The following is a 47,455-nucleotide window of genomic DNA, read 5'->3' as shown; positions in this document are numbered from 1 at the left end:
CGGAAGATCCGGAAGCGAGTACTCGGCCACGAGTTCCTCCTGCTCTGTGCCTTTGCTGGCGATCGAATCCTTCCCCAGTGGACTATGCCCCGCGACCCGCGGGGTCGCGTCGCCGGGGGGTGCTGCCGGGGTGCGGACCATCGTGCCGGTTACCCGGGCACGCCGCCCGGTGAAACCGTCCACCGCCGGTGGCCCCGCTCCCGGCCGTAGGCGAGGATTGCTGCCGAAACGGACGTGTGCAGGGACGGAACGCGATGACGAACGGGTCGGCACGATCAGCGGGCGACACCGGCGAGAGCACCGGCGGCGCCGGTCGGCGCTTCGGCGACGGGCTCGCCACCGGGCCCGATCTGGAGGGGGCCGCAGAGGTCGCCGTCGCCCAGGCACTGGACGGGTTGGGCGGCCAGGCCCCGGATCTGCTCGCGGTGTTCGTCGCGCCCGGGCCGGGCCAGGACCCCGATCAGGCTGCGGCGGCGGGGGAGCGCGCCATGCAGCTCGCCGGGGCGCGCGCCGCGTTCGGCGGCACGCCGACCGGGGTGATCGGCGGCGGGCACGGGCGGGAGCAGGGGCCCGCGGTGGCCGTGTGGGCCGCTGTGCTGCCGGGCGTGGAGATCGAGACGTTCCGGATGTCCGCGCGCCACGCCGCCGGCGACATCGAGCTGACCGGCCTGCCCACTGAACTTCCCGAGGGCCGCGGCGTGGTGGCCGCCGTCGTCGATCCGTACACCTTCCCCGCGGCGGGCTTCCTGCGCTGCCTGCCGGCCGGCGCGTCGGTCGTCGGCGGGCTCGTCGGCTCTCCCGGGCCGGGCGCGGCCCGGCTGTTCCTCGACGGTGAGGCGTTCGCCCGCGGCGGCGTGGCGGTGCGGCTCTCGGCCACCGACGGCGTGCGGACCGTCGTCAGCCAGGGCTGCCGGCCGATCGGGCCGCCGATGACGGTCACCCGCGCCGAGCGCAACATCGTGCTGGAGCTGGCCGGTCAGCCCGCCTACCACCGGCTCGTCGAGATCGTGACGGCGCTGAAGCCCGAGGACCAGGAGCTGGTGGCCCGTGGGCTGCACGTCGGCATCGCGGTCGACGAGTACGCCGATGAGCACGGCCGCGGCGACTTCCTCATCCGCGGGGTCCTCGGGGTGGACGAGCACGGCGGCGCGATCGCGGTCGGCGACGTCGTCGAGGTGGGGCAGACGCTGCGGTTCCAGGTCCGCGACGCCGGGGGCGCCGGGGAGGACCTCACCGAGCTGCTGGGCTCGCGCCCGGCCCGGGGGGCGCTGCTGTTCTCCTGCAACGGGCGGGGCACCGCGATGTTCCCCGACGCCGACCACGACGTGCGCATCGTGCAGAAGGCGCTCGGCCCCGAGGGGCTGGCCGGGTTCTTCGCGGCGGGCGAGATCGGCCCGGTGGCGGGGCAGAACCACCTGCACGCGTTCACCGCGTCGCTGCTCGTCTTCGACTGACCCTCACCGCAGGCTGCGGAAGAACGTGCGCAGCTCGTCGACGTACAGCTCCGGCTCCTCCAGCGACGCGAAGTGCCCGCCGCTGGTCGGCTCCGACCAGTACCGCAGGTCGGTGTAGCGGCGCTCCAGCCAGGACCGCGGCAGCCGCACCATCTCGTGCGGGAACCGGGTGACGCCGGTCGGCACCGGCACCTCGTCGGTGCGGCGGCGCCCCCCGTAGCTCTCCCAGTACAGCCGCGCCGACGACGCACCGGTGCTGGGCAGCCAGTAGTGCATGACGTTGTCGAGCAACCGGTCGCGGGAGATCGTGTTCTCCGGGTGGCCGGCGCAGTCGCTCCAGTCCCAGAACTTCTCGACGATCCACATGCACTGGCCGACGGGGGAGTCGGCGAGGGCGTAGCCGAGCGTCTGCGGCCGGGTGGACTGCTCGGCGGCGTACCCGCTGCCGAACCGCTGGAACTTCCGGGCGGCGGCGAGCGCCTCCTGCTCGGCCGGGGTGAGCGGCGGGTCGTCGTCGGGGCGCGGAGCGAGCGGCATCGTGAGGTGGATGCCGTAGAGCATCTCGGGCGCCCCGGTGCCCAGCGCCGAGGTGATGATCGAGCCCCAGTCGCCGCCCGCCGCGGCGAACCGGTCGTAGCCGAGCCGGTCCATCAGCTGCGCCCACGCGGTCGCGATCCGCTCCACGCCCCACCCGTTCACGCGCGGCTTGCCGCTCCACCCGTACCCGGGCAGGGACGGCACCACGACGTGGAAGGCATCGCGCGGGTCCGGCGGATCGACCAGCGCGTCGATGATGTCGAGGAACTCCACGACCGAGCCGGGCCAGCCGTGGGTGAGCAGCAGCGGCATCGCGTCCGGGTGCGGCGAGCGGCGGTGGATGAGGTGCACCGTGACGCTGTCGTCGCCGCCCCCGTCGAGCCCCGTGACGAACTGCGGCAGCGCGTTCAGCTCGGCCTCGCAGCGGCGCCAGTCGTAGCGGTGCGCCCAGTAGTCCACCAGCTCGCGCGCGTAGTCCAGCGGCACGCCCTGGGTCCAGCCGCCGACCGTCGCCTCCTCCGGCCAGCGGGTGCGGGCCAGCCGGGCACGCAGGTCGGCCAGCTCGGACTCGGGGATCTCGACGGTGAACGGGCGCATCGCAGGTGATCGTCGTGCTGGCGGGCGGGAACGGCAAGCTCAGGCGGGGGAGGTGTTCGCCACCCGCCGGGAGATGCCGCGCGCGGCGGCCACCACGACGGGTACGTACGGCTGCGCGCCCGCCTCCACCGGCGCGACCACCGAGATCGCGGCCACCACCCGGCCGTCGCCCCCGCGCACCGGTGCCCCCACCGACAGCGACACCAGCTCGATCTGGCGCATCGTGATCGCCACGCCGGTGCGGCGGACGTCGGCCAGCGCCCGCCGCAGCTCGTCCGGGTCCGTGACGGTCTCCGGCGTGAACCGCCGCACCGGCCGGGCCAGCGCCGCCTCCAGCACGTCCGGCGGGGCGTGCGCGAGCAGCACCCGGCCGACCGCGGTGGTGAGCGCCGGCAAGCGGCCGCCGACGCGCGTCAGGATGCTCACCGCGTTGCGCGGTGCGAGTCGTTCCAGGTAGACGACCTCTGGGCTGCGGCCGTCGTCGGCGAGCACTGCGAGCTGGACGTTCTGCCCGGTCGCGGCGCAGAGGTCCTCCAGGAACGGCATCGCCAGCTCGCGCAGGCCGAGCCCGCGCGGGGCGAGCGAGCCGATCTCCCACAGCCGCAGCCCGATGCGGTAGCGCCCGTCGAGCCGCTCCAGGGCGCCGCCCGCGACCAGCTCGCCCGCCAGCCGGTGGGTCGTGGTGAGCGGGAGCCCGCTGCGCCTGCTGAGCTCGGTGAGCGTCAGCTCAGGCTGCTCGGCGCTGAACGCCGACAGCAGGGTGAGCACGCGTTCGGTCACCGATGACCCCACGCCCGTCATCCTTCCGCTCAGCGGAAGAGCTGTCGTGTTCGGGGGGTGCGCTCAGCCACCCTCCACGTCATGCGCACCCAGGTCGCGATCATCGGAGCCGGACCTGCCGGGCTGCTGCTCTCCCACCTGCTCGCCGGGGAGGGCGTCGACTCGGTGGTGCTGGAGGCGCGCAGCCGCAGCTACATCGAGCAGCGGGTGCGGGCCGGGGTGCTCGAGCACCCGACGGTGCAGCTGCTGCGCGAGGCCGGGCTGGCAGACCGGCTCGACCGCGAGGGCATGCCGCACGCCGGCATCACCCTGCGCTTCGGCGAACCCGGGGAGCGCCGCGACCACCACATCGACTTCCACGACCTCGTCGGCCGCGGCATCACCGTGTACGGCCAGCAGGAGGTCGTGAAGGACCTCGTCGCCGCCCGCATCGCCGACGGCGCCGAGATCGGGGCGCAGCTGTGGTTCGAGGTCTCCGAGATCGCGATCAGCGGCATCGAGTCGGACGCCCCCGTCGTCGCGTTCACCGATGCCGAGGGCCGCCGGCACGAGCTGACCTGCGCCGCCGTGGCCGGCTGCGACGGCTACCACGGCATCTGCCGGCCGCTCGTCGCACCGCGCACGATCGAGCGCACCTACCCGTTCGCTTGGCTCGGCATCCTCGCCAAGGCCGCGCCGACCCACCACGAGCTCGTCTACTCCCACCACCCGAACGGGTTCGCGCTCTACTCCATGCGCAGCCCGGAGATCACGCGGCTCTACCTGCAGGTGCCGCCCGACACCGACCCGGCGTCGTGGTCGGACGCCCGAATCTGGGACGAGCTGGGCACCCGCCTGGCCGCCGAGGGCTTCCACCTCAACGAGGGCCCGGTGCTGGAGAAGGGCGTCACCGCCATGCGCAGCATGGTCGCCGAGCCGATGCGGCGCGGGCGGCTGTTCCTCGCCGGCGACGCCGCGCACATCGTGCCGCCCACCGGGGCCAAGGGCATGAACCTCGCGGTCGCCGACGTGGCCGTGCTCGCCGGTGCTCTGCGCGACCTGCTGCGCGGCGATCACCGGGCCGCGGACGCCTACACCCGCACGTGCCTGTCGCGGGTGTGGCGCGCCGAGCACTTCTCCTGGTGGATGACGTCGATGCTGCACATCTTCGACGACGCCACGGAGTTCGACCGGCGGCTGCAGCAGGCGCAGCTCGCCTACACCGTGTCCAGCCGCGCGGCGGCCACCAGCCTCGCGGAGAACTACACCGGATTCCCCCACGGAGCGGTCCTGTGACGACTTCACCCCCCACGCACGTGCGCGGCTACGCGCCCGCGCCTGCCGGAACCCACCCGAACCTGGACTGGCCCGCCTACCGCAGCACCGAGCTGCGGGCCCCGAAGCACCGCCCGATCCTGCTGCCGCACCGGCTCACCGAGGTCACCGGGCCGCTGCTCACCGGGCCCGCCGGGCCGGCCGACAACGACCTGACCCGTCAGCACGCGGGCGAACCGCAGGGGCAGCGGATCATCGTGTTCGGCCGGGTGCTCGACTCCGACGGCCGCCCGGTGCCGGACACCCTCGTCGAGGTGTGGCAGGCCAACGCGGCCGGACGCTACGCGCACCAGAACGACAACTGGCCCGCGCCGCTGGACCCGAACTTCACCGGGTCCGGCCGGGTCGTCACCGACTCGCTGGGCAACTACTCGTTCACGACGATCAAGCCGGGTGCCTACCCGTGGCGCAACCACCACAACGCCTGGCGTCCGGCGCACATCCACTTCTCGCTGTTCGGGCGCGCGTTCACCCAGCGGCTGGTGACGCAGATGTACTTCCCCGACGATCCGCTCTTCCCGTACGACCCGATCTTCAACTCGGTGCCGGACGAGGCGGCGCGCAAGCGCATGATCGCGACGTTCGACCTCGACGCCACGAAGCCCGAGTGGGCGCTGGCGTACCGCTTCGACATCGTCTTGCGCGGCCGCGAGCAGACCCCCTTCGAGGAGCCCCATGCCTGAGCTCACCCCATCGCAGACGGTCGGCCCCTACCTCGCGCTGGGCCTGACCTGGCCCGACGGGCACCTCGTCGTGCCCGAGGACGCGCCGGGCGCGATCGTGGTCCACGGCGTGGTGACCGACGGCGCCGGCGAGCCCGTCCCGGACGCCGTCGTGGAGACCTGGCAGGCCGACGCCGACGGCCGCTTCGACCACCCCGAGGACCCCCGCGGCGGCAGCGGGTTCCGCGGGTTCGGCCGCTGCCTGACCGCGCCGGACGGCAGCTGGCGCGTCGTCAGCGTCAAGCCGGGCGCGATCGGCGATGGCCAGGCCCCGCACATCGACGTGTCGGTGCTGGCCAGGGGCCTGCTCGACCGGGTGGTCACGCGCATCTACTTCCCCGACGAACAGGCGGCCAACGCCGCTGACCCGCTGCTCGCCACCGTGCCGCAGGAGCGCCGATCGACCCTGCTCGCGGTCCCGGACGGGCCGGGCCGGTTCCGGTTCGACATCCGCTTGCAGGGGGAGGGCGAGACCGTCTTCCTCGCGGTCTGATGCCCGGGCGCGCCGGGCGCTGTGACGTCCGTCCCGATACGCTGGGCCGGCCGGTCGGCACGGAATCACCCGGTGCGCGCGGCGTTGTCCTGAGGGGAAGGCAGCGCGCGCACATGCCGGAGCGGGTCGCTGGATCCCGCGGCGGCGACGGGGAGAGGACGTGGTCGAGGCGATGGTGTCACCATCCGCGGCCCCGTTCTCGGCGAGGCACGCGTTCGTCGTCCAGCTGGCGCGCTACGCGGTCGTCGGCGGGCTCGGCACCGCGGTCAACGCGCTGATCTACCTCATCCTGCGGGTGTGGATCGACCCGGTGCCGGCGAACCTGGTGGCCGTCGTGCTCTCCACGATCGCCTCCACCGAGGCCAACCGGCAGTTCACCTTCGGCGGCGCGGCGGGGCACCGCTGGCGCAACTACGTGCAGAACGCCGGCACGATGGTGTTCTACGCGTTCTACAGCTCCACCGTGCTGCTGATCCTCGCGGCGCTGGTGGACGATCCCGGGCCGACGCTGGAGGCCACCTGCGTAGCGGCGGCGAGTGCGCTCGGCGGGCTCTGCCGGTTCCTCGTCATGCGGTACTGGGTGTTCGGTGCCCGCGGTGAGCCGGTGGAGGCGGCGCCGGACGAGGCGGGCGGGGCGATGGCGGACGCGCGCAGCCGCTGACCCGGGCCCGGTCTACACGCAGCGAACGGCCCTTTCGTCCACCCCGAGTGGACGAAAGGGCCGTTCGTCGCCGTCCGGCCTTCGCTTCACAGCTCCCAGAGCGCTCGCAGCGCCCGGGTGCGCTCCTGTCTGTCGAGCCCGCGCAGGTCGGCCACGCCCCGCTCGGTGACCACCACGTCGACGTCGTGCGCTCCCGTCGTCACCGGCCGCGACAGCCGTTCGACGAGCGTCGGCCGCCCACCGTGCTGCGACTCCAGCGCGATCACCGACAACCCGCGCGGGCAGCGGGAGCCGGCCATCGCGTAGTCCGGGTGGCCGCCGATGCCGCCCATGACCGACGTCGCCGTGCCCTCCACGTTGACCTGCCCGTGCAGGTCGACCTCGATCGCGGTGTTGACCGCGATCAGCGGCGGCTCGGCGGCCGCCAGCCGGGCCGGCTCGTGCACCACCTCGACGGGCCCGAGCACCCCGCGCCCGTCGGCCCACTCGTACAGCTGCCGTGTGCCCACCAGGTACGCCGCGTTGGCGCCCAGCAGCAGCCCGCGCTCGTCGAGATCGAGGACGGACTCGGGCAGGAGCCCTGAGTCGACCCGCACCGGCACCGACAGCGCCGCCAGCACCGCCGTGCCGAGCCGGCCGGGGCCCACCTGCACCCGGGCGCCCTCCGGCACCAGGCGCGCGACGTGCTCAGCGATCGCGGTCTCCACGGGGCCCGGTGGGGGGCTCGTGAGCTCCACCGCGTCCTGGTCGGTCTCGGCGACTACGGTGATGTTCTCCTCCGGCAGCGGTGGCCCGCCGTCCGCGCACGTCATCGTGGTGGACACCACCGCGGCCACGGGCACCCCGGCCTCGACGAGCCCGCGCATCCACGACACCTCGGAGCCGAACCGCAGCCCGTCCGGTCGCCGCACGAGCGAGGCCACGAGCAGGTCGGGCCGCATCGGTCCGGCGAGCAGCGCCGGCACCGCTGACATCCGCGCCGGGACCACCCGCACCGTGCCCGCGTCGACGTGGCGGCGCAGCCCCCAGCCGGGCATCACGGAGCGGGCGTCGGCGAACACCCCAGGGTCCAGGCCGGGGTCCTGGGCCGGCAGCCATCCGGTGATCAGCCGCAGGTCGCCGTGGCGGCGGGCCAGCTCGCACAGCTGCGGCGTCAGGGCCCGCGGCGATCCGGTGCCGTCGGCGAGGGCGATCCGCATACCCGGGCGGACGAGGTCCTCGAGTGCGCTCACCCGACGATCCTCGCAGGCCGCGGGTAGCGTCGGGATCATGGCCGGAGAAGGAGCCTACGAACGCGAACCCGTCGCACTGGACGAGCGCATCACTTCCGACGGATCGTCCCCCTGGCCGGTGGAGCCAGGCCGGTACCGGCTCATCGTCGCCCGCGCGTGCCCGTGGGCGAACCGGGCGGTGATCGTGCGCCGGTTGCTCGGGCTGGAGGACGCGATCTCCCTGGGGATCGCCGGCCCGCTGCACGACGAGCGCAGCTGGCGGTTCCACCTCGACCCGGACAACCGCGACCCGGTGCTGGGCATCGAGTGGCTCGGCGAGGCCTACCGCAAGGCCGATCCGAACTTCTCCGGCGGCATCACCGTTCCCGCGATGGTCGAGATCTCGAGCGGCAAGGTCGTGACCAACGGATTCCAGCAGCTCACCCTGGACTTCTCCACCCAGTGGAAGGCCTACCACCGACCCGGCGCGCCCGACCTGTATCCCGAGCACCTGCGTGCCGAGATCGACGAGGTCATGGCAGGGATCTACACCGAGGTCAACAACGGGGTCTACCGCTGCGGGTTCGCCACCACGCAGGAGGCGTACGAGGAGGCCTACGACCGGCTGTTCACGCACCTCGACCTGCTGTCCGAGCGGCTGGCGCACCAGCGCTACCTCGTCGGCGACACGATCACCGAGGCGGATATCCGGCTGTGGGTCACGCTCGTCCGCTTCGACGCGGTCTACCACGGCCACTTCAAGTGCAACCGGCAGAAGCTCACGGAGATGCCGGTGCTGTGGGAGTACGCGCGCGACCTGTTCCAGACGCCCGGCTTCGGCGACACGATCGACTTCGAGCAGATCAAGCAGCACTACTACGGCGTCCACCGGCAGATCAACCCGACCGGCGTGGTCCCGAAGGGCCCGGATCCGCGGGTCTGGCTGGAACCGCACTCGCGCGCCCGGCTCGGCGGGCGCCCGTTCGGCGACGGCACCCCGCCCGGGCCCGTCCGCCCTGGTGAACAGGTCCCCCCGATCGTGCGGTAGGGGCGGGCCGGCGAGCCGGGCGGCGGGGGAGGAGGATGTCGGGCGATGGGTCACCGTGTCGCGCACCGCTGCCTCTCCGCCCTCGCGTCGGGCGCGGTGCTCTCGGTCCTGGCTGTGCTCGTGCTGCTGCCGGCTCCCGCCGCGGGGCCGGTGCAGCCGCTCGCCGCCCCAGCCGCCGAACCGCCGGCCGCTGCGGGAGCGCCGCCGTCCTGCGCGCGGGTGCTCGCGGGCATGACGCCCCGGGCGAAGCTCGCGCAGCGGCTCGTCGTCGGGGTCGACGCCGGGGACGTCGCCGGGACGGTGGAGACCGTGCGTGAGACCCAGGTCGGTGGCATCTTCCTCGGCGGCAACGACACCGCGCTGCTGACCGACCAGGCGCTGCGGAAGGTGCAGGCGGTGGCCCGGATCCCGGTGTCGGTCGCCGTCGACGACGAGGGCGGGCGCGTGCAGCGCATCGAGATGCTCGACGGGCAGCTGCCCAGCGCCCGGTCGATGGCGAAGCGGCCGGTGGCCGAGGTCCGCGCGCTCGCCGAGGAGCGGGGCCGCAAGCTGGCCGCCCGCGGGGTGACCGTCGACTACGCGCCCGTCGCCGACGTGAGCGACCAGCCGGCGAACGCGGTCATCGGCGACCGCTCGTTCTCGAACGACCCGGACGTCGTCACGACCTACGCGGGCGCCTTCGCCGAGGGCCTGCGCGCCGCCGGGATCACCCCGGTGTTCAAGCACTTCCCGGGGCACGGCCACAGCAGCGGCGACTCGCACCGCGGCCGGGTGTCCACCCCGCCGCTGGACCAGCTGCGCGCCGGCGACCTGCGCCCGTACGAGACGCTGCCGCAGCCCGGCGACCAGGTCATGGTCGGCCACCTCGACGTGCCCGGCCTGACCGGCGACCTGCCCACGTCGCTCACGCCCGAGGCGTACCGGCTGCTGCGCGAGGACTACCGGTTCGACGGCGTCGTCGTCACCGACGACCTGGGCGCGATGAAGGCGATCACGTCCCGGTTCACCGTGGCCCAGGCCGTCACCCGCGCACTGGCTGCCGGCGCGGACCAGGCGCTGTGGTCGGCGGGCGGCGACGTCGCCCCAGTGCTCACCGCACTGGAACGGGCCCTGGCCGACGGCACCCTGGAGCCGGCCGCCAACGACACGGCGGTGGCCCGGGTGCTGGAGATGAAGGGTCTTTGCACCCGCTGAGGTGGGCGCGTCGAGGACGGCGTCGCCGCGATCGAGACGCCCTGCTGATCGCGGCAGCGTGTCCTCGACGAGCGCTGCTCGTGCGGGCTCCTACTGCGCCGCCGCCACCTTCGCCATCCCGCGGCGCACCGCGTCGATCAGGTACGGCCGCAGCCGCTCCGGCGCCACGATCTCGTGCACCGACCCGACCCGCTTGGCTCGCTCGATCGAGTGCGTGGCGTCGAACTCGTCGGCCACCTCGCCGAGCTTCTCCGCGCGCACCCCGGGCCGCACGGCCGCCAGCTCCGCGGTGAGCGCCGACGCCTCGGTGTCGTTGCCGGCGCGGCGGGCTTCGGCGATCCGCCGCTCCAGCTCGGCGACGCGCGGATCGGCCGCGGTCCGCTTGTTCACCTCACCGGCGAACACGACGGCCGCGGCAGGTGCTCCGCCCAGCACCGACGCGTACGAGCCCTCGACGGCGGCGACCTCCATGTTGTCGTTCAGCGTCGCGGAGAACACCACGAACGCACCGCCGTGGTAACGCGACACCACGCAGAACACGATCGGCCCGTCGAAGTTGACCACCGCGCGGCCGATCTCGGCGCCGTACTCCAGCTGCAGCTGACGCAGCGACTCCGGGGACCCGTCGAACCCCGACAGGTTCGCCAGGATCACCAGCGGGCGGTTCCCACTGGCCGCGTTGATCGCCCTGGCCACCTTCTTCGACGACTTCGGGAACAGCGTGCCCGCGGTGAACGTGGTCGGCCCGTCGACCGGCAGCGGCCCGCGCCGCGGCAGCGGGCGCGACTCGATGCCGATCAGGCACACCGGCTGCCCGCCCAGGTGCGCGTCGAACACGACCGCGCCCTCGGCGTCGATCATGTCGACCCACCGCTCCAGGGTCGGGTGGTCGGCGTCGGCGACCGCGTTCATCAGCGACCGGATGTCGAACGGCTTCTTCCGGCCCGGGTTGTCCCGGAAGATCTGGCCGACCGTGGTGAAGTCCGTGCCCGGGCCCGAGTGCGGCGACGTGGAGATGTCGCGGTCGATCGGGTCGGACGTCGGGGCCGGCCGCGGGAACCGCTCCCCGGGCGCCTTGTACGTGTGCTGGTAGTGGGCGAGCAGCACGTCCATGGCCCCGGACAGGTCCGGCGCCCAGTACTGCGCCTGCCCGTTCGGGCCCATGATCCGGTCGTAACCGCCGATGCCGAAGTTGTCCTCGGCCGACACGCCGCCGGAGTAGTCGAGCGACTGCTTGCCGGTCAGCACCATCGCGCTGTCCGGCGTCATGACGAGGATGCCCTTGGTGTGCATGAGCATCGTCGCCTCGGCGTTCCAGTACGGCTGCGCGCCGACGTTGATGCCCGCGACGACGACGTTGATCTCGCCGCCGTCCTGGGTGAACTCGACGATCGCGCGCAGGGCGCGGGAGATCCAGTCCATGTTCTCCGTGCCGGAGTCCATGGCGATCTTCGCGCCCGCGGAGACGGCGAACCACTCGATCGGCGCCTGCAGCTTGCGCGCGAGCTCGACGGCCGCGCACACCCGCGCGCACTCCGGCTCGGCCAGCGAACCGAGCGCCTTCGTCGGGTCGCCGAGCAGCACGACCCGGGTCATGCCCTCCGGGTAGCGGCTCGTCGGCGTGTTCACCACGCCCATGACGATGGCCGCGGTGTTGCCGCCCGGCGGTCGGGACACCGGCACAGCGGCGCCGGTCTGGTCGAGGTCGTACTCGGTGAACGTGCCGTCCGGCCCGCCCCGTTCCGGGTTGCGCACGAGGATCGGCACCAGCTCGTACGGGTAGACCGCGCCGCGCCGCTGCGCCCGGATCACCTTCTGGTGGTAGGAGTCGAGCTGGCGCATCGGCTCCGTCGGCGGCCTCGTGACGCGCACGGTGAGCCCGGCGCCCGGCGGTCGCGACATCCGCAGCATGTACTCCTGCGGCTCGTCCTCGGGCCGGGTGCGGTGCCGGAACTGCACCATCACCTGCTCCAGGCCGAGGTTCTCCGAGCGCGGTGCGAGCACCCGCACCACCGAGTCCAGGTCCTCCAGCGCCACGTCGACGACCGGCCACACGTACAGCAGCACCCGGTTCCAGTCGAGCCGGGCGCCGTTGCGGCCGCCGGTGTGGGCCTCGGCGCGCGCCGAGCGCAGCGCGTCCAGGCACGAGTCGAGGACGAGCTCCAGCTGCGGCAGCGCCCGGATCTGCCCGTTCTCGTCGCGCTGGACCGTCAGTTCGCGCACGTCGGAGAGCACGATCAGCCGCTCGTCCTCCGGCACGTCGCGGCCGACGGCGCGGAACACGTGCACGTCGACGGGGGAGGGGAGTCGGGTGAGCTCGAAGCCCTCCAGCCGCCACAGACCCAGTCGCTCGGCCACCATCGGGTGCAGCCCGCGCAGCGTGCGGTTCTCCTCCGGCCGGCGTCCCTCGCCCGGCACGAAGGTGAACCAGGCCGTGCGCTCGTCCCCGCCGGGGCGGCGCACCGCGACGGCGACCCGCTCCAGCTTCTCGGGCAGCCGCCCGAGCATCGAGCGGATCTTCTCCGACGAGCGCTCGGGATCGGAGTCGGGTGCCTCACCCGCGATCACGTAGATGTCGAGCGATACGACGCTGTCCTCGGACAGCCCGGCGATGATCCGGCGCAGATCGCCCTGCACGGTCATCGGCTCGCCCCACGGCGGCGCGTCCGGCGCGGTGTGCACGGTGGTCGCGAGCACGGTGATCTGGCGGCCCTGGTGGTCGTAGCGCGCGGTGAGCAGCGGCCGCCCGCCGCGGTCGGTGACTTCGACGTCGCGCAGCGGCCGGATGCGGTAGTACCGCCGCGTCATCACCTCGAGCATCACGTCGTGGTGCCGCGGCCCGAACACGCTCAGGATCGGCTCGCCCGCCGAGACGATCTTCTCGATCTGCCGGGCCCGCTGCTGCGGGTCGCTGGACAGCCGCTCCAGCTCCTCGCGCACCTCCTGCTGCCCGCGGGTGCGCTCGGCGGCGATCAGCGGGGCGCGGAAGCAGACGTGCCGCGCCCGCCGGGCCAGCCCGCCGACGACGGGGTGGCGCAGCTGGGTGGCGGTGACGAGCCGGTCGAGGACCCGGTGGTAGCGGTCGCGGGCGGGCCCCGGCAGCGAGTCCGGGTGGGCCAGCCGCCACTGCAGCAGGTCCAGCAGCACCGGCACCTGGGCGCTCGCCCGGCGGTGGGCGAGGAACATGCGGTAGAGCGCGGTGTGCAGCGCGTCGGCGGCCGACTCCGTGGCCGGTTCCAGGTCGGCCACCCCGTAGTGGGCCAGCGCCCGGCGCAGCTTCGCCCGGAACGACTCCGGCAGGCCCTCGGCCTCCGCGTCGCGGGAGCGCAGGTACGCGTACAGGTACTCCTGCGGGTTGCGGGCCTCCTCGCCGCGCGGGTCGATCTGCTCGCTCTCGTCCTCGGGGCCGCGCCGGTTGCGCGACAGCGAGCACAGGTCGGCGAAGATCTCGAAGATCGCCATCTCGCCGTCGAGCACCCGGGCGTCGTCGGGGGCGAGCTGCTCGCGGGCCTCGGTCAGGGCGGCCAGCAGCGGGCGCGCGTCGCGCTCGTCGATGTCGAAGCCGAGCACCAGGTGCCGCAGCGACGTGAGCGCGTCGGCGGCGGTCCGGGCCGGGTCGCGGCGCTCCCGGCTGTGCCGGGCGGCCAGCGCGGACAGGTCGACCCGCTCGCCGCCCGCGTCGCCGCCTGCGCCGTCGGGTTCCAGGCGGATCAGCTTGGTGCCGCCCTCGACCTGCGTGTTCGCCGCGACCAGCACCTCACGGACACGGCCGGACACCGGAGCGCGCAGCGCCGTCTCCAGCTTCATCGACTCGACGACGGCCACGACGTCGCCCGCCTCGACGGTGTCGCCCTCGCGCACCGGGATCGCCACGACCATCGCCGGGGCGGGCGCGCGCACCAGCCCGGCCTCGCCGCCGGAGATGCGGTGCACCGCGCCGTCGACCTCGACGAGGAAGTCGCTGCCCTGCGGCACCGACAGCACCGCGAACGACTCGCCGCGGACGGTGAGCTTGCGCTCGAACCGGCCGGTGCGCTCCACGTCGACGTCCACGGCGGCAGTGGCGCCGTCGGCATCGGTGATCTCCACGCGGTAGCGGTGGCTGCGGCTCTGCGCCACCCGCATGCGGTAGGACCGGCCCGCCGCGCGCACGTCCACCTGGTGCCAGGTCTCGTGGCCGACCTCGGGCCGGCCGCGCTCGGCGGAGGCGAACAGGCGGGCGCGCTGGCGGGCCACGTGCGCGTCCTGGGCCTCGACGGCGGTGGCGAGCAGCGCGATGTCGAGCCGGCGCGGCGGCGTGTAGCCGCCGGCCATCATCGTGTCGAGCCAGGTGGTGTCGACCTCTCCGGAGCGGACCTCGGGCCGGTCGAGGATGTCGAGCAGGAACGACTTGTTGGTCGTGCCGCCGTCGATCACCGCCGCGGTCTGGCGCAGCGCGCGGGAGAGCCGGGCGCGGGCCTCGGCGCGGTCGCGGCCCCACGCGATGACCTTGGCGATCATCGAGTCGAACTGGGGCGGGATCGTGTCGCCCTCGGCCACGCCGGTGTCGACGCGGATGCCCGGCCCCGCCGGCAGCGCCAGGTGCACGATCCGCCCGGGCGCTGGGGCGAAGCCCGCTTCGGGGTCCTCCGCGGTGAGCCGGGCCTCGATGGCGTGCCCGCGCGCCTGGGGCGGCGCGCCGAAGTCGGCCAGCCGCCCGCCCGCGGCGATGTGCAGCTGCAGCTTGACGATGTCGATGCCCGTGGTGGCTTCGGTGACGCAGTGCTCCACCTGCAACCGGGTGTTGACCTCCAGGAACGACAGCAGCCGCTCCTTGGGCTCGTAGAGGAACTCGACGGTGCCGGCGCTCACGTAGCCGGCGGCCTTCGCCAGCGCCGCCGCCGAGGTGCGCAGCAGCTCCTCCTGCTCGGGATCCAGCGCAGTGGACGCCGACTCCTCGATCACCTTCTGGTTGCGCCGCTGCACCGAGCAGTCGCGGATGCCGAGCGTCCACACGTCCCCGGTGGCGTCGGCGACGACCTGCACCTCGACGTGGCGTCCGCCGGGGATCGCCCGCTCCAGGAACACGGTCGCGTCGCCCGCGGTCCGCGCGCCCTCCGCCGCCGCGCGGGTGAACGCCTCCTCCAGCTCATCGGGGCTGTCGACCCGGCGGATGCCGCGCCCGCCGCCGCCCGCGGTGGCCTTCACCATCAGCGGGTAACCGATGCGCTCGGCGTGCTCGCGGGCCGCGGCGAGATCGGCCACCGGGCCACCGCTCCACGCGGCCATCGGCACGCCGACCTCCTCGGCCAGCTTCTTCGAGGCGATCTTGTCGCCCAGCCGCTCCATGACCTCCGGTGACGGCCCGACGAACACGATGCCCATCTGCCGGCACATGCGCGCGAAGTCGGACTTCTCCGACACGAAGCCCCAGCCGGGCCACACCGCGTCCGCCTCGCACTCGCGCAGAGCCCGGGCCAGCTCGGCGTAGTCGAGGTACGGGCTGGTGCCGAACGCCTGCTCGGGATCCGCCGGCCCGATGAGCACCGCCTCGTCGGCCTCGCGCACGAACATGGCGTGCCGGTCGACCGCCGTGTACACCGCGATCGTGCGCAGCTGCCTGCGGCCCTCCGCGTTCCACTCGCGCACAGCGTTGATGAGCCGCATCGCGGGCTCGCCGCGGTTGACGATCGCGATCCGTGTGAACGGTCTTACCGGCTCCTGGCCCGTCACCGTGCTCCTCCCTGCCCCGAAACCGTCGTGCATCGTTCCATGCCGGGCCGGTGCGGGGCAGTGATCCACGGGTCGCGCGTAGGGGAGGTCACGTCGGACACCCAATCTGGCCCGGGGCCGGGGTGCAAGTGATGTGGGGGCCATCATGGTCACGTGGTGACGGCAACGCGCGGTGCGCTCCGGTTCGACGTCCACACCTGGGGGCCCGACGACGGGGTCCCCGTGCTGCTCCTGCACGGCTTCCCGCAGACCGGCCGGTCGTGGGAGGCGGTCGCGACGCTGCTGGCCGCAGACGGGTTCCGCTGCATCGCCCCCGACCAGCGCGGCTACTCGCCGGGTGCCCGGCCGCCGCGGCGGCGCGACTACGTGCTGCCGGAGCTGGTCGCGGACGCGATCGCCGTGCTCGACGACGTCGTGGGCCCGGGCAGCAGGGCGCACGTGGTGGGGCACGACTGGGGCGCCGCGGTGGCGTGGTCGCTCGCGGCCCGCGATCCCGAACGCGTGGCCACCCTCACGGCCGTGAGCGTGCCGCCGCCGCGGGCGTTCCTGCGCTCGTTGCTGACCAGCCGGCAAGGGCTCGCGTCCTGGTACATGTACGTGTTCCAGCTGCCGCGACTGCCCGAGCGGCTGCTGGGCGCGCCGGGGCGGCTGCGTGCGCTGCTGCGCCGCACCGGGCTGCCGCCCGCCGCGGCCGACCGGGACGCCGCCGCGCTCGCCGATCCGGATCGGCTCACCGCGGCGCTCAACTGGTACCGCGCGCTGTTCCTCGCCCCGCCGTCGTTCGGGGCGAAGGTGAGCGTGCCGACCCGGTTCGTGTGGAGCACGGGCGACACGGCGCTGACCCGGCAGTCGACCCTGCACGCGCAGGCCGAGGTGACCGGTCCGTACGAGTTCGTCGAGCTGCCCGGGGTGAGCCACTGGATCCCCGACGAGGTGCCCGAGCAGCTCGCCGAGATCGTCGCGACCCACGCGAAGAACCACCCGGCCTGAGCGCCTGCAACGATCGGGGTATGGCCCGCGTCCCCTACGTCGATCCCGCCACCGCTTCTCCGGCCACGGCGAAGGCCCTGTCCCGGCTGCCCGACCTGAACGTCTTCAAGCTCCTGGCGCACGCCGAGACCGCGCTGGTGCCGTGGCTGCGGTACTCCGGTGCGCTGCTGAACGACCTGGCGCTCGACCCGCTGCTGCGCGAGCTGGCGATCCTGCAGGTGGGTCGGCTCGCCGCTCGCTACGAGTGGGACCAGCACGCGCCGGTCGCGCGGGCGTGCGGCGCGACCGAGGAGCAGCTCGCCGCGCTGGAGCGGGGTGATCTCTCCCCGTTCCCGCCGCGGGAGCGGGCGGTGCTGGAGTTCGCGGCCGACCTCGTCCGCGACGGCGAGGTGCCCGACGACCGCTACGCCGCGCTCGCCGAGCAGCTCGGCGACCGGGAGATCGTCGAGCTGTGCCTGGTCACGGGCGCGTACCTGGGGCTGGCGCGGGTGATGAGCGCGCTGCGCATCGATCCAGACGAGCCATCGGCGCTCGGAGCGATCAAGATGAGCACCTGATGGAGATTCTCGCCAGCCGGGTCCTGCTGCGGCCCGCCGACTACGAGCGCAGCGTGGCGTTCTACCGCGACGTGCTGGGGCTCGCGATCGCTCGCGAGTTCCCCGGCGGCACCGTGTTCTTCCTGGGCAACGGGTTGCTGGAAGTCTCGGGGCACGGGCACGAGCCCGGCCCGCCCTCGCCGGGGGCGCTGTGGCTGCAGGTGCGCGACCTCGCGGCCGCGCAGGAGCAGGTCAAGCAGTACGTGGTCCGCGAGCCCCGGCTGGAGCCGTGGGGGCTGTACGAGATGTGGATCGCCGACCCCGAGGGCACGCGGATCGTGCTCGTGGAGGTGCCGCCGGGACACCCGCTGCGCACTGACACGCGCACGGCGAAGGACTGATCTCAGGCCGGCACCTGCTGCTCCGCCGGCCGCGGGGCGTCGACCGGGGTCCGCCCGGCGGGGCTGACCGCCACGATCAGCCCGGCCACCAGCGCTGCCGCGGCGGCGGTGGCGAAGATCGCGGTGTACGCGGCCGTGGCCGGCCACACCTGCCCGCCCACGTCCGTGACCAGCCCGGAGCTGACGGCTGCGATGAACGCGCTGCACGTGGAGGTGCCGAGCATGCGCGCCAGCGTGTTGAGGCCGTTGGCCGATCCGGTCTCCGTGGCCGGCACCGCATCCATGATCATCAGCGGGAGCGCCGCGTAGACCAGCGCGGTCCCGGACGCGGTGACGGTCGTGGCGACCATGAGCAGCACGACCGAACGCGGCACGCTCGCCAGGCCGAGGTTGCCGCCGATCATCAGGGCGACGCCGGTGAGCACCGTCGTGCGGGCGCCGCGGGCCCGGGACAGCCGCGCGGACAGCGGGGAGAAGACCGTCATCGCAACGCCGACGGGCACCAGCACCGCCCCGGCGACGGCGAGCGGGAGGCCGAAGCCGTACCCGGTGCCGGGCGGGGCCTGCAGCAGCTGAGTGATGACGACGAAGCAGGCGAACATCGAGAACCCGGCGAGCACGGCCGACACGTTGGTCCACAGCACCGCGGGCCGGGCGTTGACGCGCAGGTCGACCAGCGGCCGCCGGGCGCGCCACTCCCACGCACCCCAGACGGGGAACAGCACGAGGGCGCCGCCGAACAGGCACAGCACGGCCGGGGAGGCCCAGCCCCACTCGTTGCCCTTCGAGATCGCCAACAGCACGCAGGTGAGCGCTGCGGCGAGGCCGGCCGCGCCGATCAGGTCGAACCGGCCGCCCGTGCGCACCGCCGACTCGGGCACCACCAGCGCCACCAGCACCACCAGGAACAGGCCGAACAGCGCTGCGGCGGCGAAGAGCGGCCGCCAGCTGGCCACGTGCGCGACCACGCCGGTGATCGGCAGCCCGACGGCGCCGCCGACGCCGAGCGACGAGCTCATCAGCCCGACGCCGGCGCCGACGCGGGCGGGCGGCAGGACGTCGCGGATGATGCTCATGCCGAGCGAGATGACTCCGAACCCGGCGCCCTGCAGCGCGCGGGCGGCGATGAGCGTGCCGATGTCGGGCGCGGTGGCGGCCAGGCCGGAGCCCAGCACGAGGAACCCGAGCGCGACCAGCAGCATGCGCCGCTTGCCGTACATGTCGCCGAGGCGACCGAGCAGGGGAGTGGTGACCGCACCGGCGATCAGGTTGGCGGTGAGCAGCCAGGAGACCGTGGCCGGGGTGGTCGCGAGCAGCTGCGGGAACCGCGGCAGCAGCGGTACGACCAGGGTCTGCATCAGCGAGACGGTCAGACCGCACGTCGCGAGGACGCCGACCACGAGCAGGGGACGGTGATCGGCGGGCCGCGGCACCGCCTCAGATCACCACGGGATAGTTCGCAATCGCAAGGAAGGTGGGCGAAGGTCGCTCGGGTGGATCACGACGAACGGCTGGGTCGGCCCTCGACGCGCTGCGGATCGCGCACGTCCGCCGGATCGGAGCGGCGGCGTCCGGCGTCGGTGCACCACACGATCAGCGCCGCGGCGAGGGCCGCCGCCGCGCCCGCGGAGTAGACCACGACGATCGCGGTGGCCGAGGGGAGCACCAGCCCCTCCGTGCGCGTCACCAGCGCCGAGGTGACCGCCGCGACGAACGCGCTGCACGACGACGTGCCGAGCGAGCGCATGAGCGCGTTGAGGCCGTTCGCGGAGGCGGTCTCGGTGGCCGGCACCACGTTCATGATCATGAGGGGAACCGCGGCGTAGGCGAGCGCCGTCCCGACGGCGGTGAGGACCATCGCGAACGCGACGAGCCCGGCCGAGGGCAGCATGCACGCCAGTGCCGCGTTGCCCACACCGAGCACAGCAGTGCCCAGCACGACCGTCGTCCGCGGCCCGCGGGCCCGGGAGATGCGCGCCGAGAGCGGGGAGAAGACCATCATGGCGACGCCGGTGGGCAGCAGCACCAGCCCGGTGGCCACGAGCGAGAGGCCGAAGCCGTAGCCGGTGGCGGGCGGTGCCTGCAGCTGCTGGGTGGCCAGCAGGAACCCGGCGAACATCGCGAACCCGACGAGTGCCGAGGCCACGTTCGTCCACAGCACCGCGGGCCGGGCGCTGATGCGCAGATCGACGAGTGGGCGGGGGGTGCGCCACTCCCAGGCTCCCCAGGCCGCGGACAGCACGGCCGCGGCGGCGAGCAGACCGAGCACCGCCGGGGCGGTCCAGCCCCACTCGCTGCCCTTGGAGATCGCCAGCAGCAGGCAGGTGAGCGCTGCGGCGAGGCCGGCGGCGCCGAGCAGGTCGAACCGGCCACCCGTGCGGAGGGCGGACTCCGGCACCAGACCCGCCACGGCGCCGAGCAGCCCGAGCGCGAGCACGCCGGTGGCGGCGAAGAGCCAGCGCCAGCTGGCCTCCTGGGCGACCAGTCCACCCAGGGGCAGGGCGAGCGCCCCGCCGATGCCCAGCGACGAGCTCATGAGCCCGATGCCGGCGCCGACCCGGCCCGGGGGCAGGACGTCGCGCATGATGCTGATCCCGAGCGGGATCGCCCCCATCGCGGCGCCCTGCAGAACGCGGCCGGCGATGAGCGTGCCGACGTCGGGCGCCGCGGTCCCGACGGCCGAACCGAGCGCGACGAGCCCGAGCGCGACCAGCAGCAAGCGCCGCTTGCCGTACATGTCGCCGAGCCGGCCGAGCAGCGGCGTGCAGACCGCGCCGGCGATCAGCGTCGCCGTGACCAGCCAGGTCACCGTGGCCGGGGTGGTGTCCAGCAGCACGGGGAACCGCGGGAGCAGCGGCACCACGAGCGTCTGCATCAGCGAGACGGTGAGGCCGCACGCCGCGAGGACGCCGATCACCAGCATGGGTCGGCGTCGGGCGGGCGGCGGCACCGGATCAGCCGACCACGCGGTCGTTCCCGGCCGCAAGGAAGTTGGACGAACATCGCACCCGGGTCTGCACGGTTCTGCACGTCTGCCGAAAGGGTCCGTGAGACCCGGCGGGAAGACAACGAACGGCACTCTCGTCCACCCGGAGTGGACGAGAGTGCCGTTCGTTGCCGTCAGGGAGCGGGGTGGGGGCGGACGCTGAGGGGTTACGCCGTCACGGACTGCGCGGGCTGTGCGGTACGGGCGTCCGCCGGCACCCGCCCGGCCGACGTGCGCCGGACGAGCGCCGCCGCGAACCCGGCCGCGACGGCCGCACCGCCGTAGACCACCGCGTAGGCGCCGGCGGACGGCAGCACCCGCCCGTCCACCTGAATCACCAACGCGGAGCACACCGCGGCCGCGAAGGCGCTGCACGACGACGTGCCGAGCATCCGCGCCAGTGCGTTGAGGCTGTTCGCCGACGCGGTCTCGGTGGGGGGCACCGCGCTCATGATGATCAGCGGCAGGGTCGAGTAGGCCAGTGTCGCGCCGGTGGAGGTGACGACCATCGCGAGGATCAGCAGCGGCAGCGAGTGCGGCAGGAACGCCATGCCGATGTTGCCGGCGGCGAGCAGGGCGATGCCCAGCTGCACCGTGGTGCGGGCGCCGCGGCGCCGCGAGATCCGCGCGGAGATCGGGGACAGCACGGTCATGACGGCGCCGTTGGGCAGCAGCACGAGGCCCGCGGCGACGAGCGAGAGGCCGAACCCGTACCCGCTGCTGGTCGGCGCCTGCAGGACCTGGGTGGTGACGAGGAACCCGGCGAACATCGAGAAGCCGATGAGCACCGTGGCCACGTTGGTCCACAGGACCGCCGGCCGGCTGGTCACCCGCAGGTCGACCAGCGGCTCGGGGATGCGCCACTCCCGCTTGCCCCACAGGGTGAACAGCACGATCGCCGCGCCGAACAGGCCGAGCACGACGGCCGAGGTCCAGCCCCACTCGCTGCCCTTGGAGATCGCCAGCAGCAGGCAGGTGAGCGCCGCGGCGAGCCCGATGCCGCCGAGCAGGTCGAAGCGGCCGCCGGTGCCGGGGACGGACTCCGGGACCAGGCGCGCGACCAGCACGACGAGGAGCAGCGCCAGGGCGGCGGCCCCGGCGAAGAGCCAGCGCCAGTCGGACACCTGGGCGATCACCCCGGTGACCGGCAGCCCGATGGCCCCGCCGATGCCCAGCGACGAGCTCATCAGCGCGATGCCGGCGCCGACCCGGCCCGGGGGCAGGACGTCGCGCATGATGCTGATCCCCAGCGGGACCACACCGAGCGCGGCGCCCTGCAGGGACCGGGCGACGATCAGCGTGCCGATGTCGTGCGCGACCGCGCCGAGCGCGGAGCCCGCCGTGATGAGACCGAGGGAGACCAGCAGCATCCGGCGCTTGCCGTACATGTCGCCGAGCCGGCCGAGCAGCGGCGCGGCGACGGCGCCCGCGATCAGCGTCGCGGTGACGAGCCAGGTCGCGGTGGCCGCGGTCGTGTTCAGCAGCTGCGGGAACCGGGGCAGCAGCGGCACGACGAGCGTGTGCATGAGCGAGACCACCAGACCGCTCGCCGCGAGCACGGTGATGACCAGGCGCGGACGGCGGATCGTGGATGGCGGCACGTTTCGAGGCCACCACGATTAGTTCGCATACGCAAGCACATTAGACGCAGTTCGCACTGCGCTGCGTTGGTCGAGCTCGTCCGGCCGGCGTTACGGCATCGGGAGACCTGCGTCGTCGTAGCTCTTGCGGGCCGCCTCCACGTCGGCGAGGTGTCGATCGACCCACTCCGCGAGCGTGTGGAAGGCCGGGGCGAGGCTGCGCCCGAGGTCGGTGATCTCGTACTCCACGCGGGGCGGCACCTCGAGGTGCTGGGTCCGGCGCACGAGCCCGTCCCGTTCCAGCTGGCGCAGCCGCTGGGTGAGGACCTTCGGGGTGATCGAGCCGAGGCGGCGCTGCAGCTCGACGAAGCGCAGCGGCCCTTCGGCGTTCAGCGCCCAGAGGATCGGCGTCGTCCACCGGCTGAAGACGATGTCGACGACCGGGCTGATCTTGCATCCCGACCTCGCTGGCTCCACGGATAGTCACTATCTCCTAGGTACCTACTATCCGCAAGTGGTACGACTCCTCTCAGCGTTCTTCAGCGCTTCCGACCCCAGCTGCTTCTGTCCTCCAGCTGCTCTCGAAAGGAGCGAACCGGCATGGCGACGATCGTGGTCACCGGGGCCACCGGCAACATCGGACGGCCTCTGGTCGAGCTGCTGTCCCGCGGCCCCGACGAGGTGGGGGCCGTCTCCCGCGGTACCCGAACCGGGGTGGGGCGGGCCCGGCACGTCCCCGCCGACCTGACCGATCCGGCCTCGCTCGCCCCTGCCCTCGACGGCGCCGACGCGGTCTTCCTGCTGGTCGCCGGTGGCGGCGAGGGTGTCGACCCCGACGGGCTGGTCGAGGTCGTCGCCGCGTCGGGTGCGCACCGGATCGTGCTCGTGTCGTCCCAGCTGGCCGGAACGCGGCCAACGGCGCCGTCGCACGAGCACCTCCGCAGGTTCGAGGCCGCCGTGCAGGGATCAGGGCTCGAGTGGACGATCCTGCGGCCCAGCGGATTCCACTCCAACGCGCTGATGTGGGCGCCGTCGGTCCGGTCGGCGCGGACGATCGCCGCGCCGTTCGGGGACGTCGCCCTTCCCTGGGTGGATCCGGCTGATATCGCCGCGATGGCCGCCGCCGCGCTGCGCGGCGACGGCCACGCCGGCCGGACCTACGTGCTGACCGGGCCCGAGGCGGTGAGTCCTCGCCAGCGGGTCGCGGCCATCGGATCGGCGATCGGCGAGCCCGTGCGCTTCGTCGAGCTGTCCCGGGAGGCTGCCCGTGAGCAGCTGCTGGCGATCATGCCCGCGGTGGTGGCCGACGGCACGCTCGCCGTCCTCGGTGAGCCCCTGCCCGTCGAGCAAGAGGTCGGGACGACATCCCGCGCATGCTCGGGCGGTCGGCCGGTCCCTTCCTCGACTGGGCCCGCCGGCACGCCGCTGACTTCCGCTGACGCCGTGCGGGGCTCCGTCACCGGCGCCTCCCGCCGGGACCCGCGGTCGCAGCGGGGTCAGCGAGTGGCTTCGATCCAGCGGTCGACCAGTTCGGCGACCGCCGGGAGGTGGTCGCGGACCGCGGCTTCGTCGGCGAAGGCGATGACGCCCCGGTCGGGGCTGCGCCAGCTGATGAGCCCGAACGGATCGATGAAGTCGAAGGACGCGACGTCCTCCCGGGTGGCGGCGCCCCGGTGGAACACGAGCTCCACCCGGTCCCCTGGCCGGAGCCGGAACGTGATGCGGTCGTCACCGTCGACGGCGAAGCTCGGTGCCTTCCACTTCAGCCGTTCGGTGAGGTCGGGGCGCGCGCTGCGGATGGTGTCGCGCAGCAGCTCGATCTCGGCGGCCCGGCCGTGGCCGAGCTCGGCGAGGAAGCGGTCGACGTCGGCGCGGCTCATAGTGGGACCTCCGCGCTTGTGTCATGCAAGTCGGCGGGTCGGACACCTAGGCTGGCCGTGTGCTCGGACGGACCTACGACCGCGAGGTGTGCTCGGCGGCGCGCGCTCTGGAGGTCGTCGGCGAGCGCTGGAGCCTGCTCATCCTGCGCGATGCGGCGTTCCGCGGCCTCACCCGTTTCTCGCAGCTGCAGGAGGCGCTCGGCATCGCACCCAACGTGCTCTCGGCGAGGCTCGAGCACTTCGTGGCCAGCGGGCTGATGACCGTCGATCGCGACGAGGGGCATCCGCGCTATGCGCTGACCCCGAAGGGGCGAGAGCTCGTGAAGGTCGTGCTCGCGCTCACCGAGTGGGGTGACCGCTGGGCCGCGCCGGACGGACCGCCGATCGAGTACGGCCACGAGGGTTGTACCGGCACGGTTCGCCTCGTCACGTGCTGCGACACCTGCGGCGGATCGCCGCCGGTCGAGGACATCGTCGCTCGTCGCACACCGGCGATGGAGAAGGCGCTCGCCCGCCGGGGCCGCACCCGTTGACCTCGCCGGATCGGCACGCCGGGGCTCGATCCGGCGGGGATGGCCCGCCGGAGCCCTCACCGGCCTGCTTCCTCGGCGAGGGCGGCCTCCGCCGGAAGCCCGTTCGGCCGCCCGGTACCTGAGGTGACGAGCTCGCGCAGGCTCGTGCCGATGTAGAAGCCCCAACCGTCCGAGCAGGCGTCGAAGCATTCGCTCCCCGGGGTGACCCCGTGGTGGGTGAAGCGCAGCTCGGTGCGCCCCGCGCGCTCGGAGATCGCGAACTCGATGTCCGTGCCGGCCCACTCCGCTTCGTCGTCGAGGAAGGTCATCCGGGCGTCGAGAGTGCGCCAGGCGACGCGCTCGCCGGGGACGATCTCCGTGACGCGGTGCCTCGACCAGTGGACGCCCGGGACCTCGAACTCGAACACGTCGCCGACGGCCCGGGACTCGCCCACGAGCGCGGCCGACCACCATCCACGCACGTCGAGAACGGCTTCGTAGACCGTCCGGGGCGGTGCGTCGACGGTGATCGTCACGGTCAGGTGCTTCTCGTCCGGCATCGGTGGGCCCCTCTGTTGCTTGCGTGATGAAAGTGCATCAGACGGTACGAAGTCGACTTGCGTCATGCAAGCAGATTCCGTCGAGCATCTCGTCGCGGCGGCGTCGCCCGGCGAGAAACCACTGGATCCCACGCGGGCCACGGTGCAGACTGGAACGGTTCAGAGGCCAGGGTCCCATCGTCGCGGCCGGCCGCTCCGCCCGATCTCCACAGGAGAACGCGCCCATGAGCAGTGCTGCCGACGCCTCGACCGAGCACACCGTCGTCGAGTTCCCCCGGCCGGTGCCGCCTGCACCGGACATGCGCATCACCACGCTCGGGCCGGCGCGCATCGACTCGCCGATGGCCGGGCTGCTCGACGCCCGTCGCACCAGCGAGCACTACGTCGACGAGGACGACCGGGTGCTGCTGGACGACACGCTGGCCGGGATCACCGCGCGCGGCGTGCCGCGTGACCAGCTGCCCGCGATGGAACCGTGCGGGCCCCGGCGCAAGATCTTCTTCGACCCGGCGAAGACCCGCGCCGCCATCGTGACCTGCGGCGGCCTGTGCCCCGGGCTCAACGACGTGATCGCCGGGCTGGTGCGCACCCTCACCTACCACTACCGGGTGCGTCGCGTGGTCGGCATCCGCAACGGCTACCAGGGCTTCATCCCGCGCTACGGGCACGACGTCGTCGAGCTGACCCCGGAGGCGGTGCGCGACATCGCCACCGACGGCGGCACCGTGCTCGGCACCTCGCGCGGGCCGCAGGACCCCGACGAGATCGTCGACTGCCTCGAACGCCTGAACATCAACATCCTGTTCGTCATCGGGGGCGACGGGACGATGCGCGGCGCCATGCGGATCGTGGAGACGATCGCCGAGCGGGGGCTCTACATCGCCGTCGTCGGCGTCCCCAAGACGATCGACAACGACATCCCGTACATCGACCAGAGCTTCGGCTTCCAGACCGCGTTCTCGCACGCCAGCGACGCCATCCGGGCCGCCCGCGTGGAGGCGACCGCCACCGCGAACGGGATCGGCCTGGTCAAGCTGATGGGCCGGCACTCCGGCTTCATCGCCTGCTACGCGGCGCTGGCCCGCAGCGGGGCCGACGTCGTGCTGATCCCGGAGGTCCCGTTCGCGCTCGACGGGGACAACGGGCTGCTCGCGCACCTGCGCAGGCTGGTGTCCGATCGCGGGCACGCCGTGGTCGTCGTGGCCGAGGGCGCGGGCCAGGACCTGCTCGGCAACTCCGGTGAGGCGCGCGACGCGTCCGGCAACGCCCGCCTCGGCGACATCGGCCTCTACCTGCGCCGCCGCATCGCCGACCACTTCGCCGACGCCGGCATCGAGACCTCGATCCGCTACATCGACCCCAGCTACGCGATCCGCTCGGTGCCCGCCAACCCGTACGACAGCGTGTACTGCGTGCGGCTGTCGCAGGCCGCCGTGCACGCGGCGATGTCCGGGCGCACCGGGATGGTCGTGGGCCGCTACCGGCGCCGGTTCGTGCACGTACCGATGGCTGCGGCGGTCAGCAAGCGCAACACCGTCGATCCGCACGGCGACCTGTGGATGGCGGTGCTGGAGTCCACCGGGCAGCCGGTCCGGTTCGGCTGAGCGCTCGATCGGACCGGCGCCGCCGCGTAGGTTGGCCGCGTGTGGCGGTCCGAGCGGCTGGCCGCGGCGGCGGCCCGCATCGAGGTGGAGCTGGACGCCGCGTGGGCCGCGCTGAGCGCCGAGGCGGGCGAGGGGTTCACCGACGCCGAACTGGCCGAGCTCGTCCTCGCCGAGCCGAACCGGCACGAGTGGCGGATCGTCGACGCCGCGCTGGCCCGCTCGGTCTGCCCGGAGTGCGGGGCGCAGCCGGGCGCCGGCCCGCGCGGCTGCCCGCCCTGCGACCGCGCCGACGGGTTCCGCTTCGCCGCTCGCGAGATCGACCGGCCCGGGGTGCCTGCGGGCAACGAGCACGCGATCCGGGTCGCCTCCGCCGTCGCCCGCACGCGGGACCGCTACTCGCCGCGGGCCCGGGCCGGCTACGAGCTGCTGCTGCCCGACCTGATCGAGGGCGCGCTGCCCACGACGGCCGAGGCGCAGGCGGTGAAGGCGAGGATCAACCGGTTGTCGCCCGAGCAGTGCGACCGCGTGCGGTCGATCGAGGAGCTGACCGAGCGGGAGGAGCGCACCGCGCCGTGACCGACCCGTGGCTGCCCCTGGCCGAGCTGCGCACCCGGACGACGCAGAAGTGGCGCACGTACCCGCCGGACGTGCTGCCGCTGTTCGTCGCGGAGATGGACACCGGCCTCGCCGAGCCGGTGGTGCGCGCGGTGACCGAGGCCGTGGCCCGCGGCGACTGCGGCTACCCGATCGGCACCGGCTACGCCGAGGCGTTCGCCGTGTTCGCCGGGCGGCGCTGGGCCTGGAAGCCGCCCGTCGAGGCCACCCTCCTCGTGCCCGACGTGATGGCCGGGCTCGCCGAGGTGCTGCGCGCGGCGACCGGACCGGGCGATCCGATCGTCGTGAACGACCCGGTCTACCCGCCGTTCTTCGAGATGATCCGGCACCTGGGCCGCACGGTCGTCGAGGTGCCGCTCACGCCGGAGCACCGGCTCGATCTCGCCGCGCTCGAGGCGGCGTACGCGCGGCTGCGGGCCAGCGGCGGCCGGGTGGCGCACCTGCTGTGCAACCCGCAGAACCCGACCGGCACCGTGCACACCCGCGCCGAGCTGACGGCGCTGGCCGAGCTCGCCGCCGCGCACGAGGTGCGGGTGGTCGCCGACGAGATCCACGCACCCCTGGTGACGGGGGAGTACGTCCCGTACCTCACGGTGCCCGGCACCGCCGACGCGGTCGCGCTGCACTCGGCGTCGAAGGGCTGGAACCTGGCCGGGCTGAAGGCGGCGCTCGCCGTCGCCGGGCCCGCCGCCGTCGACGAGCTCGCCGCGCTGCCGAGCACGGTCCCCGACGGCGCGAGCCACATCGCGGTGCTCGCGCACACCGCAGCGTTCGCCGAGGCCACGGGCTGGCTCGACGACCTGGTGGCTGCGGTGGAGCGCAACCGCGCGCTGCTCGCCGAGCTGATCGCCGAGCACCTGCCCGGTGTCGTCCACCGGCCGGCGCCCGCCACGTACCTGGCGTGGCTGGACTGCCGCGGCACCGGGCTGGGCGACGACCCGGCCGCGGTGTTCCTGGAGCGGGGCCGGGTGGCGCTGGTGCCCGGTCCGGCGTTCGGCACGAGCGGGGCCGGGCACGCCCGGCTCAACCTCGCCACCTCGCCGGAGATCCTCACCGAGGCCGTGGTGCGGATGGCCCGTGCGCTGCGCGCCTGACCCCACCACCTGCGGTGACCGTTCCTGGAGGTGGCCCGCGTCGAGAACGAGGTTGTGGTGATCAAAAGGCCATGTTGATCACCACGAGTTCGTTCTCGACGCGGAGGCTGCCCCTCGGCTGGTCACTCAGGGTGATGGTCAGTTCAGCAGCGGGTCCCGGGGGAGGCCGAGGATGCGCTCGGCGATCTGGTTCCGCGCGATCTCCGAGGTGCCGCCCGCGATCGTGATGCACCGCGACCACAGGTACGACTGGGTGACGAGGGGGTTCTGCCCGGTCACCGCCGCCGCTCCGGCCAGGCGCATCGCCAGCCGCAGGGTCTGCTGGGCGTGCTCGGAGGAGAACAGCTTCGACACGTTGCCCTCCGGCCCCGGCTCGCTCCCGCCGACCGCCCGCGCGGCCTGCCGCAGCACCAGCAGCCGCAGGATCAGCTCATCGGCGATCAACGCCCCGGCCTCCTGCCGCGCCCCCGGGTCGTCCTCGGCCACGGCGTCGGCCAGCGGCAGCAGGTCCTTCGCCCGGAACGGCAGCCGGCCCGCCGTCCCGGCACCGCCGCCGATGGAGATCCGTTCGTTGCCCAGCGTCGCCCGCGCGACCCGCCAGCCCTGCCCGACCTCGCCGACGACGTCGGAGTCCGGCACGAACACGTCGTCGAGGAACACCTCGTTGAACGTGGCGTCGCCGGTGATCTGCCGCAGCGGCCGCACGGTGACGCCCTCGGCCGACATGTCGATCGCCATCATCGTGATGCCGGAGTGCTTCGAGCCGGACGAGTCGGTGCGCACGGTCGCGAACCCCCACTGGCACTCGTGCGCGCGGGTGGTCCACACCTTCTGCCCGGTGACGCGCCAGCCGCCGTCGACCTTCACCCCGCGCGTGGAGATCGCGGCCGCGTCCGACCCGGCGCCCGGCTCGGAGAACAGCTGGCACCACTCCAGCTCACCCGCGAGCGTCGGCCCCACCCAGCGTTCGCGCTGCTCGTCGGTGCCGAACTGGTTGATCGTGAGGATGTTCCAGCCGGTGATGCCCAGGCTCGGCGGCGTGATCCCCGCGGCGGCGAACTCCTGCTCGATCACCAGCTGCTCGGTGGCCGACGCGCCGCGGCCCCACGGCGGCGGCCAGTGCGGCACCAGGTACCCGGACTCGACGAACGCCTTCCGCCGCTCCTGCTCGTCCCTGCTCTCCAGGGACGCGATGAACGCCCGCACCTGCTCGCGGTGGGTCTGCGCCTCCTCCGGCAGATCCAGGTCCGGGCCCCGGCGCACCCCGGCGGCGACCAGCCGGGCGACGTCGAGCGCCGGGTCGCCGGTGCGCCGCACCCACCCCTGGAGGGTGAGCGCGCGGCGCAGCCACAGGTGCGCGTCGTGCTCCCAGGTGAAGCCGATTCCGCCGAGGATCTGGATGTTCTGCTCGGCGGTGCGCACCGCTGCCGGCAGCGCCCGCACCGCCGCGACGGCCGCCGCCAGCTCGGCGCCGGCGTCGTCGTGCGCGGCCCGCGCGGCGTCCCACGCCGCCGCGGTGGCCAGTTCCGCGTCCAGCAGCATGTTCGCGGTGTGGTGCTTCACCGCCTGGAACGTGCCGATCGTGCGCCCGAACTGGCGGCGCTCCTTCGCGTACGCCACTGCGGTGTCCAGGCACGCCGACGCGATGCCGGACGCTTCGGCCGCGGCGAGCACCCGCACCAGCCGGCGCGCCGCCGCCGCGGCCCCGGCCAGCCGGAACCGGGCCGCGGTGACCTGCGCACTCACCCGGGCACTGCGCCGAGTGGTGTCCAACCCACCGTCGGGCACGCTGCGCTCGACCGACGACGCCTCGAAAACCAGCACGTCGTCGCCGCTCACCAGCAGCACCAGGTCGGCGAGCCCGCCGCCGAGCACCATCTCGTCGGTGACCGTGCCGTCCGCCTCCTGCGCGCGCAGGCCGACGCCCGCGGTGCGGGTCCCGCCGGCCAGCCCGGGCAGCAGCTCAGCCCGCTGCTCGACGGTCCCGGCCTCGGCGATCACCGCGGCGGCGAGCACGGTCGGCAGGAACGGGCCGGGCGCGATGACCCGCCCCAGCTCCTCCAGCACGACCGCCAGCTCGGGCAGCCCGGCGCCCTGTCCGCCGTGCTCCTCGGGCACGTGCAGTCCGAGCCAGCCCAGCTCGGCGAGCTTCGCCCAGTCGGTGGGCAGCTCCTCCGGCGGCAGCTCGCCGCCGGCCGACGGCAGGGTGGCCCGCGCCGCGGCGAGCCGGCCGTCGAGGTAGGCGCGGGCGACCCGGCCCAGCTCGCGGTGGTCGTCGGTGATCGCGATGGACATCGGTGGCCTCCGCGGGGACTCGGTGGGGTGGGACCGGGGCTACTCGCCCTTCCAGACCGGCTTGCGCTTCTCGGCGAACGCGGCGGCACCCTCGCGGGCGTCGGCGGACGCGAAGATCGGGTCCATGATCTCGCCCTGCCGCTGCCAGCGCTGTTCGGCGGGCCAGCCCGGGGCCTCGTTGACGATCTTCTTCGTGGCGGTGATCGCGAGTGGCCCGTTCTGCGCGATCGCGCCCGCCAGCTCCAGCGCCGCGGCCAGCGCACCACCGGGCTCGGTGACCCGGTTGACCAGCCCCCACCCGTGCGCCTGCTCGGCTGTGAAGAACTCGCCGGTCAGCGCGTACTCCATCGCGATGTTGCGGGGGATCCGCTCGGGCAGCCGGAACAGCCCGCCCGCGCCGGCGACGAGCGCGCGCTTGACCTCGGGGAGCCCGAACTTCGCCTCCCGGGAGGCGACGATCAGGTCGCAGGCCAGCGCGATCTCGCAGCCACCGGCCAGCGCGTAGCCCTCGACGGCGGCGATCAGCGGCTTGGCCGGGCCGCGCCGGGTGATGCCGCCGAACCCGCGGTCACCCACGGTGGGCACCTCGCCCTTGAGGAACGCCTTCAGGTCCATCCCCGAGCAGAACGTGCCGCCGGCGCCGGTGAGCACGCCGACCGAGAGCGATCGGTCGGCGTCGAGCTCGTCGGCGGCCGCCGCGAGCCCCTCGGCCAGTCTGGAGTCGACCGCGTTGCGCGCATCCGGGCGGTTCATCGTGATGATCAGCACGCCGCCCTCGCGGCTGGTCAGGACCTCTTCTGCCATCAGGCGGTCACCTCCGCACGATGTGACGCCGCTCGCCTCCCCGCGAACGGTGCCAGGAGCCTATCCTGAAACAGGCAGAGCTGACTGCTATTGATCCCGCAGAATCCGGACGAGGGAGTTCGCGCATGCGCGACGCAGTGATCGTGGAGGCCGTCCGTACGCCGGTCGGCAAGCGCAACGGGGCACTGTCGGGGATCCACCCCGCCGAGCTGTCCGCGCACGTGCTCAACAGCCTCGCGCAGCGCTCGGGCATCGACCCGGCGGTCGTCGACGACGTCATCTGGGGCTGCGTCACCCAGGTCGGTGAGCAGACCTTCGACATCGCCCGCACGGCGGTCCTCACCGCGGGCTGGCCCGAGTCGGTCACCGGCGTGACCATCGACCGGCAGTGCGGGTCCAGCCAGCAGGCGATCGCGTTCGCCGCGGCCGGGCTCATCTCCGGGCAGTACGACGTGGTGGTCGCGGGCGGCGTCGAGTCGATGTCGCGGATGCCGATGGGCTCCTCGGTCAGCGAGGAGACCCACCCCTACCCGGCGACGTTCCGGGAGAAGTACGGAGTCCCGAACCAGGGCATCGGCGCCGAGATGATCGCCGAGCGGTGGGGCTTCTCCCGCACCCAGGTCGACGAATTCTCCGTCGCCTCCCACGAGAAGGCCGCCGCGGCCCGCGACGAGGGCCGGTTCGCCGGCCAGATCGCCCCGGTGACCCTGCCCGACGGCACCGTCGTCGAGCACGACGAGGGCATCCGTCCGTCCACCCTCGAGACGCTGGGCAACCTGCGCACCGTCTTCAAGGAGGACGGCGTGATCACCGCGGGCAACTCGTCGCAGATCTCCGACGGGTCCGCCGCGCTGCTCATGACCACCTCGGAGAAGGCCGAGGAGCTCGGCCTCACCCCGATCGCGCGCGTGCACACGACGGTGCTCGCCGGGTCCGACCCGGTCATCATGCTCACCGCGCCCATCCCGGCTACCCAGAAGGCGCTCGCCAAGAGCGGGCTCAGGCTCGACGAGATCGGCGCGTTCGAGGTGAACGAGGCCTTCGCGCCCGTGCCGATGGCGTGGCTGGCCGACATCGGTGCCGACCCCAAGGCGCTCAACCCCAACGGCGGCGCCATCGCGCTGGGCCACCCGCTCGGCTGCTCCGGGGCGCGGCTGGCCACCACGCTGATCCACCACATGAAGGACAACGGCATCCGCTACGGGCTGCAGACCATGTGCGAGGGCGGCGGGCAGGCCAACGCCACCATCTTCGAGCTGCTCTGAGTCTCCGTGCCCCTGAGCACCGCCTGAACACCGGTCGGCCCGGGCAGCGGACGTGCTGGCGACCCTGCCCTGCCCGGGCCGTCCCGATCCGGCGGTCAGTTGCCCCCGCCGAACGGGCCGCGGCCGAAGGGGCCGGCGTTGCCCGGGACCTGGCTGCCGCCGGTGGTCGTGGCCGACCGGTCGGGCTGGCTGCCGAGGGTGACGGTGACGGTCTTGGTCTCGCCGCCGCTGGTGACGACGGTCAGCTGGACCTGGGCGCCCGGGGCGTAGGAGCCGATGCGGGCGATCAGGTCGGTGAAGTCCTCGACCTTCTCGTCGCCGACCTTCGTGACGGTGTCGCCGGCGGTGATGCCCGCCGCCTCCGCGGGCGAGCCGGGCTGCACGACGTCGATCCGAGCGCCCGAGGTGTCCGAGGCGGGGTTGGTCGACGCGGTGTTGCCCTGCACGCCGAGCAGCGGCTTGGTGGCCGAGCCGGTCCGCATGATCTCCTCGGCCACGCGCTTGGCCTGGTCGATCGGGATGGCGAAGCCCAGCCCGGTCGAGTCCTGGCCGACGATCGCGGAGTTGATGCCGATGACCTGGCCGTCCAGGTTGATCAGCGGGCCGCCGGAGTTGCCGGGGTTGATCGGCGTGTCGGTCTGCAGGCCGTTGTAGACGACGGCCTGGCCGCGGGTCTCGCCCTGGGTCACGACCGTGCGGTTGAAGGCGCTGATGATGCCCGACGTCACCGTGCCGGTCAGGCCCCGCGGTGAGCCGATCGCCACCACCGGCTGGCCGACCTGCAGGGTGCTCGACTGACCGAGCACCGCGGGCGTGAGGTTCTGCGCGTCGGTGATCTTGATGACGGCGAGGTCGTAGCTCGGCGAGGTGCCCACGACGGTGGCGGGGTGCTCGCTGCCGTCGGCGAGGGTGACGGTGATCCGGCCGTTCGCGCCGGCGACGACGTGGTTGTTGGTGAGCACGTCGCCGTCGGCGGTGAGGATCACGCCGCTGCCCTCGGAGGTGCCGCCCGCGGTGCGGACCTTGATGTCGACGGTGCTCGGCATCGCCTTGGCGGCAGCAGCGGTGACCGAACCCGGGACGTAGTCGGTCGACGCCGCGGAGCCGGGCTGCTGGACCAGAGTGGTGCCGGAGGACGGCGAGTCCAGCAGCGCGTACGCGCCGCCGAAGCCGGCGGCCCCACCGACCACGCCGGCGAGGATCGCGGCGGTGATCACGGCGCCCATGCCGCGCCGCTGCCTCTGCGGCGGCTGTCCGCCGACGGCGAGCGGGGCGGTCGGGTAGCCCCCGTGGGGCGGCGGGGTGTGCGTCCAGGCCGAGCCGGCGGCGGGGGGAGCCGCCGGCCCGGGGATCTGGTGCGGGCCCCAGGACGGGCCATGCTGTGCTGCTGCACCGGTGGCCTCGGTGCGGTCGTCGAAAACGTTACGGGAGTCGGCGGCCAGGATGCCTGCGTCCCGACCGGCCTCCTTCGGCTCGTCGCTCATGACCCCAAGATGAACCGGCTATCTGGGAAAACGCTGAGTGCGTGCTGGGAATTCAGCGCTCACTCTGCGGGCACTGACGCTACGGGCACTGACTCCATGGTTGCCGGGCACGCAGCAGCGCGAGGGCCTCGCGCGTGTCCCCGCCGGTGGAACGAAGGGCCTCCGCGACCCGTTCCTCGCTCTCCCCGGTGATCTGCACCAGCGTACGCTGCGCCCGCCTGCGCAGCTTCTGGTTGGTGGCCCGGACGTCGATCATCCACGGGCCGTGGGTGCGCCCGATGCGCACCATCGCCGCTGTGGAGAGCACGTTGAGGGCGATCTTCTGGCTGGTCCCTGCGGTGAGCCGGGTCGAGCCGGCGATCACCTCGGGGCCGGTGAGCAGCTCCACCGCGACATCGGCCGCGGCGGCCGCGGCGCTGCCCGGGTTGTTCACGATCGCGATCGTCGCCGCTCCCGCGGCCCGGGCCGCGCCCAGCGCGCCGAGCACGAACGGGGTGCGGCCCGAGGCGGTGATCCCCACGACCGTGTCGGCCGGGCCGGGGGCGAGTGTGCGCAGGTCGGCGGCCCCGGCGGCGGCGTCGTCCTCGGCACCCTCGACGGCGCGCGCGGCCGCCTCCGCGCCACCGGCCAGCACGGCCACGACCAGCCCCGGCGGCACACCGAACGTGGGGACGCACTCGGCGGCGTCGAGCGCGGCCAGCCGGCCCGGGGTGCCGGCGCCGACGTAGATCAACCGTCCGCCCGCGCGCAACCCCCGCTCGACCACCTCGACCGCGGTTCCGAGCTGCGCGGCCGCCGCCGCGAGCACCGCAGGCACCCGCGCCTCCGCCGCCAGCAGCACGTCCACGATCGCCGCAGGTGGGCGCTCGTTGAGGTCCTCCAGCCCGGGCTGCACGCCTTCGGTGCTCAGCCGGTCGAGCTCGCTCACGCGTCTCCCCTCATCGCGGCGGCGACCGCGTCGGCGTGCACGCGGCCCGCGCCCCACATCCTGATCACCGGCGGCTCGGGCGACCACCGCGGGTCCAACAGCCCCGGCACGACGAGCACGGCATCTGGCCGCCGTGCCCGCAGCGCGGGGAGCTCCGGCGACGGCCGGTCCGCCACCACGACCAGCGGTCCGTCCTGGTCGGGCGCGGCGTCCAGCGCGAGCTCCAGCCGGTCGTGGCCGGGGCCGGCGGCCAGGCCGGCCCCGGCCGTGAGGTCGAGGACGTGCGGCCCCCCCCATCGATCTGCACGTCCCCGGCCACGTCCAGCACCCGCCGTGCCACGTCGGCGCCGACGGTCACCTCGGCGGGATCGGCGCCCTCGCGGCCCACCGGCAGCTGCGCGACGCGGTCCCCGGCCTCCTCGACGCGGCGGCGGTCGAGGACCCCGTCCACCCTGGCCGCCACGACGGCGTTCCGCACCTCGAGGTAGCCCGCCTCGTCGTCGTACGGGTCGGGGAATGCCGGGTTGCCGGTGCACAGCAGGTCCACGCCGGCGGCGCGGGCGGCCACCGCGCCCGGTCCGCGCCCGATCCCGTGCATGTCCAGCGCATCGCTCACGATCACGCCGGTGAACCCCAGCTCGACGCGCAGCAGGTCGAGCGCGGGCGCGCTCATCGTGGCGGGCCGCTCGTCGAGCGCGGGGAAGCACACGTGCGCCGTCAGCACCGCTGTCACCCCGCCTCGACGGCCGCGGCGAACGGCGGCAGGTCCCGGGCGCGCAGGGTGGCCAGGTCAACGGCGACGGTCGGCAGGTCGACGTGCGAATCGACGGTCGTGCAGCCGTGCTGCGGCCAGTGCTTCGCGCACGCCGCAGCCCCCGCCGACTGCACGCCGCGCACGAACGCCGCGGTGTGCCGGGAGACCAGCGCGGGCTCGGTGCCGTACGCGCGCACGCCGATCACCGGGTTGTCCGGGGCAGCGTTGACGTCGGCGACGGGGGCGAGCACCAGCCCGACGCCGGCGGCGCGGGCCCGCGGTCGGCCAGCTCGCCGATCGCCGGGCCGACGTTGGATGCGAACACGCAGACCCCGGCGTACCAGGGCAAGCCGTAGAGCTCGCCGTCCAGCTCCCGGGCCTCCTCCAGGCCGGCCACCAGGCCGTCGGCGAGCCCCGCGGCGGCCACCTGGTCGGTCACGTCGGCCAGGGCGCCGGCCTCGCCGTACTGGGCGACGAACGTCGTGCCCAGCTCGGCCACGTCAGGGGTGGTGCCACCGGCGATCGCGTTGTTGACCTTGGTCTGCGCGCGTCCCTTCCACTGGACCTCCTGCACGTCCAGCGTCGCTCCGGTCCGCTCCTGGAAGGCCGCCTTGAGCTGCGCGAGGTAGCTGTCGGAGCTCGGGTCGGTGCCCTTCATGATCCACAGGGACAGAGTGCGGCTCGCGCCACCCGCTGCCTGCTCGCCGCCGCTCCGCCGCAAGCGGTCACGAGGAGTGCCGTGGCCGCCAGTGCGGGCACGCCGATCCGGCGCGGTCCTCTCGATCCCGTCCACCACCGCATGAGGTTCCCTTCCCTGGCAGACCATGAAGTGAGACCAGAGGTTTAGTTCGCGGAACTGTAGCCCGGTCGTGCTCAGGAAGGGAAGATGTCCACCATGATCCGGTAGCGATCGCCGCGGTAGACCGATCGCACGAACTCGGCCATCCGGCCGTTCTCGACCCGGCAGGTCCGTTCGAAGCAGAACGCCGGGCTGCCGGCCGCAACCCCCAGCAGCTCGGCCTCCTCCGCGCTGGTCAGGGCCGCCTCGGCGGTCTGCGTCCCGGAGACGATGCGGTGTCCGTACCGCTGGTCCAGCAGCTCGTAGTACGAGCGGTCCTGGAGGTCCTCGCCGGTCAGGCCGGGGACGAGGTCGGCCGGCACGTGCAGGTCCTCCAGCGCCATCGGCTCGTCGTCGGCCAGCCGCAGCCGGCGCACGTGCAGCACTGCAGCGCCGGGCGGGATCTCCAGCAGTGCGGCGAGCACGACGCCGGCGGGCCTGCGCTCGGAGGACAGCGTGCGGCTGCCCGGGCGCAGGCCGCGGGCGCGCATGTCGGCCGAGAACGAGTTCGCGGCGAGGCGGTGGGCGGGCTTCGGCGCGGCGACGAACGTGCCCGCGCCCTGCCTGCGCACCAGTACCTGCCGGTCGACGAGGGCGTCCACGGCCCGGCGCAGCGTCATGCGGGCGACGCCGAGGTCGCGGGCGAGGTCGCGCTCGGCGGGCAGCGGCTCGCCGGGCGCCATCGTCGCGATCATCTCCTCGAGCCGCCGGCGCAGTTCGCGCTGCTTGTCGGTCTCGGCCGCCGGTGCGCTCATGGTCCATTGGTATATCAGGTCGGACCGAACCCGGGGTGCACCGCGAGCGTCCACCCGGTCGGCTGTGACGGGAGTGACGCAGACGACATCGGATCCGTCCGGTAGAGTCCGTCGGAGCGAAGGGGAGTAGCTCCCAACATCGCGGTCGACATACTGGGCCAGAACGGATGGCCCCGGCCGCGGTGGCCTGCGCCACCAGGCGAGCGAGACCTTCGATCCGGCAGGTGCCGGGTCGAGTGGTCTCCGCCTCGATCCGGCCCGAGATCGAGGACGGATGGCGCATGGAGTCGTTCGGGATCGCGTTCGCGATCAGCTTCTGGGTCGTGTTCGTCGCCGAGCTGGGCGACAAGTCGCAGCTCATGGCGTTGACGTTCGCGGCCCGCTACCGCGCGCTGCCGGTGCTGGCCGGCATCACGATCGCCACCTCCGTGGTGCACCTGATCTCCGTCGCCGTCGGGTACGGGCTGGGTGCCGCCCTGCCCACCGACTGGATCACGCTGGTCGCGGCGCTGGCGTTCCTCGGGTTCGGAGCGTGGACCCTGCGCGGCGACTCGCTCTCCGAGGAGGAGCAGGCCAAGGCGCAGCGGGCCCGCGGCTCGGCGGTCGTCGCCGCGTCGGGGGCGTTCTTCCTCGCCGAACTGGGCGACAAGACGATGCTCGCCACGATCACCCTCGCCACCCAGCACGGCTGGTTCGGCGTGTGGCTCGGCTCCACGCTCGGCATGGTCGGGGCCGACGCGATCGCGATCGTCGCCGGTCGGCGCATGGCCCGCTTCCTGCCCGAGGACGCGGTGCGGATCGGCTCGGCCGCGCTGTTCGTCGTGTTCGGGCTGTGGCTGGCCGCCGAGGCCGCGGCCGGGTTCGCCGGCACCACGATCGCGGCGGCCGTCGAGTCCGCGATCGACCACCACGTCGCCGGCTGGATCGCGCTGGGCATCGGGGCCGGCGCCGCCGTGCTCGTCGGGTTCGCCCGGATGATGCTGCGCCGGATGGGCAAGCGCAGGCTGCACACGGTCGTGCCGCGGTCCAGCGTGCTGCTGTCGCGGGCGCTGTTCACGCTCGCGCTGCTGCTCGGGTTCGCCGCGCCGCTGCTCGTCGCGCTCGACGTGCTCCAGCCGATCGCGGTGTTCGCCCAGCCGGGCGTCGCCGTGGTCGGGGCGGGGCTCGCGCTGCTCGGCGTCGCGCTGCTGCTGGCGACCCAGCTGGAGGGGGCAGCGGTGCGCGCCCGCGGCGAGGCGCTGCCGCAGGTCACCCGCGGGCTGTACGCCCGGGTGCGGCACCCGGGCCTCACGGGGCTCGTCATCGTCACCGCGGGCACGCTGGTGATGGTGCCGACGCTCGTCGGGGTGCTCGCTGCGGTGCTGGTGATCGTGGCGGTGCAGGTGCAGGTGCGGGCGGTGCGGGAACCGGGCTTCGCGCGGCTCTACGGGCCCGCGTACGCGGAGTGGGTCGCCCGCACGGGGCGGTTCCTGCCGCGGTTCGCGGTGGAGCCGCCGCCGGGCCTGCCGGGCCGGGCGCACCAGCGCGTGGGCTGAGCGAAACGGCGGGGCCCGCGCCCGGCCGAACGCCGACGACCGGCCGGACGTGGCCCGCTGGGGCGGAGCGCGCCGGCCGGTCGGCGTGTGCCGCCGTACACCGAACACGCAGACCCGGAGGTGCGGACTCGCCGAGCTCGGTTCGATCGAGGACGCTCGCTGGGGGACCGCAGCGGTTCGCGCGCGTCGTCGCCCCGAGGACGCGCGCGAGCCGCGATCTGCACGGATCAGCGCACGCCCGCGCCCACGGGCTCCTTCTCGTCGAGCTCCGCCTCCTTCTCGCGGATGATCGGCAGCACGTGCTTGCCGAAGTACTCGACCTCCTCCTGGAAGTGCAGGAAGCCGAGCAGGAGCAGGCTGGCGCCGCGGCGCTTGTACTCGATGGCGCGGTCGGCGATCTGCTCCGGCGTGCCGATCAGCTTCGTGCGGAAGCCGTCGTTGTACTGGACGAGGTCTTCGAAGGTGGAGTCCGCCCACATGCCCCGCTTGTCGCGGGTGGACGCGCCCGCCTGCTGGACGGCGTCGCGGAAGCCCTCGACGGCCGCCCTGTCCGCCTTCGCGATGATCTCGCGCAGCGTCTCGCGGGCCTCCTCCGCCGAGTCCCGGGCGATCATGAACCCGTTGAGGGCGAACTTCGGCGGGGTCGTGCGGCCGGCGTCGCGCGCGTGCGCGAGGACCTCGGTGACCTGCTCGGAGAAGCCGTCGTAGTCCTTGCCGTTGGAGAAGTACCAGTCGGCGTAGTAGCCGCCGTTGTAGCGGGCCGCGGTGGAGTTGCCGCCCTGGAAGATCTCCGGGTGCGGCCGGCCGGGCAGCTGCAGCGGCTTCGGCTTCAGGCTGAAGTCGTGCACCCGGTAGAAGTCGCCGGAGAAGTTGGCCTCGTCCTTCGTCCAGATCTCGCGCAGGACCTGCATGAACTCGGCGGCGCGGCGGTAGCGCTCGTCGTGCTCCAGCCACGGCTCGCCCATCGCGATGAACTCCTGCTTGAACCAGCCGGAGACGACGTTGACCGCGATGCGGCCGTTCGACAGGTGGTCGGCGGTCGCCACCCACTTGGCGAGGACGGCGGGCTGCCACAGGCCGGGGTGGACCGCGGCGATGAGCTTGAGCCGCTCGGTGGCCAGCAGCAGGGCGAGCGAGAAGCTGGTCGGTTCGTGCTGGTGGTCCGCACCGTAGGAGGCCATGTAGCGGACCTGCGAGAGCGCGTACGAGAACCCGTTCTTCTCGGCGGTCTGCGCGAGCTTCTTGTTGTAGTCGAAGCCCCAGTCGGTGCGCTGCTCGATGGTGCTCGTGACCAGTCCACCGCTCACGTTCGGCACCCAGTAGGCGAACTCGAGCGGAGCAGGACGGGCGTCGTCGGCCATGGAAGCTGCCTTCCGGACGTTGCTCGGGAGAGGAGTCGAAGGACACGGCGACACGACGGTCGACGGTCCAGGGATGGGTGTGCGGCTGCTCAGTGATGCGGAGTCAGCGACAGGCGGAGGAGTTCACGCGCAGCAGGTCGACGTGGCGTCGACGAGTCAGATCGCGCGCAGTCACGCGGCCACGGTGCTGGACTCACGCCGCGCAGTCAACCCGCGGGATGGTTCGGACGGCGGATCGCGTTGCACGTCACATGACGAGCACGATCCCCGACCTGGCCGGGGAGTGGCGCGAGTGGCACGCGCGCCGCGAGCGGGAGCTCGCCGCCCTGCACGGGTGGCTCAGCATCACCGCCCTGCATCGGCTCACCGAGCAGCCCGGCGAGTTCCCGGACGTGCCGGGCCGCTGGAGCGCCACGGAGGACGGTGTGGTGCTGACCGCGTCCGCGGCGGACGAGCTCGTCGTGCCCACGGTGCGCGAGGCCAGGCTGATCGACGGCACCGTCCGCCTGCACCCCGTCGACGGACGCCCCGGCACGATGGTCGGCGCCGGCCGGCGCACGATCGAGGTGGTCCGCCGCGGCGCGGTGCACGCGCTGCGGGTGCGCGACCCGGAGGCGCCCGCCCGCGCGGCGTTCACCGGGGTGCCTGCTTTCCCCGTGGACGCGCGCTGGCTGGTGCCCGCGCTCTTCGTGCCCTATCCGCAGCCGCGGCGGTGCACCGTCGATGCGTCGCTCGGTGACGCCCACGGCATCCCGTGCGTGCGCACCGCGGTGGGGGAGGTGCGGCTGGAGATCGACGGCCGCGAGCACTCGCTCGTCGCGTTCGCAGGCACGGACGACGCGCTGGTGCTGCACTTCCGCGACCGCACCTCGGGCGTGAGCACGTTCGCCGGTGGGCGCGAGCTCGTCGTGCCCCGGCCGGTGGGCCCCGTGCTCACCGTGGACCTGAACCGGGTGATCAACCCGCCGTGGGCGTTCACCCCGTTCGCGACCCGCACCGAGGTTCCGCCGGGCAACGTGCTCGACGTGGCCGTCGAGGCCGGGGAACGGGTCTGAGCCGCCCGGGCGCCGAGCCCGCGGTGGCGACTGGATGATCGTGGCGGGCGGTCCCGTCCTCTTGGCGTCCGCTGTGCCCGGGGCCGCGTGCTCCGGCCTGCTGGCGCCTGGCGGAGCACCACCGGACGGGTGACCACGGCGCAGACCCCGCACAGCTCGCGCGCGTCGACGGCGGCGGAGGAGGCGCGCAGCGCCCGAGGGACGAGGGTGTGAGCACCGGGGGAGCCGTCGTCGACACAGAGGGCGCGCGAGCAATCCCGCACAGAGCTCGCGCGCGTCGACGGCGGCGGGGGAGGCGCGCAGCGCCCGAGGGACGAGGGTGTGAGCACCGGGGGAGCCGTCGTCGATCCGAAGGCGTGCGAGCCCGCGCTCGGCGACGAAGGAGCCGGGCGTGATCGACGCTGCGGCCCTCCTGCACCGTTGTGTGCTCAGCAGGCGCCGGTCTCCGGGCCAGATCGCGGCCTTCTCAGCTCCAGGCGCCGCCCGACATCGCCGCGGTGCGCTCGCGGAAGCCGATCGTGCCCTCCACGATGTCGCGGTGCAGTTGGGCCTTGGTGCGGCCCGTGGCGTTGACGGTCGGGCCCAGCGCACGGGCGATCTCCCGCAGCACGGGCACCGTGAACCGCGAGTCGAGCCCGTCCAGGTAGGCGGCGACCTCGGCCGCACTGGTGCACGCGTTGATCCGCTCCACCACGGCGCCGATGTCGATGTTCAGCGCGCGGCGGGCGGACCGGCGAGCGGCCCGGTGGGCCCGCGGGTCCGGCGTGTGCCGCTCGGGGCGGGCGCCGGTCTCGCCGGCCTGGTAGACCAGCCGGCCGCGGCCCGCGGCGAGGTCTTCGAGCTCCTGCGGGGAGAGCGAGTCGATCAGCTCGGCCGCACGGGCCAGCGCCTGCTCGCGCACCGCAGGCGGAACGGGGAGCAGCCGGCGCAGCTGCGCGAGCTCCGCCTGGTCGGGCAGCACGGTGTCGGGGAGCGGGGCGGTGCCGGGGGAGGGCACTGTCGCGGGAACCGTGGGAGCGCTCATGCGGTGGCTCCTTCACTCCGCTCTCGGGGGTGAGCGGGTTCGGGCAGTTTCTTCGGTCAGGCAGCGACGGTCAGGCGGTGCTGATCAAGCAGCGTCGATCAAGCAGCGTCGATCAAGCAGCGTCGATCAAGCAGCGAGGCCGTGCAGGCCCTCGAGCCGGCCGGAGAGCTCCGAGACCATCTCGCGCAGTTCGCGCGTCGCCGCACGGCCGGTGCCGGCGAGGATGACCGGGACCCCGTGCTCGGGGGCGGGCCCGTACACGGCCTTGGAGTCGCGCATCGTGGTCTCGAACGTCGGCACCTTGCGGGCCTCGATCCGGCTGATCACGCTGCGCTGCGCCTCGATGGGCACACCGTCGTGGCTCTGCACCATCGTGAAGATCACCGCGGCGGGCGGCCGCTGGATCGGTTCGGCGCCGGTGGCGTTGAACTCCTCGATGAACTCGCGGATCTTCAGCCCCAGCGAGTCGATCCCGTTGGTCGACAGGTAGTCCGGCTTCGTGGGGATGAGGAGCATGGTCGCAGCGGCGACGGCGTTCTTCGCCACGAGCCCGAAGTTGGGCGCGCAGTCGATGAGCACCGTGTCGTACTCGGCCATGTCCTTGTGGGCGAGCCCGGCCCGCAGCCGTCCGTGCAGCTGCGCGAACCGTTCCGGGTCGGCCAGCAGATCCGCCGCCAGCTGCGTCTCGACATCGGCGATGTCGCGGTGGGCGGCGATGAGGTCGAGTCGGCCGCTGCTGCGGGCGAGCTTCTCGGCCACCCGCGGCGGGGTGCTGATCAGCTCACGCGGGCTCTCCACCTCGTCGGGGGTCCCGATGCCGTCGAACCAGTGCTTGATCGTCCGACTGGGCATCAGATCGTTCATCCACTCCGTCTGCGTGAAGAACGAGACGGAGAGGCTGCCCTGCGAATCGAGATCGATCAGCAGCACCTTCTGCCCCCGGGCGGCGAGCCCGGCGCCGAGGTTGGCGGTGAGCGTGGTCTTGCCCACGCCACCCTTGTGATTGATGACTGCGACGACCTGCACCGTGGTTTCCTCCTGGGTTCGCCGCGCCGAACGATGCCATACCGCCGAGTGGAGTCATCGTGGAGGGGGACTACTCCAAGTGAGTGAGAAAATCCTCCCGTTCGGCCCAGTGCGGAGCGTGATCATCAGTCATCTTTCCTACCTGCGACGACGTGATCCGCCCCACTCGGGCGTTCCGGTAGGGATCTTCGTCCGCGCCGGTAGGTCGCCCGAAAGGGGGTGTCACGCCGCCGCCCGACCGGGAACACCTTCGATCACACAGGGTGATCGGCGTTCCACGATCGGGCAACGGGCCTGACCGGTGGTCAGGCGTCGCGCCGCCGGGACACCCCGATCGCGATCGCCAGAAGGACGAGCGCGACCGCCGCCGAACACCCCAACGCGGCCCACGGACCGAGGTACTCCCGCTCGCCGAAGAACGAACGCGTGGGTCCGGCTCGGCGACGCCGACGACGAGGAACCGCGTCAGGTTGCGCATCGGCAGCCAGATCGCGATGTCCGTGCCCACCCGCGGCAGCGTCGCCAGTACCGGCTCGCCGGCGAAGATCCACGCCATCAGCAGCGTGATCGCCCCGCCGGTGTGCCGCAGCGCGATCCCGACGGCGACGGCGAGGACCGCCACCACCGCGTACACCGCGCCGACCCCGGCGACGGCCCGCCACTGCGCGGACCCGGCCAGCGCCAGGTCAGCCTGCGGTGCGACGACGCGGGCGAGCCCCCACGCCGCGAACGACGCGATCCAGCCCAGCACCGCCGCCGCGACCGCGAGCACCACCGCCTTCGCCACCAGCGGGCAGACCCTGCCAGGTGTCGCGAGGAACGTCGTCCGCACGGTCCCGGTGCGGTACTCGCCGGTGGCGGCCAGCGCCCCCAGCACGGCCACCACGGCCGTCGGCAGCGTCCCGATCCCGGAGATCGACCACCACGGCGAGCCGTCGCCCGGCTCGATGAACCACGCGGCCAGCGCGGTCAGACCGACCAGCAGCGCCACGACGATCGCCCCGCACCACCACGGCGAGCGGGTGGACAGCAGCTTGATCCGCTCGGCGGCGAGCAGCCGCACGAACCGGCGCACCCGCCCAGTGGGCGGCGCTGAGGCGGACGCCATCCGCTGCGCGTCGCCGGGCGTCACCCCGATCACCGCGGTCATGACGCCACCTCCGCGGCGGCGTCGGTCGTGAGCTCCATGAAGGTCTCCTCCAGTGACGCGGGCTGTGCGGTCAACTCGAGCAGCGCGAGCCCGTGCCGCGCCGCGATCTCCCCCACCTGGGCGGTCGTCGCCTCCGGCACCAGCACCGCGCGCTCGCCCGGGAGCCCCCGGACGGTGTGGCCCGCGGCCCGCAGCGCCGCCGTGAACGCCTCCGGGGCGGCGGCCTGCACCCGCACCGTCCGGGCCCGGCCGCCGAGCACCTCGGCGGTCGGGCCCTGCGCCAGCAGCCGCCCGTTGCCGATCACCAGCAGCTCGGTGGCGGTCAGCGCCGTCTCGGCGAGCAGGTGGCTGGACACCAGCACCGTGCGGCCCTCGGCGGCCTGCCGCTGCAGGTGCCCGCGCAGCCAGACGATCCCGGCGGGGTCGAGCCCGTTGGCCGGCTCGTCCAGCACCAGCACCTCGGGCTCGCCGAGCAGCGCCCCGGCCAGCGCGAGCCGCTGGCGCATGCCGAGCGAGAACATCCGCACCGGCTTCCCGGCGACCGGTGCCAGGCCGACCAGCTCCAGCACCGCGTCGACGCGGGCGCAGGGGATCCCCGCGGCAGCGGCCGTCCAGCGCAGGTGCGCCCGCGCGGAGCGGTTCGGGTGCATCCAGCTCGGGTCGAGCAGCGCTCCGACCGTGCGCATCGGGTCGGTCAGCTCGGCGTAGGTCCGGCCGCCGATGCGGGCGGTCCCGGCGGTCGGCGCATCGAGTCCGAGCAGCATCCGCATCGTCGTCGTCTTGCCTGACCCGTTCGGGCCGAGGAAGCCCGTGACGGCGCCGGGCCGGACGGTGGCCGTCAGGCCGTCCACGGCGAGCTTCTCGCCGAACCGCTTCGTGAGACCGGTCAGCTCGATCGTCGTCACCGCGCCACCCCCGTCGCCGGGGTCGTCGAGCAGGTGGTGCCCTCGGGCGGCAGCGTCAGCTCGACGAGGTAGTCCGCGGCGATGTCGTCGATGCACGACCAGCCCTGGCCGACGGCGCCGTGCTGGGTGCCCTCGACGGTCAGCAGTCGCCCGCCGAGCGCCTCGGCGAGCGCGATCCCCGCGGCGAACGGGGTGGCCGGAGCCCCGGTCGTCGCCACGACCAGAACGGGCGGCAGCCCTGGCGCGTGCGGGACGTGCGGGGTGCTCGTCGGCGATGCGGGCCACATGTCGCACACGCCGAGCGCGGGGACCACCGGGACACCCGGGTCGAGGAACGGCGCCGCGGCGCGCACCCGTGCGGCCAGCGCGGCGTTGGCGTCGCGGTCGCCGGTCCGCTCGTCGTCGGCGCAGTGCACGATCGTGAACGCGTCCTGGTCCAGTTCGTGGTAGCGGTCCGCGATCGCCAGCAGCTTCGCTCCGGACCCGGTGCGCAGCTCGGCGAGTCCCGCGGTCAGCTCCGTCCACCCCGACGGGTGGTAGAGCGAGGCGGTCACGGCGGTCACCGCGTCGCCGAACGACAGGGTCCGGCCCGGCCCGGCCGGCGCAGGGTCGGCCACGAGCGGGCGGGCGAGCTCCTGGAACGCGGCGGTCGCCGCGGCCGGGTCCGCCCCGAGCGGGCACGGTGGGCGCTGCGCACAATCGGCCGCGTAGACCTCGAACGCGCGCTGGAACGCCGTCATCTGGGCGATCTCCTCGGCCGCGCTCGGCGCGGCGGGATCGATCGCCCCGTCCAGCACCATCGCGCGGACGTTGCGCGGGAACATCTCGGCGTAGGTCGAGCCGAGGAACGTGCCGTAGGAGTAGCCGAGGTAGGTCAGCTCGGCGTCGCCGAGGACGGCGCGCAGCACGTCCATGTCCCGGGCCACGTCGCGGGTGCCGGCGTTGGCCAGCACGTCGACGCCGCCGGAGCGCTCGACGCACTTCGCCACGAACTCGCGCACCTCCGCCTCCACCTGGGCGACCCCGGCGGGGGATGGGTCGATGTCCATCGGCGCGGCCCGTTCGGCGGCGGTCTCGGCCGGCGTGAGGCAGTCCAGCCGCGGCGTGCTCGCCCCGATGCCGCGCGGATCGAACCCGACGACGTCGAACGGGCCGCCGCCGAACGTGGCGCTCATGACCGCTGCGGCCTGCACGCCCGAGCCGCCCGGGCCACCCGGGTTGATCACGAGCGAGCCGATGCGCGGCCGGTCGGTGGCACGGCGCAGCACGGCGATCTGGGCGGTGCGGCCGTCGGGCTGCGCGTAGTCCAGCGGCACCTCCATGCGCGCGCACTCGAGCGCGGGGTCGGCGTAGAGCTGTGCCTCGTCCGGGGTGCTGGCGAACCCGTCGCACGGACCCCACGCCAGCTGCTGGGCGTAGAAGCGCTCGAGGGCCGGCGGCGCCGGGCCGGTTCCGTCACCGGCGGCGGTCGGCGCGGCCGCGCACCCGAGGGTCGTCCCCCACGAGCACAGCGGCGGCGCCCAGCGCCACGGCGATCCGGCCGATGGATGATCCCCGCACGATCGTCTCCCGTCCGGCACCCCACGGTGCCCAGGCCACCGAGGGTCGCCGCGGAGCCGGGGTCGTGGGTATCACCGGGCGGTGACAGTTGCCTTACCCGGCTGCCCTGCCCCGGCGGGCGGCGCATCGCCGCACGAAGATCGTGACGGTCTGCTTGGTCACGCCCCATTGATCTCCACCCGGGTGCAGGTTCGAGGATGGGGGCATGGCTGAGTACACGCTGCCCGATCTTCCC

General features: G+C 73.7%; 40 protein-coding genes and 2 pseudogenes. 18 read left to right on the top strand and 24 right to left on the bottom strand.

The features are described from left to right. Positions 1–254: 254 nt before the first annotated feature. Positions 255–1,454 carry an FIST signal transduction protein gene (locus tag BUE41_RS28730; RefSeq protein ID WP_084756073.1) on the top strand — a complete coding sequence of 400 codons (1,200 nt, stop codon included), beginning with the start codon at positions 255–257 and terminating at the stop codon, positions 1,452–1,454. A 3-nt stretch (positions 1,455–1,457) separates the two neighbouring features. Here BUE41_RS28730 and BUE41_RS28725 read toward each other — a convergent pair whose 3' ends face one another. After that, positions 1,458–2,588: an epoxide hydrolase family protein gene (locus BUE41_RS28725; RefSeq protein ID WP_073460493.1), complete on the bottom strand. Its 1,131-nt coding sequence runs from the start codon at positions 2,586–2,588 to the stop codon at positions 1,458–1,460. 39 nt (positions 2,589–2,627) lie between these two features. After that, on the bottom strand, positions 2,628–3,389 hold the full coding sequence (locus BUE41_RS28720) for an IclR family transcriptional regulator (RefSeq protein ID WP_073460492.1): 762 nt from the start codon (positions 3,387–3,389) through the stop codon (positions 2,628–2,630). A 60-nt stretch (positions 3,390–3,449) separates the two neighbouring features. Here BUE41_RS28720 and BUE41_RS28715 point away from each other — a divergent pair, with 60 nt between their 5' ends. From BUE41_RS28715 to BUE41_RS28700, 4 genes are all read left to right on the top strand, one after another. Further along, complete coding sequence (locus tag BUE41_RS28715) at positions 3,450–4,643, top strand: 4-hydroxybenzoate 3-monooxygenase (protein WP_073460491.1); 1,194 nt, start codon at positions 3,450–3,452, stop codon at positions 4,641–4,643. Next, on the top strand, positions 4,640–5,365 hold the full coding sequence (pcaH, locus tag BUE41_RS28710; RefSeq protein WP_200804155.1) for a protocatechuate 3,4-dioxygenase subunit beta: 726 nt from the start codon (positions 4,640–4,642) through the stop codon (positions 5,363–5,365). Before BUE41_RS28715 ends, pcaH begins: the two co-directional genes overlap by 4 nt. Then, positions 5,358–5,897, top strand: coding sequence for a protocatechuate 3,4-dioxygenase subunit alpha (pcaG, locus tag BUE41_RS28705; RefSeq protein ID WP_073460489.1), 540 nt, complete (start codon positions 5,358–5,360; stop codon positions 5,895–5,897). The genes pcaH and pcaG overlap by 8 nt, the downstream gene beginning before the upstream one ends. A 172-nt stretch (positions 5,898–6,069) precedes the next feature. Continuing rightward, positions 6,070–6,558 (top strand): GtrA family protein, encoded by a 489-nt coding sequence (locus BUE41_RS28700; protein WP_143172433.1) that lies wholly within the window; start codon positions 6,070–6,072, stop codon positions 6,556–6,558. 86 nt (positions 6,559–6,644) lie between these two features. On the opposite strand, the gene BUE41_RS28695 is transcribed toward BUE41_RS28700, so the two are convergent. Then, on the bottom strand, positions 6,645–7,790 hold the full coding sequence (locus BUE41_RS28695) for an acetyl-CoA hydrolase/transferase C-terminal domain-containing protein (RefSeq protein ID WP_234997648.1): 1,146 nt from the start codon (positions 7,788–7,790) through the stop codon (positions 6,645–6,647). Between the two features lie 37 nt (positions 7,791–7,827). Between BUE41_RS28695 and BUE41_RS28690 the strand changes: the two genes are divergently transcribed. Both BUE41_RS28690 and BUE41_RS28685 read left to right on the top strand, forming a co-directional pair. Next, a complete protein-coding gene (locus tag BUE41_RS28690; RefSeq protein ID WP_073460487.1) occupies positions 7,828–8,817 on the top strand; it encodes a glutathione S-transferase family protein in 990 nt (329 codons plus the stop codon). Between the two features lie 45 nt (positions 8,818–8,862). Continuing rightward, positions 8,863–10,011, top strand: a complete 1,149-nt coding sequence (locus tag BUE41_RS28685; protein WP_073460486.1) for a glycoside hydrolase family 3 N-terminal domain-containing protein — start codon at positions 8,863–8,865, stop codon at positions 10,009–10,011. A gap of 90 nt (positions 10,012–10,101) precedes the next feature. Here BUE41_RS28685 and BUE41_RS28680 read toward each other — a convergent pair whose 3' ends face one another. Beyond that, positions 10,102–15,723 carry an ATP-binding protein gene (locus tag BUE41_RS28680; protein WP_268794572.1) on the bottom strand — a complete coding sequence of 1,874 codons (5,622 nt, stop codon included), beginning with the start codon at positions 15,721–15,723 and terminating at the stop codon, positions 10,102–10,104. A gap of 156 nt (positions 15,724–15,879) precedes the next feature. Between BUE41_RS28680 and BUE41_RS28675 the strand changes: the two genes are divergently transcribed. The 3 genes from BUE41_RS28675 to BUE41_RS28665 are packed head-to-tail and all read left to right on the top strand — an operon-like array spanning position 15,880 to position 17,650. After that, a complete protein-coding gene (locus BUE41_RS28675; RefSeq protein ID WP_234997647.1) occupies positions 15,880–16,713 on the top strand; it encodes an alpha/beta fold hydrolase in 834 nt (277 codons plus the stop codon). Positions 16,714–16,733: 20 nt separating this feature from the next. After that, on the top strand, positions 16,734–17,270 hold the full coding sequence (locus BUE41_RS28670) for a carboxymuconolactone decarboxylase family protein (protein ID WP_073460483.1): 537 nt from the start codon (positions 16,734–16,736) through the stop codon (positions 17,268–17,270). Beyond that, complete coding sequence (locus BUE41_RS28665; protein ID WP_073460482.1) at positions 17,270–17,650, top strand: VOC family protein; 381 nt, start codon at positions 17,270–17,272, stop codon at positions 17,648–17,650. The genes BUE41_RS28670 and BUE41_RS28665 overlap by 1 nt, the downstream gene beginning before the upstream one ends. Positions 17,651–17,652: 2 nt before the next feature. Here BUE41_RS28665 and BUE41_RS28660 read toward each other — a convergent pair whose 3' ends face one another. From BUE41_RS28660 to BUE41_RS28645, 4 genes are all read right to left on the bottom strand, one after another. Continuing rightward, positions 17,653–19,050 (bottom strand): MFS transporter, encoded by a 1,398-nt coding sequence (locus BUE41_RS28660; protein ID WP_268794575.1) that lies wholly within the window; start codon positions 19,048–19,050, stop codon positions 17,653–17,655. A gap of 98 nt (positions 19,051–19,148) precedes the next feature. Further along, entirely contained in the window at positions 19,149–20,573 is a 1,425-nt protein-coding gene (locus BUE41_RS28655; protein WP_073460480.1) for an MFS transporter, read from the bottom strand. 230 nt (positions 20,574–20,803) lie between these two features. Continuing rightward, a complete protein-coding gene (locus BUE41_RS28650) occupies positions 20,804–22,237 on the bottom strand; it encodes an MFS transporter (RefSeq protein WP_073460479.1) in 1,434 nt (477 codons plus the stop codon). A gap of 90 nt (positions 22,238–22,327) precedes the next feature. After that, positions 22,328–22,693: a winged helix-turn-helix transcriptional regulator gene (locus BUE41_RS28645; RefSeq protein WP_073460478.1), complete on the bottom strand. Its 366-nt coding sequence runs from the start codon at positions 22,691–22,693 to the stop codon at positions 22,328–22,330. Positions 22,694–22,816: 123 nt separating this feature from the next. On the opposite strand from BUE41_RS28645, the pseudogene BUE41_RS28640 reads away from it, so the two are divergent. After that, positions 22,817–23,449: pseudogene (locus BUE41_RS28640) on the top strand (SDR family oxidoreductase); the annotation flags it as partial. 263 nt (positions 23,450–23,712) lie between these two features. Here BUE41_RS28640 and BUE41_RS28635 read toward each other — a convergent pair. After that, the gene (locus tag BUE41_RS28635; protein WP_073460477.1) at positions 23,713–24,096 is read right to left on the bottom strand and encodes a DUF1801 domain-containing protein; all 384 of its coding nucleotides are present in this window, start codon (positions 24,094–24,096) and stop codon (positions 23,713–23,715) included. A 59-nt stretch (positions 24,097–24,155) separates the two neighbouring features. Here BUE41_RS28635 and BUE41_RS28630 point away from each other — a divergent pair, with 59 nt between their 5' ends. Further along, positions 24,156–24,629 carry a winged helix-turn-helix transcriptional regulator gene (locus BUE41_RS28630; protein ID WP_073460476.1) on the top strand — a complete coding sequence of 158 codons (474 nt, stop codon included), beginning with the start codon at positions 24,156–24,158 and terminating at the stop codon, positions 24,627–24,629. Positions 24,630–24,685: 56 nt separating this feature from the next. Here BUE41_RS28630 and BUE41_RS28625 read toward each other — a convergent pair whose 3' ends face one another. Continuing rightward, complete coding sequence (locus BUE41_RS28625) at positions 24,686–25,168, bottom strand: SRPBCC family protein (RefSeq protein WP_073460475.1); 483 nt, start codon at positions 25,166–25,168, stop codon at positions 24,686–24,688. A 299-nt stretch (positions 25,169–25,467) separates the two neighbouring features. Between BUE41_RS28625 and BUE41_RS28620 the strand changes: the two genes are divergently transcribed. From BUE41_RS28620 to BUE41_RS28610, 3 genes are read left to right on the top strand one after another with little or no spacing between them, the layout of a single operon-like run. Then, positions 25,468–26,772, top strand: coding sequence for an ATP-dependent 6-phosphofructokinase (locus BUE41_RS28620; protein WP_234997649.1), 1,305 nt, complete (start codon positions 25,468–25,470; stop codon positions 26,770–26,772). A 39-nt stretch (positions 26,773–26,811) separates the two neighbouring features. Next, entirely contained in the window at positions 26,812–27,348 is a 537-nt protein-coding gene (locus BUE41_RS28615; RefSeq protein ID WP_073460473.1) for a hypothetical protein, read from the top strand. Then, positions 27,345–28,481 carry a MalY/PatB family protein gene (locus BUE41_RS28610; protein WP_073460472.1) on the top strand — a complete coding sequence of 379 codons (1,137 nt, stop codon included), beginning with the start codon at positions 27,345–27,347 and terminating at the stop codon, positions 28,479–28,481. The genes BUE41_RS28615 and BUE41_RS28610 overlap by 4 nt, the downstream gene beginning before the upstream one ends. A gap of 138 nt (positions 28,482–28,619) precedes the next feature. On the opposite strand, the gene BUE41_RS28605 is transcribed toward BUE41_RS28610, so the two are convergent. Together BUE41_RS28605 and BUE41_RS28600 are read right to left on the bottom strand one after the other, a co-directional pair. Continuing rightward, the gene (locus tag BUE41_RS28605) at positions 28,620–30,776 is read right to left on the bottom strand and encodes an acyl-CoA dehydrogenase family protein (protein WP_073460471.1); all 2,157 of its coding nucleotides are present in this window, start codon (positions 30,774–30,776) and stop codon (positions 28,620–28,622) included. Positions 30,777–30,815: 39 nt separating this feature from the next. Further along, positions 30,816–31,580: a crotonase/enoyl-CoA hydratase family protein gene (locus BUE41_RS28600; protein ID WP_073460470.1), complete on the bottom strand. Its 765-nt coding sequence runs from the start codon at positions 31,578–31,580 to the stop codon at positions 30,816–30,818. A 125-nt stretch (positions 31,581–31,705) separates the two neighbouring features. Between BUE41_RS28600 and BUE41_RS28595 the strand changes: the two genes are divergently transcribed. Beyond that, a complete protein-coding gene (locus tag BUE41_RS28595) occupies positions 31,706–32,845 on the top strand; it encodes a thiolase family protein (RefSeq protein WP_073460469.1) in 1,140 nt (379 codons plus the stop codon). Between the two features lie 95 nt (positions 32,846–32,940). On the opposite strand, the gene BUE41_RS28590 is transcribed toward BUE41_RS28595, so the two are convergent. The 5 genes and pseudogenes from BUE41_RS28590 to BUE41_RS28565 form a co-directional block, all read right to left on the bottom strand. Next, positions 32,941–34,329 carry a S1C family serine protease gene (locus BUE41_RS28590; RefSeq protein ID WP_073460468.1) on the bottom strand — a complete coding sequence of 463 codons (1,389 nt, stop codon included), beginning with the start codon at positions 34,327–34,329 and terminating at the stop codon, positions 32,941–32,943. 79 nt (positions 34,330–34,408) lie between these two features. Further along, positions 34,409–35,257 carry an N-acetylmuramic acid 6-phosphate etherase gene (locus BUE41_RS28585; RefSeq protein ID WP_159444986.1) on the bottom strand — a complete coding sequence of 283 codons (849 nt, stop codon included), beginning with the start codon at positions 35,255–35,257 and terminating at the stop codon, positions 34,409–34,411. A gap of 64 nt (positions 35,258–35,321) precedes the next feature. Next, positions 35,322–36,262, bottom strand: a pseudogene (locus BUE41_RS28580) (glycoside hydrolase family 3 N-terminal domain-containing protein). Continuing rightward, entirely contained in the window at positions 36,214–36,669 is a 456-nt protein-coding gene (locus BUE41_RS28570; RefSeq protein ID WP_073460465.1) for an extracellular solute-binding protein, read from the bottom strand. Before BUE41_RS28570 ends, BUE41_RS28580 begins: the two are co-directional and overlap by 49 nt. Before the next feature lie 215 nt (positions 36,670–36,884). Beyond that, the gene (locus BUE41_RS28565; RefSeq protein WP_073460464.1) at positions 36,885–37,604 is read right to left on the bottom strand and encodes a GntR family transcriptional regulator; all 720 of its coding nucleotides are present in this window, start codon (positions 37,602–37,604) and stop codon (positions 36,885–36,887) included. A 224-nt stretch (positions 37,605–37,828) separates the two neighbouring features. Between BUE41_RS28565 and BUE41_RS28560 the strand changes: the two genes are divergently transcribed. Further along, entirely contained in the window at positions 37,829–39,139 is a 1,311-nt protein-coding gene (locus BUE41_RS28560) for a TMEM165/GDT1 family protein (RefSeq protein WP_234997645.1), read from the top strand. A 227-nt stretch (positions 39,140–39,366) separates the two neighbouring features. Here BUE41_RS28560 and sfnG read toward each other — a convergent pair whose 3' ends face one another. Both sfnG and BUE41_RS33050 read right to left on the bottom strand, forming a co-directional pair. Then, a complete protein-coding gene (gene sfnG, locus BUE41_RS28555; protein WP_073460463.1) occupies positions 39,367–40,500 on the bottom strand; it encodes a dimethylsulfone monooxygenase SfnG in 1,134 nt (377 codons plus the stop codon). Positions 40,501–40,603: 103 nt separating this feature from the next. After that, complete coding sequence (locus BUE41_RS33050) at positions 40,604–40,675, bottom strand: putative leader peptide (protein ID WP_407691688.1); 72 nt, start codon at positions 40,673–40,675, stop codon at positions 40,604–40,606. 76 nt (positions 40,676–40,751) lie between these two features. Here BUE41_RS33050 and BUE41_RS28550 point away from each other — a divergent pair, with 76 nt between their 5' ends. Continuing rightward, positions 40,752–41,555 carry a DUF1684 domain-containing protein gene (locus BUE41_RS28550; RefSeq protein WP_073460462.1) on the top strand — a complete coding sequence of 268 codons (804 nt, stop codon included), beginning with the start codon at positions 40,752–40,754 and terminating at the stop codon, positions 41,553–41,555. Between the two features lie 466 nt (positions 41,556–42,021). Here BUE41_RS28550 and BUE41_RS28545 read toward each other — a convergent pair whose 3' ends face one another. The 5 genes from BUE41_RS28545 to BUE41_RS28525 all read right to left on the bottom strand — a co-directional run bounded on the left by BUE41_RS28545 (position 42,022) and on the right by BUE41_RS28525 (position 46,982). After that, on the bottom strand, positions 42,022–42,579 hold the full coding sequence (locus BUE41_RS28545) for a hypothetical protein (RefSeq protein ID WP_143172432.1): 558 nt from the start codon (positions 42,577–42,579) through the stop codon (positions 42,022–42,024). Between the two features lie 126 nt (positions 42,580–42,705). Continuing rightward, the gene (locus BUE41_RS28540; RefSeq protein WP_073460460.1) at positions 42,706–43,605 is read right to left on the bottom strand and encodes a ParA family protein; all 900 of its coding nucleotides are present in this window, start codon (positions 43,603–43,605) and stop codon (positions 42,706–42,708) included. Between the two features lie 70 nt (positions 43,606–43,675). Then, positions 43,676–44,755: a hypothetical protein gene (locus BUE41_RS28535; protein ID WP_084756051.1), complete on the bottom strand. Its 1,080-nt coding sequence runs from the start codon at positions 44,753–44,755 to the stop codon at positions 43,676–43,678. After that, entirely contained in the window at positions 44,752–45,660 is a 909-nt protein-coding gene (locus tag BUE41_RS28530; protein ID WP_234997644.1) for an ABC transporter ATP-binding protein, read from the bottom strand. The genes BUE41_RS28535 and BUE41_RS28530 overlap by 4 nt, the downstream gene beginning before the upstream one ends. After that, complete coding sequence (locus BUE41_RS28525; RefSeq protein ID WP_234997643.1) at positions 45,657–46,982, bottom strand: alpha/beta hydrolase; 1,326 nt, start codon at positions 46,980–46,982, stop codon at positions 45,657–45,659. Before BUE41_RS28525 ends, BUE41_RS28530 begins: the two co-directional genes overlap by 4 nt. Positions 46,983–47,455 lie beyond the last annotated feature (473 nt).

The organism is Pseudonocardia thermophila (genome assembly GCF_900142365.1).
Classification (GTDB): Bacteria; Actinomycetota; Actinomycetes; order Mycobacteriales; family Pseudonocardiaceae; genus Pseudonocardia; species Pseudonocardia thermophila.
The sequence above is the reverse complement of the archived record's forward strand: the minus strand, read 5'-3'. Positions and strand labels throughout refer to the sequence as shown.

Bases quoted from the DNA above. Each gene is read 5' to 3' on its own strand.
- BUE41_RS28730 (WP_084756073.1), top strand. From the start codon at position 255: ATGACGAACGGGTCGGCACGATCAGCGGGCGACACCGGCGAGAGCACC.
- BUE41_RS28725 (WP_073460493.1), bottom strand. From the start codon at position 2,588: ATGCGCCCGTTCACCGTCGAGATCCCCGAGTCCGAGCTGGCCGACCTG.
- BUE41_RS28720 (WP_073460492.1), bottom strand. From the start codon at position 3,389: ATGACGGGCGTGGGGTCATCGGTGACCGAACGCGTGCTCACCCTGCTG.
- BUE41_RS28715 (WP_073460491.1), top strand. From the start codon at position 3,450: ATGCGCACCCAGGTCGCGATCATCGGAGCCGGACCTGCCGGGCTGCTG.
- pcaG (WP_073460489.1), top strand. From the start codon at position 5,358: ATGCCTGAGCTCACCCCATCGCAGACGGTCGGCCCCTACCTCGCGCTG.
- BUE41_RS28700 (WP_143172433.1), top strand. From the start codon at position 6,070: ATGGTGTCACCATCCGCGGCCCCGTTCTCGGCGAGGCACGCGTTCGTC.
- BUE41_RS28690 (WP_073460487.1), top strand. From the start codon at position 7,828: ATGGCCGGAGAAGGAGCCTACGAACGCGAACCCGTCGCACTGGACGAG.
- BUE41_RS28685 (WP_073460486.1), top strand. From the start codon at position 8,863: ATGGGTCACCGTGTCGCGCACCGCTGCCTCTCCGCCCTCGCGTCGGGC.
- BUE41_RS28670 (WP_073460483.1), top strand. From the start codon at position 16,734: ATGGCCCGCGTCCCCTACGTCGATCCCGCCACCGCTTCTCCGGCCACG.
- BUE41_RS28665 (WP_073460482.1), top strand. From the start codon at position 17,270: ATGGAGATTCTCGCCAGCCGGGTCCTGCTGCGGCCCGCCGACTACGAG.
- BUE41_RS28655 (WP_073460480.1), bottom strand. From the start codon at position 20,573: ATGCTGGTGATCGGCGTCCTCGCGGCGTGCGGCCTCACCGTCTCGCTG.
- BUE41_RS28635 (WP_073460477.1), bottom strand. From the start codon at position 24,096: ATGAGCCGCGCCGACGTCGACCGCTTCCTCGCCGAGCTCGGCCACGGC.
- BUE41_RS28625 (WP_073460475.1), bottom strand. From the start codon at position 25,168: ATGCCGGACGAGAAGCACCTGACCGTGACGATCACCGTCGACGCACCG.
- BUE41_RS28620 (WP_234997649.1), top strand. From the start codon at position 25,468: ATGCGCATCACCACGCTCGGGCCGGCGCGCATCGACTCGCCGATGGCC.
- BUE41_RS28605 (WP_073460471.1), bottom strand. From the start codon at position 30,776: ATGTCCATCGCGATCACCGACGACCACCGCGAGCTGGGCCGGGTCGCC.
- BUE41_RS28600 (WP_073460470.1), bottom strand. From the start codon at position 31,580: ATGGCAGAAGAGGTCCTGACCAGCCGCGAGGGCGGCGTGCTGATCATC.
- BUE41_RS28595 (WP_073460469.1), top strand. From the start codon at position 31,706: ATGCGCGACGCAGTGATCGTGGAGGCCGTCCGTACGCCGGTCGGCAAG.
- BUE41_RS28590 (WP_073460468.1), bottom strand. From the start codon at position 34,329: ATGAGCGACGAGCCGAAGGAGGCCGGTCGGGACGCAGGCATCCTGGCC.
- BUE41_RS28570 (WP_073460465.1), bottom strand. From the start codon at position 36,669: ATGAAGGGCACCGACCCGAGCTCCGACAGCTACCTCGCGCAGCTCAAG.
- BUE41_RS28565 (WP_073460464.1), bottom strand. From the start codon at position 37,604: ATGAGCGCACCGGCGGCCGAGACCGACAAGCAGCGCGAACTGCGCCGG.
- sfnG (WP_073460463.1), bottom strand. From the start codon at position 40,500: ATGGCCGACGACGCCCGTCCTGCTCCGCTCGAGTTCGCCTACTGGGTG.
- BUE41_RS28550 (WP_073460462.1), top strand. From the start codon at position 40,752: ATGACGAGCACGATCCCCGACCTGGCCGGGGAGTGGCGCGAGTGGCAC.
- BUE41_RS28545 (WP_143172432.1), bottom strand. From the start codon at position 42,579: ATGAGCGCTCCCACGGTTCCCGCGACAGTGCCCTCCCCCGGCACCGCC.
- BUE41_RS28535 (WP_084756051.1), bottom strand. From the start codon at position 44,755: ATGACCGCGGTGATCGGGGTGACGCCCGGCGACGCGCAGCGGATGGCG.
- BUE41_RS28525 (WP_234997643.1), bottom strand. From the start codon at position 46,982: ATGGAGGTGCCGCTGGACTACGCGCAGCCCGACGGCCGCACCGCCCAG.